Source organism: Mycobacterium sp. E796, from assembly GCF_001672815.1.
Classification (GTDB): domain Bacteria; phylum Actinomycetota; class Actinomycetes; order Mycobacteriales; family Mycobacteriaceae; genus Mycobacterium.
Genome location: NZ_LZKK01000349.1, coordinates 1 through 41,463, shown reverse-complemented (window position 1 = coordinate 41,463; position 41,463 = coordinate 1). Strand labels below are relative to the sequence as shown.

The window sequence follows — 41,463 nt, the reverse complement described above, 5'->3', positions numbered from 1 at the left end:
GTGACGTCGTCGGCGCGTGGCGCAAGTGCGGTTCGATCCATGTCGTTCCAGGTGCTCATGAGGCGCTTCCTTCGGTGCGGGTCGCGGCCCGGGTTGGGCCGCCGTCATAGGTAGGAGCACGGACCCGGCGTGAGTCGGACACTTTTTTGAAGACTTTTTTGGCGCCGCGGCGGGCAGGATCAGATTCGCCGACGCCGCTTGCCAGGTCTTCGTGAAGTTCTTGCGATTTTCTTGCGATCGATCGACACCGACGTGGCTACGAATTTTCACAAATCCGCGTGTGAGCAACCGGGCGGGCAAATACGCTTCCACCGGCGCCTCGGGATCGTCACGATCTGAGATGTCTGCAATCAGGGAGGTTCGGGCAGATGTTGTCCCGGATAACTTTCATCGCGGCGGTCATCGCCTTGGCCGGTGTCGGATTCGCGTCACCGGCTTACTCGTCACCTGGCGGCGGCGGCTGCTACACCGCCGCATCGGGGGATTGTGTGCCGTATCCGCAAAAGGGCGGCTCGCAGCCGCCGAATGCCACTGCCCAATGTGCCGATGGAAGCTGGTCGTTCAGCGAGCATCCCCACTCGAGTGGAACCTGCCACGGGCATGGCGGCGTGCAGCGGTATTTGTAGAGCTTCGTTTGTCGAGATCGACGTTAGCGCGAAGAACTGCGAGTGATCTGCACGCCAGCGTCGATCTGAGTCTCCGAAACCCCAAATAACCAGTGACGGAACGGAATTCTCGCTAGCCCGCCACGGTCAGGTAGATCAGCACGACGTTGAGCAGGCTGACCATCACCGCGACCGCCCAGCCGATGACCGTCGTGACGGGATGGTTGGCATCGGTACCCATGAGCTCGCGGTTGCTGGTGAGCCTGACCAGCGGAAGCACCGCGAACGGGATACCGAAGGACAGCACGACCTGCGATATGACCAGCGCGCGGGTCGGGTCCCAGCCGAGCGCCAGGATCGCGATCGCGGGGCACAGCGTCACGAGCCGGCGCACCAGCATGGGCACCGACAGGTGCAGCAATCCCTGCATGATCATGGCGCCGGCGTAGGCACCCACCGACGACGACGCCAGGCCGGACGCGAGCAGTCCGATCGCGAACAGCACCGCGATGGTCGGCCCCAGGGTGTTGTGAATCGCGGTGTAGGCGCCGTCGATGGTCGCGCTTTCCTGGTGGCCCTGCAGGTTGATCGCGGCGACGAGCAGCATCGCCGCGTTGACCATGCCGGCGACGGCCATCGCCAACACGACGTCGAAGCGCGTGACGCGCAGCAGCCAGCGCCGGTCGTGGCCGGGCTCGGGATGCCCGTGCCGGTCCAGCACCAGGCCCGAATGCAGATACACCGCGTGCGGCATCACGGTGGCGCCGAGGATGGCCGCGGCGAGCAATACGCTTTCGGCGCCGTGGAATCGGGGTAGCAATCCCGACACCACGGCCTCGGACGGTGGCGTGGCGACGAAGAAACTCGCCGCGAAGCCGATGGCGATGACGAGCAGCAGCCCCGTGATGACGCGTTCGAAGAGGAGCTGGCCGCGGCGGTCCCGGATCGCCAGCAGCAGCATCGAGACCACCCCGGTGATGATCCCGCCGACCGGCAGCGGCAGGCCGAACAGGATGCGCAGGGCGATCGCCCCGCCGATGACTTCGGCGACATCGGTTGCGACGGCGACGATTTCGGCCTGCGCCCAAAACGTCAGCCGCAGCGGACGGCCCATCCCCTTGCCGATCGCCGCGGGCAGCGACCGTCCGGTCACCAACCCGAGTTTCGCGGACAGGTACTGCACCAGGCCGGCCGTCACGTTGGCGGCGACGATCACCCATAGCAGTAGGTAGCCGTACTGCGAGCCGGCGCTGACGTTGGCCGCGACGTTTCCCGGATCGACGTAGGCGATTGCGGCGACGAACGCCGGGCCGAGCAGATACCAGCTCGTTTTGAGCGAGGCCTCGGTGCCCTGCGCCAAACGTATCGACCTCTATCCAGGTTCTCGAATAAAAAAGTTAGGTTAACCGAACACTGCGACGGACCGCGTGGCTACCCGCAACGCTGTGGATTATGCCGCCCCGATGCTGCCGCCCCCGTCCACCCGGACGATCTGACCCGTCATGTACCCGGCGTCCTCATGCAGCAACATCGCGATCACGTAGGCGATCTCGGTGGGCGTGCCGACGCGCTGCATCGGTATGGCGGCGAGAAGACGCCCCTCGACTACTGATCCGGCGGGACTGCGTTGGCGGAACATTTCGGTTTCGACGGGGCCGGGTGATACCGCGTTGACGGTAATCCCGGTCCCGGCCAGCTCGCCCGCCCAAATGCGGGTGCACGTTTCCAGCGCGGCTTTCGAGGCGGCGTAAGGCGTCCGTTCCGCGACGCCGAGTGTCGTCAGGCTCGTGACGTTGACGATGCGGCCCCATCCGGAGGCGATCATGCCCGGCAGAACGGCCTGCGCCACCTGCACCGCGGTGCGCACGTTCATGTCGTAGGTGGCGAAGAGATCGTCGAGGTCGATCGAGCCGATGCGGCCCCACCGGGAGAAGCCGACGTTGTTGACCACCGCGTCGACGACGCCGTCGGCGACGATCGCGTCGAGGGTCTGCGCGGTCGCGGCCCGGTCGGCAAGGTCGACCTCGTGGAATTGGCCGGGGAAGTCCGACGGCGCGCTGCGGGCGAGCCCGATCACCTCGTACCCATTGCCGGCGAGGCGGTCGACGACCGCGCGCCCGATGCCCTTGGACGCCCCGCTCACCAGAACGCGCCGGTTCGTCATGCTTTTCCCCTTTCGTGCCACCCCTGAGAACCATTGGGGGCAACGCCGAAACGGTGGCGCTTCATGCCGTGCTTTGGATCACCCAGGGACGTAGAGCCCCCGGCCGGGAATCAGGGGCAGGTCAAGGGTCGTCACGATGCCGGGCGGGGCGGCCACCACCGCGGGAATCGCGTTGACGACCCGCATCGCGGTGGCGACCAGGCCGGCGTGATTGTGATCGCCGAGGCGGCTGCTCAGGCAGACGTCCATCGCATACGACGGTTCGCCGGTGATCTCGATGCGGTAGGAGCCGCCTTCCTGGGCGGGCTGCGGCCAGTCGGGACGCAGGTCCTCGCGCAGGCGCGTGACGTGTTCGAGGACGACGACGGGGTCGCCGTTGACCATTCCGAACACCTCGAACCGAAGCCCGGCGGCCGTGCCCTTCGCAATGTGCCCCGAGGCGATGTCGAAGTCCTCGGGCGCGGGCTCGCGGACGTATTCCTCGGCGATGCTATCGAGCTTGATGCCCAGTCCCGCGGCCAATTGCCGCACCACCGACCCCCAGGCCAAGCTCAGCACGCCGGTCTGCAGCAGCATCGGGATCTCGTCGAGGGGCTTGCCGAATCCCATCACGTCGAACATGACGGCGGCGCTGTCGTAGGTGGCGTAGTCGACGATCTCCATGCACCGGATCTGCTGGATGCTCTGGCAGGTGCCGGCCAAGGCCATCGGCAGCAGGTCGTTGGCGAAGCCCGGGTCGATGCCGTTGACGTACAGGCTCGAATTGCCTTCGCGCGCGGCATCTTCCAACGGAGAGATGAGCTCTTCGGGTATCACTTCCCAGGGATACTGGAGAAAGACGGGGCCGCTGCCGACGATGTTGATTCCGGCGGCGAGGACTCGGCGGTAGTCCTCCAACGCCTCGGGCAGGCGATTGTCGGCCAGGGCGTTGTAGACGGCGCATTGCGGACCGGTGGCGAGTACGGCGTCCAGGTCGGTGGTGGCCAGCACTCCGGTCGAATCCTCAAGTCCGGCAAGCTCCGCCGCATCCTTGCCGGCCTTGGCGTCCGACGACACCCACACCCCGGTGAGCTCGAACTCGGGATTGGTGATCAACGCCTTGAGCGCGTGGACGCCGACGTTGCCGGTGCCCAACTGAACGACGGGTATGGCCATGGCGGCCTCCTTAGCGGTAGGGGTAACACCGTGAGCAGACGCAAAAGCGCCCGGCACGCCGTGCGTAGGGGGACTTTTGCGTCTGCTCGCGCGTCATGGTTTACAGGTCCGGGACGGGGATGTCGAGGTTGGGGAAGGTGAGGCCACCGTCGACCTCCAGCGTCTTACCGGTGAGGAAGCTGCCGGCCGGGGCCGCCAAATAGACTGCGGCGGCGGCGATGTCGACGGGATCGCCGAGGCGGCGCATGGGTGTGACCTTCTCCATCGGTGCGCGCAGCTCCTCGTTGGAGGCCACGATGTCCAGCGCCGACGTCAGGATCGATCCGGGGGCGATGGCGTTGACCCGGATGCGCGGGCACAGGTCCAGCGCGGCCAGTCGGGTGTAGTGAGCGAGCGCGGCCTTGGCGGTGCCGTAGGCGGCGAAACCGCGCCCGGCCAGCCTGCCCATGGTGGAGGTGATGTTGATGATGCTGCCCCCGCCGGAGTGCTCCAGCATCAACGGCACCGCCGCGATGGTGAGCGCGTGCGCGGTGGCGACGTTGAAGGTGAACGCCTCCTTGAGGTCCTTGGTGGAGGTGGTCAGCAGGGTGTTGGGCATGGTCCCGCCGACGTTGTTGACGACGATGTCTAGTTTCCCGAACACCTCGACGGCCTGATCGGCGAGCTCCGCGGTCGACTCGGGATGGGCCAGGTCGGCGGCGACGGCGTGGGCGCGACGGCCGGTGGCGCGGACCTGTTCGGCGACGGCATCTAGTTGAGATTGGGTGCGCGACGCGATGAGCACATCGGCGCCTGCCTCGGCGAAAGCCACCGCGATGGCCGCACCGAGGCCGCGCCCGCCACCCGTGATGACGGCGACTTTGTCGTCCAGACGGAACCTGTCAAGGATCATTACGGCCTCTCTATTCGAGTTGTCCGGCGACACGGTAACAAACCTCGCCGATGCAGATCACGGCATTTCTGAAACAGGTTCTAGTTTGTCATACCGGCGCCGCGATGTAACTCCCCGACCAGCCCCGATTGCGCGCCGGAGCGTCGCCCGACGCCCGCCGGACAGAATTCTCCGAACGTTAACCTTGTTACTGTTAGCTACTTGGCTGCGACAGATACCTGGTTGCCGGGCCGCAGCCTCTCAGGCGGCGGCGATGTTTCATCCCTACTGTTAGGAAGAGAATTGAAACTGAACCGATTTGGCGCCGCGGTGAGTGTCCTGGCTAGCGCCGCTTTGGTGTTATCCGGGTGTGGCAGCGAAAACAACAACTCGAGTGGAGCAAGCGGTAGCAGTGCGACGTCGGGCGGATCCGAGGGCGGCGTGAGCTGCGGCGGGAAGAAGACGCTGAAGGCCAGCGGATCGACGGCCCAGGCCAACGCGATGACGCGCTTCGTCAACGCGTTTGAGCAGGCGTGCCCGGGTCAGACGCTGAACTACACCGCCAATGGCTCCGGTGCCGGAATCAGTGAATTCAACGGCAACCAAACTGATTTCGGTGGGTCGGACTCGCCGCTGGCCCAAAACGAGTACGCCGCGGCCCAGCAGCGCTGCGGCTCGCCGGCGTGGAACCTGCCGGTGGTGTTCGGCCCGATCGCGATCACCTACAACGTCAAGGGCGTGAGCTCGCTGAGCCTCGACGGTCCGACGGCGGCGAAGATCTTCAACGGCGCCATCACGACGTGGAACGACCCGGCGATCCAGGGGCTCAACAACGGAACCACGCTGCCGGCCGAGCCGATCCACGTGGTGTTCCGTAACGACCAGTCCGGCACCACGGACAATTTCCAGCACTACCTCGATGCCGCGTCCAACGGCGCGTGGGGCAAGGGGGCCGGAAAGACGTTCAACGGCGGTGTCGGTGAGGGCGCCAAGGGCAACGACGGCACCTCGGCGGCCATCAAGGCGACCGAGGGATCGATCACCTACAACGAATGGTCGTTCGCCAAGGCGCAGAACCTGAACATGGCCAAGATCGTCACCTCGGCCGGCCCCGATGCCGTCGCGATCAGCGCCGACTCGGTGGGCAAGACGATCTCCGGTGCCACCGTCAAGGGTCAGGGCAACGACCTGGTGCTCGACACCAACTCGTTCTACAAGCCGACGCAGGCCGGCTCCTACCCGATCGTGCTGGCGACGTACGAGATCGTCTGCTCGAAGTATCCCGATTCGCAGGTCGGCACGGCCGTGAAGGCTTTCTTGCAGAGCACTATCGGTGCGGGCCAAAATGGCTTGGCGGACAACGGATACATCCCCATTCCGGACTCGTTCAAGTCGAAACTGTCGACTGCGGTCAACGCGATCGCGTGATTCGGAATGTCATGACGCGCGGAGCGGTGGCCGGTCCGTCGACCGGAACTCAGCCTGCGCTGAAGGCGACCGATCCGCACAAGGTGCAGCGGGGCGACCAACTGTTTAAGTTGGTCGCCGCCGCGGCCGGTTCGACGATTGTGATCGCGATCGTGCTGATCGCGATATTTCTGTTGATTCGCGCCGTGCCCTCGCTGCGAGCGAACCACGCGAACTTCTTCACCAGCGCGCAATTCAATACCACCAGCGCAGAACATTTGGCGTTCGGTATCCGCGACTTGTTCATGGTCACGGTGCTGAGCTCCCTCAGCTCCCTGGTGGTGGCCGTGCCGGTGGCGGTCGGGATCGCGATATTCCTCACCCAATACGCGCCGAAACGGTTCGCGCGACCGTTCGGCGCGATGGTTGATCTGCTGGCCGCCGTGCCGTCGATCATCTTCGGGTTGTGGGGCATCTTTGTGTTGGCGCCCAAACTCGAGCCCATCGCGGAATTCCTGAACCGCAACCTGGGCTGGCTGTTTCTGTTCAAGCAGGGCAACGTCTCGCTGGCCGGCGGCGGCACCATCTTCACCTCCGCCATCGTGCTGTCGGTGATGATCCTCCCGATCATCACCTCGGTGTCGCGGGAGGTGTTCCGCCAGACCCCGCCCATTCAGATGGAGGCGGCGCAGGCTTTGGGCGCCACCAAGTGGGAGGTGGTGCGGATGACCGTGCTGCCGTACGGCCGTAGCGGCGTCATCGCAGCGTCAATGCTCGGGCTGGGCCGCGCCCTTGGGGAAACCGTTGCGGTGCTGATCATCCTGCGGTCGGCCGCCCGCCCGGGCAACTGGTCGCTGTTCGACGGTGGTTACACGTTTGCTTCGAAGATCGCTTCCGCGGCAGCGGAATTCAGTGAACCGCTGCCCACCGGCGCCTACATCGCCGCCGGGTTCGCGCTGTTTGTCCTGACGTTCGTCGTCAACGCGCTTGCGCGCGCGGTGGCGGGTGGGAAGGTCAACGGATGAGTCGCGCCGGCGACAAACTAGTTGGGAGCGATGAGGTGGGGGCACCTCCCGCTCGCGGGGGAGAGTGGCGCGCATGAGTATCGATGCGCTCGACTTGCCGGTCAAACCGGACGTGTTCAGCCCGCTGAGCCTGCGGCGGCGGATCACCAACAACGCCGCGACGACGTTCTTCGTCGCCTCATTCCTCGCGGCTCTGGTACCGCTGGTCTGGGTGCTCGGGGTCGTGATCGCACGCGGGTGGTATGCCGTCACCCGCTCGGGCTGGTGGACCCATTCGCTGCGCGGCGTGCTGCCCGAGGAGTTCGCCGGCGGCGTGTACCACGCGCTGTACGGAACGTTGGTGCAGGCCGGTGTGGCCGCCGTGTTGTCCGTGCCGCTCGGCATGATGACCGCGGTGTTCCTGGTGGAATACGGGTCCGGCCGGTTGGTGCGGCTCACGACCTTCATGGTCGACGTGCTCGCCGGGGTGCCCTCGATCGTCGCGGCGCTGTTCATCTTCAGCCTCTGGATCGCCACCCTGGGTTTCCAGCAGAGCTCCTTTGCCGTGTCGTTGGCATTGGTCCTGTTGATGCTGCCGGTGGTGGTGCGGTCCACCGAAGAGATGCTCCGGCTGGTGCCCGACGACCTCCGAGAAGCCAGCTACGCGCTGGGCGTTCCGAAATGGAAGACGATCGTGCGGATCGTGATCCCGATCGCGATGCCGGGCATTGTCTCGGGCATCTTGTTGTCGGTCGCGCGCGTCATCGGGGAAACCGCGCCGGTGCTGGTGCTCGTCGGTTACAGCCGGTCCATCAACTTCGACATGTTCCACGGCAACATGGCCTCGCTGCCGTTGTTGATCTACACCGAACTCACCAACCCCGAGCACGCCGGCTTCCTGCGGATCTGGGGTGCGGCGTTGAGCCTCATCATCATCGTCGCGGTCATCAACCTGCTGGCCGCCGGATTCCGCTTCGTGTCGATGCGGCGGCGCTGACCGCCCAACGCGGTCAGGACTTCGACGCGGCCTTCTTGGCGGGCGCCTTTGTGGCGGCCGTCTTCTTGGCCGGCGCCTTCTTCGCGGGCGCTTTCTTTGCCGCTGCCTTCTTGGCCCCCGAACCAGCCCCGGCCTTACCGTCGCCGGAGCGCGCCTTGACGCTGGCCTCCAGCTTGGCCAGCAGGTCGGACACGTCCTCGGTCTCGTCGAGTTCCTTGGGCTGCTCCTCGGCGGTAAACGCCTCGCCGCCTTCGAGTTTCGCCTCGATGAGTTCCTGCAGCTGCTCCTGGTAGGTATCGTGGTAGCGGTCGGGGTTGAAGTCCTCGGCCATCGATTCCACCACCTGCCCGGCCATCTTGAGTTCGGCGGGCTTGATATCGACCTTCTTGTCCAGCACGGGGAAGTCGGGGTCGCGGATCTCGTCGGGCCACAACAGCGTGTGCATCACCATCACGTCGCGCTTGCCGAAGTCCTTGACGCGCAACGCCGCCAACCTGGTCTTGTTGCGCAGCGTGAAGTGGACGATCGCCATCCGATCGGTCTCGGCGAGCGTCTTAGCAAGCAGCACATAGGATTTCGACGACTTCGAATCCGGCTCGAGAAAGTAGCTGCGGTCGAACAGCATCGGGTCGACATCGCTGGCCGGGACGAACTCGAGCACCTCGATCTCGCGGCTGCGTTCCTCGGGCAGGGTGGCGATGTCGTCGTCGGTGATGATCACCGATTGCCCGTCGGGCGACTCGAAGGCCCGGGCGATGTCACGGTATTCGACGACCTCGCCGTCTTTCTCGCAGATGCGTTGGTAGCGGATGCGGCCGTTGTCCTTGGCGTGCACCTGATGGAACTTGATGTCGTGGTCCTCGGTGGCGCTGTAGACCTTGACCGGGACGTTCACCAGTCCGAACGCGATCGAACCCTTCCAGATGGAACGCATGTAAGTCAGTATGCCCACACCACCCCCAGCAAAACAGCGCAGCACGCCCGCACCGCGGACTTTCGGGTACAGCTAATTCCGTGGAAGGGCCCGCAGGCTGTCTCGGTCGGGCAGGTCGGCACCGGCGCGGCCGACGGTCCACGCCGACGACAGGCACGCCGATTCCAGCGCCGCGGTCAGCGCGTCGAGCCCGATCCGGCCCAGGGCGGCCCGCCGGGCGGCGCCCAACAAACCCATTCCCCAGAGCGAGTCCAGCAGGCCGACCATGAACGCGTCGCCCGCACCTACGGTGTCCACCACCTCGACCTGCCGGGCCGGCACCCGGACCTCGCCGGCCGGGCAGAATGCCACGGCGCCCCGATCACCCATCGTCGCGACGACGATCGCCGGTCCCGACGCCAGCCAGGCTCGGGCCGTCGACTCGGGGTCGCGGTCGGGATCTATCCAGCTCAGGTCCTCGTCGCTGGCCTTGACGATGTCGCTGCGCTCGACGAAGCGGGCGATGCGGTCGCGGGCGAGATCCCGGTCGACGATCAGCGACGGGCGCACATTCGGGTCGAAACTGACGGTGGCCGACACCCGATAGGTGTCGAGCAGCGCCGCGACCGCCAGGCACCCCGGCTCGCGCACGGCGGCGATCGATCCGGTGTGCACCAACAGTGGCGGCGCGACCTCGGGTGTGCCGGTAAGCTGCCAGTCCAGGTCGAAGGTATAGGTCACCGACCCGTCGGCTCCGATCGTCGCGACTGCGGTCGGTGTCCGGTCGGCCGCGGAACTCCCCGGAACCAGCTGCGCGCCAGAGGCTTTCAGGCAGTCGGCGATTCGGCGGCCGCGCTCGTCGTCGCCGATGTGCGTCGCGAAGTCGACATCGCGACCCAGCCTGGCGAGCCCGACGGCGACGTTGAGCGGGCTTCCGCCCACGTGCTCCGCGGCGCCGACGATGTCGATCAAGGCTTCGCCGACCACCAGCGCGCGGGTCACGGGTCCGCACCTTTCAGCAACGACTCCAGGGTCGCCCGGGCCCCGCGGACGTGCAACGAGTCCAGCGCCCAGCGATAGGCCTCGACGAAGCGTGGTTCCTGGGCGAGATCGCCGAACAGGTCGGTGTTCTCGATGAACGCGGTGGGATGCAGCCGCTGCGACCGCGCGAGGGGCACCAGCGAGTCCGCCAGGTTGTCGACCACCTCGATCGGTTCGCCGCCTTCGTCGACCGCCTCGGCGTAGCGGGCCCAGCTCGCGACGGTGGCCGAGGCGAGCCGGATCGGTCCGCCGGCGCGCAGGTTGTCGCGGATCACCGGAAGCAGCCATTTCGGGATGCGGTCCGAGGAGTAGGCGCACAACCGCGCCACCGTGTCCCGCACCCCCGGGTTCGCGAAGCGTTCGATGAGCCCTTGGGTGTACGCGGGCAGGTCGATGCCGGGCACCGGTCGCAGCGTCGGCGTGGCTTCGGAATCGAAATATGACAACAGGAATTCGGCCAGGAGCGGGTCGCGCGCCGCGTCGTGGACCATGCGGTACCCGAACAGTGCAGCGAAGTAGCACAGGCACTGGTGACCGGCGTTGAGCAGCCGCAGCTTCATCGCCTCGTACGGGCTCACGTCGTCGACCAACAGGACGCCCGCCTCGTCCAGCGGCGGGCGCCCGTCGGCGAAATCGTCTTCGAGCACCCACGACGCGAAGGCCTCCGCCACCACCGGCCACTCGTCGGCGACTCCGAAGTCACGTTCCACTGCGGCCGCGATCTCCGGAGTGGTGACCGGGGTGATGCGGTCGACCATCGAGCTGGGGAACCGGGCGTGCTCGCCGATCCAGTCGGCCAGCCCGGGTCCAAGCGGTTCGGCGTGTGCGATGACGGCCTGGCGCGCGACCTCGCCGTTGTGCTCGATGTTGTCGCAGGACAGGATCGTGGGCGCGGCGATGCCGCGGTCGCGCCGCCGGGCCAGCGCCTCGGCGATCAGACCGAAAACCGAGCCCGCGTCCCGGATCTGGTAGCCGCCCTCGGTGATGGTCATCGAGATGATGCGGGTCGTCGCGGCGGCGAGCAGCTCGATGGTGGCGGGCGGGTCGTCTGGCGCGTAGCGGTAGTCGACGATCGAGCCGATCACCCGCGCTACGCGGTTGCCGTCGGGATGCTCCAATACCAGCGTGTACAGGCCGTCCTGGGCGCGCAGGACGTCGCGCATCCGACGGTCGGCCGGCATCACGCCGATTCCGCAGATGCCCCACTCCCGTGCCCGGCCCCGTTCGAGCAGCTTGTCGATGTACATCGCCTGATGCGCGCGGTGAAAGCCGCCGACGCCGATGTGCGCGATGCCGACAGCAACGTCGTCGCGGTCATAGCCCGGTGTCGCGATCGGCATCCGTCCCAGGGTGGCGTTGCTCAGCCGAACCACGGTCTTGACGGTACCGGCGCCCGTGTGCGAACAACTAGGTTGGCCATATGGCTTCAACAGCACCGGCGCGGGTCAAGCTGACCAACGCCGAGAAGGTGCTGTATCCGGCGACGGGAACCACCAAAGCCGACGTCTTCGACTACTACACCCGCATCGCCGAGGTGATGCTGCCGCACATCGCCGGGCGGGCGGCCACCCGCAAGCGCTGGCCCAACGGCGTCGAGCAGGAGTCGTTCTTCGAAAAGCAGCTGGCGTCGTCGGCGCCCGACTGGCTGCCGCGGGCCAGCGTCACCCACCGTTCCGGGACGACGACCTATCCGATCATCGACAGCGCCGACGGGTTGGCCTGGATCGCGCAGCAGGCGGCGCTGGAGGTGCACGTCCCGCAGTGGCGGTTCGTCGCCGAGTGGACCCGGAGCAGGGCCCAAGAGCTCAAGCCCGGCCCGGCAACGCGTTTGGTCTTCGACCTGGATCCGGGCGAAGGCGTGACGATGCCGCAACTGTGCGAGGTCGCCCATGCCGTGCGGGACCTGATGTCCGACATCGGGCTGACCACCTTCCCGCTCACCAGCGGCAGCAAGGGGGTGCACCTCTACGCGCCGCTGGACAACCCGGTGAGCAGCAAGGGCGCCACGGTGTTGGCCAAACGCGTTGCGCAGCAACTGGAAAAGGCGATGCCCAAGCTGGTCACCTCGACCATGACCAAGAGCCTGCGGGCGGGCAAGGTCTTTCTCGACTGGAGCCAGAACAACGGTTCCAAGACCACCATCGCGCCGTACTCCCTGCGCGGGCGCGAACATCCGACCGTCGCGGCGCCGCGCACCTGGGAAGAACTCGAGGACCCGGCGGTGGGCCAGCTCCGCTACGACGAAGTGCTCGACCGGGTCGCCCGCGACGGCGATCTGCTGGCGGCGCTCGACGTCGACGCGCCGGTCAGCGACCGCCTCAGCAAGTATCGCAGCATGCGGGACGCGTCGAAAACCCCCGAACCGGTACCTGCGACGAGACCCGTTACCGGCCAAGGCAATTCGTTCGTCATCCAGGAGCACCACGCCCGCCGCCTGCACTACGATTTCCGGCTCGAGCGCGACGGCGTCCTGGTGTCGTGGGCGGTGCCGAAGAACCTGCCCGACACCCCGTCGGTCAACCACCTCGCGGTGCACACCGAGGACCATCCGCTCGAATACGGCTCGTTCGAGGGGAACATCCCCAAGGGGGAGTACGGCGCCGGCAAGGTGGTCATCTGGGACGCGGGCACGTACGAGGCGGAGAAGTTTCAGGACGACGAGGTGATCGTCAACCTGCACGGCAATCGAATCTCCGGGCGCTACGCGCTGATTCAAACAAACGGCGACCAATGGCTGGCGCACCGGATGAAGGACCAGAAGGTCTTCGAGTTCGACACGATCACGCCGATGCTCGCCTCAGAGGGCTCCGTGGCCGCCCTCAAGGCCGGCCAGTGGGCGTTCGAGGGCAAATGGGACGGCTATCGGCTCCTGGTCGAGGTCGATCACGGCGACTTGCGGATCCGGTCCCGGCGCGGCCGCGAAGTCACCAACGAATATCCCGATTTGCGTTCGCTCGCAGCCGATCTGTCCGAGCATCACGCGGTGCTGGACGGCGAAGCGGTCATTCTCGATGAGAACGGGGTGCCGAGCTTCCACGCGATGCAAAACCGGGGTCGCGGTTCCCGCGTCGAGTACTGGGCGTTCGACCTGCTCTACCTCGACGGCCGCTCGCTGCTGCGGGCGCGTTACTCCGACCGGCGCAAGCTGCTGGAATTCCTTGGCGCCGCGGGTAATCTGATCGTCCCCGACCTGCTGCCCGGTGACGGCGCCCAGGCGCTCGAGCACTCACTGAAGTACGGCTGGGAGGGTGTGGTCGGGAAAAAGCGTGACTCCACCTACCAGCCGGGCCGGCGTTCGGCGTCGTGGATCAAGGACAAGAACTGGAACACTCAGGAAGTCGTCATCGGCGGCTGGAAGGCGGGCGAGGGTGGGCGCACCAGCGGCATCGGCTCGCTGCTGATGGGAATCCCGGGGCCCGACGGTTTGCGCTTCGCCGGACGCGTCGGCACCGGCTTCACCGAACGCGACCTGGCGAACCTGAAGAAGACGCTGGCGCCGTTGCAGACCGACCAATCCCCGTTCCACCCGCCGCTGCCCCGGCAGGACGCCAAGGGGGTGACGTTCGTCGAACCGGTTCTCGTCGGCGAGGTGCGCTACAGCGAATGGACCCCGGATCACCGGTTGCGCCAATCGAGTTGGCGCGGGCTGCGGCCGGACAAGGAACCAAGTGAGGTGGTACGCGAGTGAAGTGGGTGACCTTTCGAGGCGACGACGACGAACGCACCGGGGTCCTCTCCGGCGACACCATCCACGTGATGCCGCCGGGCGTGACACTGCTCGACCTGATCGGCCGCGGCGCCGACGGGCTGCGCCAGGCCGGCGAAGAGGCGTTGCGTTCCCCCTCGGCGGTGGCGCGCCTCGACGACGTGACGGTGCTGGCGCCGATCCCGCACCCGCCGTCGATCCGCGACTCCCTGTGCTTCTTGGATCACATGCGCAACTGCCAGGCCGCGATGGGCGGCGGCCGGGTGCTCGCCGACACCTGGTACCGCATCCCCGCGTTCTACTTCGCCTGCCCCACAACAGTTTTGGGTCCTTACGAAGACGCACCGACGGCGCCCGGAAGCGCTTGGCAGGACTTCGAATTGGAGATCGCCGCCGTCATCGGTGTCAGCGGCAAGGACTTGACCGTCGACCAAGCCGAAGACGCCATCATCGGCTACACCATCTTCAACGACTGGTCCGCACGCGACCTGCAGCAGCGGGAAGGCCAGCTCGCGATCGGGCAGGGCAAGGGCAAGGACAGCGGGGTCACACTGGGCCCCTACCTGGTGACGCCCGACGAGCTCGAGCCGTACCGGCGAGACGGCAAGCTCGACCTGCAGGTGACCGCGTTGGTCAACGACACCGTGATCGGTTCGGGTTCGACCGCCCAGATGGACTGGACCTTCGGCGAGGTCATCTCCTACGTCTCGCGCGGCGTGCCGCTCACGCCCGGCGACGTCATCGGCTCCGGAACCGTGCCCACCTGCACGCTCGTCGAGCACCTCAATCCCGCTGCACTGGAATCGTTTCCGGGCTGGCTGCACGACGGCGACGTCGTCACCCTGCGGGTCCAGGGCTTGGGGGAGACCCGGCAAACCGTTCGCGCCAGCGCTCCGCCGCATCCGCTGGCCGCCCGGCGCAACCCGGACGCCGTGCCCGCCCCGGCCCGGGTAAACCGGGCCCCGGCGAAGGTGCCCTACACCCGCGGCCTGCACGAGGTCGCCGACCGGATATGGGCGTGGACGCTCCCGGACGGCGGCTACGGGTGGAGCAACGCCGGGCTGATCGCCGGTGATGGCGCGTCACTGCTCGTCGACACGCTGTTCGACCTGGCGCTGACCCGCGAAATGCTCGCCCGTATGGAGCCGATGACCGAACGCGCTCCCATCACCGACGCCCTGATCACCCATTCCAACGGCGACCACACCCACGGCAACCAGCTGCTGGATGCGTCGGTGCGCATCCTCGCGGCGCAGGGCACCGCCGACGAGATCGCGCACGGGATGGCGCCCGAGATGCTGGCCATGGCCCAGACCGCCAACCTCGGCCCGGTCGCGACGCCGTACGTGCGAGACCGCTTCGGGCACTTCGACTTCAGCGGCATCAAGCTGCGCAACGCCGACCAGACGTTCGAGCGCGACCTCACCGTCGAGGTCGGCGGGCGCCGCATCGACCTGCTGAACCTGGGCCCCGCCCACACCGCCGCCGACTCGGTGGTGCACGTGCCCGACGCGGGGGTGTTGTTCGGTGGCGACCTGCTTTTCATCGGCTGCACCCCGATCGTGTGGGCCGGCCCCATCGCCAACTGGATCGCGGCATGCGACGCGATGATCGCGCTCGACGCCCCGACCGTGGTGCCGGGCCACGGTCCGGTCACCGATCCGGACGGGATCCGCGCGGTCCGTGGATATCTCGCGCACGTCGCCGACCAGGCCGAGGCCGCCCATCGCAAGGGCCTGTCGTGGGCCGAGGCCGCCGACACGATCGACCTCGGCGAGTACGCGAGCTGGCTGGACGCCGAGCGGGTGGTCGTCAACGTCTATCAGCGCTACCGCGAACTCGACCCGGACACACCACAATTGGAGGTGATGGCCCTGCTGGTGATGCAGGCCGAGTGGCTCGCCAAGCGCACTTCGGCGGCTAGGTCTTGATCGCGCGCACGAAGCTGATGGTGGCGGCCGGGCCGTGCTCGGTCTCAAGCAGTTCCGGCAGGCCCGCCGCGGCGAACAGGTCGGTGAGCGCGAAAGTGGTTGTCGCCCAACCGTCGGCACCCAGGTGTGCGGCGACGTCGGTGTGCTTGCCCGGGTAGGTCAGGGCGGCGATGTCCAGGTCGAGCCCGTGGCGGCGCCAGCCCTCGGTCGTACGCCGCGCCTGCTCCTCTGACTCCCGCGAGGCGTCGTTGAGCGACCCATAGTCCGCGGCGAAGCGGCTGCCCTCGCTGGACAGCGGGGTGATCGAGTCCAGCAGCCGAACCTCGGCGTCCGGCGGTAGAAATCCGATCAGCACCCCCTCGGCCAGCCACGCCGTGGGTTGCGCGGGATCGAATCCGGCCTCCTGCAGCGCCGCCGGCCAATCCTCGCGGAGGTCGATGCCGATGGTGCGCAACTCGGCCGTCGGGGCCGCGCCGATCTCCGACAGCGTCGCGGTCTTGAACGCGATTACCTCGGGCTGATCGATCTCATAGACCGTTGTGCCGGCCGGCCACGCAAGCCGATACGAGCGGGCGTCGAGCCCGGACGCCACGATCACCACCTGCCGCAGGCCCGCCTTGGCAGCCGCGGCGAAGTAGTCGTCGTAGAACCGGGCGCGGGCTGCGAACGTGTCGACCATGCGGGGAAATCCGATGCCCTTCTCGAGGTCGTCGGAGTCGAGTTCGCCGCTGGCCAACTTCGTGAACACGTCGAGGCCGACGGCGCGGACCAGCGGTTCGGCGTACTCGTCGGTGACGACGGGCTGCGAATTCCTGGTGGCGGCCGCGCGCGCCGCGGCGACCATCGTGGCGGTGGCGCCCACGCTGCTGGCCAGGTCCCAGGTGTCGTCTTCGGTTCGTGCCATGCTCTCTCCTTCGGTCGGGCGGCAAAACCACGGTATGCCGCACCGGTAAACACCCATGTCGCCTACGGTTCACGTATGCCCGCAGTGGAATTCGAAACCCTCGAGGACAACATCGCCTGCATCACCCTGAACCGGCCGGAGCGCCTGAATGCGATCGACGGGGCGCTGATCGGCGGCGTCGACCAGGCCCTCGATGCACTCGGCGAGGGCGAGCACCGGGTCGCGATCATCACCGGGGCCGGGCGGGGCTTCTGCGCCGGCGCCGATCTCAGCGGCACCGGCGAGGCCTGGACCAAGTCCAGGCCGACGAGCCCGCCGTTCAAGGTCAACTACGACTCGCAGGTGCGCCTGGCCGAGCTGTTCACCCGGATCTACGAGCTGCCCATCCCGGTGATCGCAGCGGTCAACGGCGTGGCCGTCGGCGGCGGGCTGGCGTTCACGTTGGTCAGCGACATCCGCGTCGCGTCCGAGAACGCCCGGTTCGGATCGGTGTTCATCAAGGCCGGCTTCTCGTCGATGGACATGGGCACCAGCTACCTGCTGCCCAAGATCGTCGGGGCCGGCGTCGCGCGTGAGCTGATGCTGACGGGTCGCATCATCGACGCGCACGAGGCCTATCGGATCAAGCTGGTGCACGAGGTGGTGGCGCCGGACGACCTGATCCCGGCCGCGCTCAAGCTGGCGCGTTCCATCGCGGAGAACAACGCGTATGGCGTGTGGCAGACCAAGATTGGGCTCAACGCGGCGCTGGACGCGCCGAGTCTGCGCCACGCGATCGAGCTGGAGAACCGCACCCAGATCCTCAGCGGCTTCACCAACAATCCGACCGAAGCCGCCAGGGCGCACATGGAGAAGCGGGCCCCGAAGTGGGATCCGCTGTGATGTTTGGCGGCCGTCTTCGGACTTTGAGTGTGAAGCCTGGGCTTTTGGTGTTACTCCTGGGCGGTGAACCCGGAGGAATCGCGCCACGGGTTCACACTGAAAGCCGTGAGCTCACACTGAAGGCCCTGTGACGGCTAGAGTTTCGCGATGACGTTCTCCGCGAACATCTCCAGGTTGCGGATCTTGCTGTCCAGCGGCTCGGTGTCGGACCCAGTGATGTAAGGGATGCGGAAGCCGACGATGACGTCCGTGACGCCCTTGTCCTCGAGCCGCTTGATGCCGTCCGCGGTGTAGGCGTCGGCCGAGATCACGTGGATCTCGAACGGGCCGGTCTTGCCCGCTTCGTCGCGGTACTGCCTGAGCTTGGCGAGCAGCGCGTCGAGTTCCTCCGGATCGCCGCCGCCATGCATCCAGCCGTCCAGGCGTGCCGCGCGGCGCAGCGCGGCGTCGGCGTGCCCGCCGATCAGGATCGGGATCGGCTTGGTCGGGGCGGGGGTCATCTTGGTCTTGGGGATGTCGTAGAACTCGCCGTGGAATTCGAAATAGTCGCCGGTGGTGAGGCCTTGGATGATCTCGATGCATTCGTCCATCCGCTTGCCGCGCTTGGCAAATGGAACGCCCAGCAGTTCGTAGTCCTCGGGCCACGGGCTCGTGCCGACCCCGAAACCCACCCGGTTGTCGGTCATCGCGGCCAGTGAACCGATCTGCTTGGCCACCAACGCGGGTGGCCGGATGGGCAGCTTGAGGACGAAGAAGTTGAACCGCAGCGTCGACGTCACCGCACCCAACGCCGACGTCAGCACGAAGGTTTCGATGAACTCCTTACCGTCCAGGAATTCGCGGTTGCCGTCGGGGGTGTACGGATACTTCGAGTCGGATTCGAAGGGATAGGCGATGCTGTCGGCAATCGTCATGGCGTCATAGCCGGCGGCCTCGGCCGCCTTGGCCAGCGGGATGTAGTAGCGAAAGTCCGTCATCGCCTCTGCGTAGGTGAACCGCACGTCATCCGCCTTCCTGGAGGGACCGTCACACGAGATTAGAACGTGTTCTACTTTTACCCACGAGCGGGTCCCCGAACAAGGGTGTCGGCGGCTCAGCGGTGGATAGCCAGACTGGCTAGAGCTGATTCTCGGGGCCGATGACGGCCCAGACGGTCTTGCCCGACGCCGTCGGTGTGCTGCCCCAGGCGCGTGACAACGCATCGACGATCGCCAGGCCGGACACGTCGATGCCCTTGTCCGGCGACGGCAGCCGCAGGGCGGGTGTGCTGCTGGCGTCGGACACCGCGATGGTCGCCGTCGCCCCGTCGGTTTCAACCCGCATCATCGGCACGCTTCCGGTGTGCTCGAGCACGTTCTCCACGAACACGTTGACGACCACCAACGCGACCGGGATGAGCGCGGACTGCGACCAAGCGGTCAGCCACTCCCGGACCAGCCGGCGCGACTCCCGAAGACTGGTCAGGTTGGCGGGCAGCTCGGCATCGGCATGCCGCACGGTGCGGCTGGTGAGCCGATCGAGCGCCTTCATCGCGGACTTCTCGGTCGCGTACACGGGCATGAAGCGAGCGACCTCGCTCCGGGTGATCGCCTCGCGGGCGGTGCGGTCGGCGCACACCAGCACGATCGGGACGCTTGGCCGGATGTGCGCCTGCCAGCGCACGCCGATGAAGCTGGACCAGACCGATTCCGCGGGGACCTGCAGGCGAGAGACGTTGACGAGGACGGCCGACGGCTCGTCCAGCGTCGCCTTCGTGATGATGTCGCGCAGCGCGGCGGAGCTGCTGCCGTCGAGCACGCCCTCGACCGTGAGCACGACGACCGACTGCTCCGTGCGCGTCGCAACGGCCAGCGAGCTCGGTGACTCAGCTACCGCGCTCACCACAGCCACCCCTTTCCGGTCAGGGCTTTATCCTCGCCGACCGAGCCCCGGCAAGCCGTGTTATCCGGATGCGCGTGTCTCAATAGCAATTTAGGCCCCCGCGCTCCCACCTCGAAAGACGGCGGATGCGATTTCCTGATCCGGTCCGCTGCCATATCCCCCGCTCCTGGAATTCCCACCGCTAATTCCCTGAGAACCCGCCCCCTCGGCGGCCACCGCCGCAGCACACCCTGCGGGATGAAAATGAGACTAAAACGCTTACCCGAACGTCACGATCGGCAAACCTTCGAAATACCGGACGGCGCCGATCAGCTCAGCGCATACGGCGGAGCGCCGACCCCCGCCACCGTGTGCGTGCCCCACGGGGTCTGCTCGACGATGCGGGCCGGCGCGCTGCACTCGCCGACCGTCAGGGTCGCGGTGCGTGCCTGCTTGAGCCACTCGTCGGGCAACGGCGCGGAACCGAATACCGTGCCTTGCCAGTGGTAATGGCCGTCGATCGGATCCAGGTGGCCGGCGAGACGCACGCGCACCGGATGGTCGGCGCCGGCGATCGTGAGCGTCGCCGCGCCCTCGTAGGTCGCGTCGTTCCCCGCCGCGCCGGACGTCAGCTCGAACGCCGACGCCACCGGCTGCGGCTGGGCCGGTCGCACATAGACGCGCTCGTTGAACACCCGCTGGCTGCTGCGGCGCACTTCGATGCGGGTGCTGCCGGTGCGTTCCATCAGGGTGATGCATTCGGCGACATAGCGTGCCTGCGCGCCGGTGTCGGGCCCGGTGACAAAGAAGTAGTTGGGCAAGCCGCGAACGGCGACCCCGAAGTAGGGCTCCATGCCGTCGACCAGCGTGATGCCCGACGTCGGGTCGAGCGCGGCGAACCCGGTCCCGTAGATGATGGCATCGGCGTCGTGTTCGACCCCGTCGGCGGTTCGGACGCGCGATGCGGTGATGGCAACGACGGGCGATCGCACCAGCGCGGGCCGCGGCGTCGCGTCGGCGGCCGGTCGGATGCGGCGGCGCAGCCAGCGCTTGGCGCGGGTGGCGGGCAGCGGCAGCTCGTCGACGACCCGGCGCGGTGGGTGCGCGAAGACCGTGACCGAGGCTGCCGATTTCATCAGCCGCGGGATGTGATCGCCGGCGGTGGAATCGGCGCCGATGACGGCGACGCGCTTACCGGCCGGGTCGAAACCTGCCGGCCACTGCGCCGCGTGAAACGACTCGCCCAGAAAGTCGTCGCGTCCGGCGATGTCCGGTAACCACGGGACGGGCGCCGGTCGGTCGGCGACGACGACGCGGGCCCGCACGGGTTCGCCACCGGCCGTCGTCAGCAGCCATGTGTCGGTGGCGTCGTCGAACCGTGACCCGAGCACGTCGCGGTCGGGCGTCGCGACGTCGGTGATGCCGGCCGTTTGGAGGGCCGCCCGTGCGCTGTCTCCCGCTCCAAGGACGAGCACCCGATGGCAGCGCACGGGCGGCTGGGTCACAGGAATCTGCTGCGCTTCCAGGCGCGGCGTGCGATCGGGCCCAGCAGGCCCACCTCGGTCAGAAACGCCGCCAGCGGCGCGAAGCCGGCAATCTGCATCTCGCGGCGGTGTTGGCTGGTGCGCGCTGTTTTTCGTGCCCGCTTCGCGTCCAGGCCCACCCGCGCGTACGGGATCGGGTTGCTGAACAAGTAGTTGAAGAAGTATCCGCCCAGCCCGTTGATGTTGGCCATGAACCAGCGGTTGAGCCGCGGCATCTCCGCGGCGCGCTTGCGGGCGCCGTCGCGGGCGAACTGGATGTGGCGGGCCTCTTCGGTGACGTGGATCCGCATGAGCCGCTGGATGATTGGCTGCAGCTCGGGGTCGTCCATCATCTGCCGTTGCAGCGAGTCGAAGATCTCTTCGCCGATGAGCGCGGCAATCCACAGCATCGAGCCGCGCTGGAACGCCAGCGGCAGCGCGTTGATGATCCACCGGTGAAACAGGCGCGGCCGCACCGGCTTTGCGCCGATGCGCTCGATGGCCTTGCCGAACATGACCATGTGCCGGGTCTCGTCGCCCAGCTCGGTGAGCTTGTAGTGCGTCGAGGAGCTGGTGGGGTCCTCGTGCAAGATGGTCCGCAGCAGCGACTGGTTGAGCATGTTCTCGAACCAGATCCCGGCCGAGAGCGTGTTGACCAGTTCCTGGCGGGACAGGTCGATCTGCTGCTCGCGCGTCATCTCGTCCCACATCGGGGTGTCGTACAGCGAGACCAGCCGCGGCGGCAGGTAGAACTTGTCCGGGTCCAGCGGGGCGTCCCAGTCGATGTCGACCACCGGCTCGTAGGACTTCTTGACTGAGCCCTTCAGCAATCGGTCCGAGAACTCCTCACGACTCGGCCCACTTGGCTTCACCGGAGCGGTCATTGCGTGGCGTCCCTTCGTCGGGTGCTGCAGGCGGTACCCATGGTACTGGGTACTTGAGGGGTCGACTAGGCCTTCCAGGTTTCGATTCGGTTGACTGGCGTGGTGGGTCGGCACATTCACGTCATCGGCATCGGCGCCGGCGACCCGGGCTATGTGACCGTTCAGGCCATCGAGGCGCTCAACGACACGCAGGTGTTCTTCGCGATGGACAAGGGCGAGGCGAAGAGCGATCTGGTCGCCCTGCGACGCGAGATCTGTGCCCGGTTCATCCGGCAGCCCGGGTATCGCTTCGTGGAGCTGGCCGATCCCAAGCGCTCGACCGAGGCCGACTACCGGGACGCGGTCGCGGATTGGCACGCCGCGCGGGCGCGCGTCTGGGCGGACGCCATCTCCGCCGAGCTGGGTCCCGACGGGGTCGGCGCCTTCCTGGCCTGGGGCGACCCGTCGCTGTACGACAGCACGCTGCGCATCCTCGACGCCATCAAGGCCGAAGCCGCGGAGCTGGAGTTCAGTTACGACGTCATTCCGGGCATCACCGCGGTCCAGGCGCTGACTGCTCGGCACCGCATCCCGCTCAACGAGGTCGGCGAGCCGGTCCTGATCACCACCGGCAGGCAGCTGCGCGCGAACGGGTTGGCCGGCTCGGCGGTGGTCATGCTCGACGCCGACTGCTCGTTTCAGACGTGCCCGCCCGACACGAAGATCTGGTGGGGCGCCTACCTCGGCACCGGCGACGAGCTGCTGGTCGACGGCACCGTCGGCGAGGTCGCGGCGCGCATCGTGGCGCTGCGCGCCGACGCCCGCGCGCGGCACGGCTGGATCATGGACACCTATTTGCTCAGAACGGCAGACTGAAGGGCGTGCCCGAACTCCCCGAAATCGAAGCGCTGGTCGACCATTTGCGCCGCCACGCCGTCGGATCGACCATCGGTCGCGTCGACGTCGTCGCGTTTTCGGTGCTGAAGACCTTCGACCCGCCGATCAGCGTTCTGCACGGTCAATCGGTGAGCGGGGCCCAGCGCTGGGGCAAGTACCTGGGGCTGCAGGCCGGGCCGTTGTTCCTGATCGCCCACCTGTCGCGCGCCGGGTGGCTGCGGTGGTCCGACAAGCTGGCCGCGGCCCCGCTGCGTCCCGGCAAGGGCCCGATCGCGATGCGGGTGCACCTGGGCACGCCCGGCGAGGCGCCCGGCTTCGACCTCACCGAGGCCGGCACGCAGAAGCGGCTGGCGGTGTGGCTCGTCGACGACCCGCAGCTGGTGCCCGGCATCGCCGCCCTGGGCCCCGATGCGCTGGAGCTCAGCCCCGAGGACCTGGCCGGGGTGCTGTCCGGCAACACCGGCCGGATCAAGACGGTCATCACCGACCAGAAGGTGATCGCGGGCATCGGCAACGCCTACAGCGACGAGATCCTGCACGTTGCGAAGATCTCGCCGTTCGCCACCGCGGGCAAACTGTCCGACGAACAGCTCACCGCCCTGCACGACGCGATGATCTCGGTGCTCACCGACGCGGTGAGCCGCTCCGTCGGCCAGGGTGCCGCCATGCTCAAGGGGGAGAAGCGCTCCGGCCTGCGCGTGCACGCCCGCACCGGCCTGCCGTGCCCGGTGTGTGGGGACACCGTACGCGAAGTGTCGTTCGCGGACAAGTCTTTTCAGTACTGCCCGACGTGCCAGACCGGCGGCAAGGTGCTCGCCGACCGTCGCTTGTCGCGGCTGCTCAAGTAGCCGCCGCCATCGGTCGATATGCTGCCCGGGTGACTCGTCAGAAGATCCTCATCACCGGTGCCAGTTCTGGCCTGGGCGCCGGGATGGCGCGCTCCTTCGCCGCCAAGGGCCGCGACCTCGGGCTGTGCGCCCGTCGCACCGACCGGCTCGACGAGCTGAAAGCCGAACTGACGCAACAGTATCCGGGAATCAAGATCGCCGTCGCCGCACTGGACGTCAACGACCACGAGCAGGTGCCGAAGGTGTTCGCCGAAATCAGCGACGAGCTCGGCGGGGTCGACCGCATCGTCGTCAACGCCGGCATCGGCAAGGGTGCGAAGCTGGGCTCGGGCAAGCCGTGGGCGAACAAGGCGACCCTCGAGACCAACCTGGTCGCCGCCCTGGTGCAGATCGAGACCGCGCTGGAGTTGTTCGCCAAAAGCGGGCAGGGCCATCTGGTGCTCATCTCGTCGGTGCTCGGCAACAAGGGGGTGCCGGGCGTCAAAGCCGCTTACGCCGCAAGCAAAGCCGGGATGCGCTCGCTGGGCGAATCGCTACGCGCCGAATACCGCCGCGGCCCAATCAAGGTTTCGCTGATCGAGCCGGGCTACATCGAGTCGGAGATGACCGCCAAGTCCGCGAGCACAATGTTCATGGTGGACAACGAAACTGGCGTCAAAGCGTTGGTAGACGCGATCGAGCGCGAACCCGGCCGCGCCGTTGTGCCATGGTGGCCGTGGGCCCCGCTGGCGCAACTGATGCGGGTGCTGCCGCCCCCGCTGACGAAGGTCTTCGCCTAATTCCTCTGGCGGTGTTCGCCGGGCCCTGCCCGGCCACCAGACGCAAAAGCCCCCGCAGCCACGGCGTGTCGGGGGCTTTTGCGTCTGCTCGCGGGTTCTAGCTCGTGCGTCCGCGCTGGGTGCGGTAGCGGCGGACCAGCGCGTCGGTCGAGCTGTCGGTCTGCGGCGCGGGTGAGGCGTCGCCGGTGATCACCGGAAGCAGCGCCTTGGCCTGCGTCTTGCCCAGCTCGACACCCCACTGGTCGAACGAGTCGATGCCCCAGATCACCCCTTCGGTGAAGACCTGGTGCTCGTAGAGCGCAATCAGCTGGCCCAGCACCGACGGGGTGAGCCGGTCGGCCAAAATCGAAGTGGACGGCCGGTTTCCGGGCATCACCTTGTGCGGCACGACGTCGGCCGGGGTGCCCTCGGCGGCGATCTCCTCGGCGGTCTTGCCGAACGCCAGCACCTGAGTCTGGGCGAAGAAGTTGCTCATCAACAAATCGTGCATGCTGCCGGTGCCGTCGGCGGTGGCCAGGTCGTCGGTGGGTTGGCTGAAGCCGATGAAATCGGCGGGCACCAGCCGGGTGCCCTGGTGCAGCAACTGGTAGAACGCGTGCTGGCCGTTGGTTCCCGGTTCGCCCCAAAAGATTTCGCCGGTGTCGGTGGTGACCGGCGTGCCGTCTGCGCGGGTCGACTTGCCGTTGGATTCCATGGTCAGCTGTTGCAGGTAGGCCGCGAAGCGGGACAGGTCGTTCGAATACGGCAGCACCGCCCGCGATTGCGCGCCCATGAAGTTGGAGTACCACAGCCCGATGAGGCCGAGCAGCACCGGCGCATTCGACTCCAGCGGGGCGGTCTGGAAATGCCGGTCGACGATGTGGAATCCGGACAGGAAATCGGCGAACGCCTCCTTGCCGATGACGGCCATCACCGACAGCCCGATCGCCGAGTCGACCGAATAACGCCCGCCGACCCAGTCCCAGAACCCGAACATGTTGTCGGTGTTGATGCCGAAGTCGTCGACCAGGCGCTTGTTGGTGGAGACCGCCACGAAGTGCTTGGACACGGCGGCGTCGCCGAGCGCGTCGGTCAGCCACCGGCGCGCGGCGGTCGCGTTGGTCAGCGTCTCCAGGGTGGAGAAGGTTTTCGAGGCGACGATGAAAAGCGTTGTGGCGGGGTCCAAGTCGGCGAGCTTGGCGACCAGGTCGGCGGGGTCGACGTTGGAGACGAAGCGCGCCGAGATCCCGGCGTCCGCGTAGTGGCGCAGCGCCTGGTAAGCCATGGCCGGCCCCAGGTCCGACCCGCCGATCCCGATGTTGACCACGGTGCTGATCTTTTTCCCGGTGGCCCCGGTCCATTCACCGCTGCGTAACCGGTCGGTGAAGTCGCCCATCTTGTCCAGCACGGCGTGCACGTCCTCGACGACGTTCTGGCCGTCGACGATCAGCTCGGCGTCGCGGGGCAGCCGCAGCGCGATGTGCAGCACGGCTCGGTCCTCGGAGGTGTTGATGTGTGCGCCGGAGAACATCTGGTCGCGGCGCTCCTCGAGGTTAGCCGCCCGCGCCAGGTCGACCAGCAGCCCCAGCGTCTCTCGGGTGACCCGGTGTTTGCTGTAGTCGATGTAGAGGTCGCCGGCGGTCACGGTGAGCTCGCGGCCGCGATCGGGGTCCTCGTCGAAGAACTGCCGCAGATGGGTCTGGCCGATTTGTTCGTGATGCCTGCGCAGGGCGTCCCACGCCGGGGTGGCGGTGATGTCGGGGATGGTTTGCAGGGAGGTCATGATCTGACCCTAGTGCGGTCCGACGGGGCGGAGCCAGGTGTGACGGACGGCCTCAGTGGCCGAGCCGGCCCCGGCCCAGCCGCAGCAGCAGCATCGCCAGGTCCTTGCCGTCGGGTCCGAGCTCGCTGTAGCGCTCGATGACCTTCATCTCGCGGCTGTGGACCAGCCGGGTGCCGCCGGACGCCATCCGTACCTTGCCGATCGCCTGCGAAACTTCGGCCCGCCGCTTTACCGCGGCGAGGATCTCGGCGTCCAGCCGGTCGATTTCCTGGCGCAACGCGTCAATGTCGGCGGCTTCTTGGGACTCGACCATCTCGATGTTCATCTCTAACTCCGCATTCTCTTGATGTGGGGGTTCTGGTCTCATCCGTTATCGGGCCTCACAAAAGAGACGAGCCCCGAATCCGGAAGCGGACCACGGGGCTCTGCGAAATCAGCTACACCACGGGCACCGCTGGCCGGTACCCGTAGAAAAATCGGCGCTGCATGTTGAGCACCAACCGAGTGTGCCACTAAGGGCCGTAACCACGCAAAAAGGGTCCTAGTGAACATCAACGTCAGCCGCGAAGCCCAGACATCCGATTCACCCCGGCACGGTTCGATGCTCACGCCGTTCGCTCTATGGTGAAAACCGTGCTCACAAAAGTATTGGTCGCTAACAGGGGCGAGATCGCCATCCGCGCCTTTCGGGCGGCCTACGAACTGGAAATGGCCACCGTGGCGGTCTATCCGTACGAAGACCGCAATTCTGTGCACCGACTGAAAGCCGACGAGTCGTATCAGATCGGCGAGGAGGGGCACCCGGTGCGGGCCTATTTGTCGGTTGACGAGATCGTCGCCACCGCCCTGGCGTGTGGAGCGGACGCGATCTACCCCGGGTATGGATTCCTTTCGGAGAATCCAGACTTGGCGGCGGCGTGCGCGGCCGCGGGCATTACGTTCGTCGGCCCGAGCGCTGAGGTGCTCGAGCTGACGGGCAACAAGTCGCGGGCTATTGCGGCGGCGAGGGCGTCGGGTCTTCCGGTGCTGGCCTCCTCTGCACCCTCGACATCAGTGGACGAGCTGGTGTCGGCCGCCGAGTCCATGGCCTTCCCTCTGTTCGTCAAGGCGGTGGCCGGCGGAGGCGGCCGCGGGATGCGCCGAGTTACCGACGCGGCGGCGCTGCCCGAGGCAATCGAGGCGGCAAGCCGCGAGGCCGAGTCCGCCTTCGGCGATGCCTCGGTGTTCCTCGAGCAGGCCGTGCTCAACCCGCGGCACATCGAGGTGCAGATTTTGGCCGACACCCGGGGCAACGTGATGCACCTCTACGAGCGGGATTGCAGCGTCCAACGCCGGCATCAGAAGGTCATCGAAATCGCACCGGCGCCAAACCTGGATCCCGAATTGCGGGAGCGCATCTGCGCGGACGCGGTGAAGTTCGCACAGAGTATCGGCTATACATGCGCAGGCACGGTCGAGTTTTTGCTAGACGAGCGCGGCAACCACGTGTTCATCGAGATGAACCCGCGCATCCAGGTCGAGCACACCGTCACCGAGGAGATCACCGACGTCGACCTGGTGTCCGCCCAGCTGCAGGTTGCCGGGGGGCAGACCCTGGAACAGATTGGCTTGAGCCAGGATTCGCTCGTCCCGCACGGCGCGGCGCTGCAGTGCCGCATCACCACCGAGGATCCGGCCAACGGATTCCGTCCGGACACGGGTCGAATCACCGCCTATCGCACCCCGGGTGGGGCGGGAATTCGGTTGGATGGCGGAACGACGCTGGGGGCGGAGATCAGTGCGCACTTCGATTCGATGTTGATCAAACTGACCTGTCGGGGCCGGGATTTTTCCACGGCCGTGCGGCGTGCGCGGCGCGCGGTTGCGGAGTTCCGCATCCGCGGCGTGTCGACGAACATACCCTTCCTGCAATCGGTTCTGGACGATGCGGATTTCCAGGCCGGCCGTATCACGACGTCGTTCATCGAGCAGCATCCACAGCTGCTCACGGCGCGCAGTTCGGCGGACCGCGGCACCAAGATCCTCACGTACCTGGCCGACGTAACGGTCAACAAGCCGCACGGTGAGCGCCCCTCGGCTGTGTACCCGAACGACAAGCTCCCTGACATAGACCTGTCGGCGGATCCGCCAGCAGGATCCAAGCAGCGCCTGATCGAACTTGGGCCGGAGCGGTTCGCGGGGTGGCTACGCCAGTCGTCGGGCGTCCGTGTCACGGATACCACGTTCCGTGACGCGCACCAGTCCCTGCTGGCCACGAGGGTGCGCACCAGCGGGCTGGTCATGGTGGCGCCATACATCGCCCGGATGACGCCCCAGCTGCTGTCGGTCGAATGCTGGGGCGGGGCGACATACGACGTCGCGCTGCGCTTTTTGAAGGAGGACCCGTGGGAGCGGCTGGCGGCCTTGCGTGAAGCGATGCCCAACATCTGCCTGCAAATGCTGCTGCGCGGGCGCAACACCGTTGGTTACACGCCCTATCCCGAGATCGTCACGACGGCATTCGTCGAGGAGGCTACGGCGACCGGCATCGACATTTTTCGGATCTTCGACGCGCTGAACAACGTCAACTCGATGCGCCCCGCGATCGACGCGGTTCGCGAGACCGGTACCGCCGTAGCCGAGGTGGCCATGTCCTACACGGGCGATCTCAGCGATCCGGCCGAAAAGCTTTACACCCTGGACTACTACCTGAAGCTGGCCGAACAGATTGTGACGGCGGGCGCACACGTGCTGGCGATCAAGGACATGGCCGGGCTGTTACGCGCCCCCGCCGCGACCACGCTGGTTTCCGCGCTCAGGAGTCGGTTCGACCTGCCGGTGCACGTGCATACGCACGACACCCCCGGTGGGCAATTGGCGACCTACGCGGCGGCCTGGCACGCCGGGGCCGCTGCCGTCGACGGCGCAGCTGCGTCGCTGGCCGGGACCACCAGCCAGCCGGCACTGTCCTCCATCGTGGCCGCCGCAGCGCATACCGAATACGACACCGGCCTGTCCCTGGCCTCCGTGTGCGCACTGGAGCCGTATTGGGAGGCGTTGCGCAAGGTGTACGCGCCGTTCGAATCCGGGCTGCCGGCCCCGACAGGGCGGGTGTACCGCCATGAAATCCCGGGTGGGCAATTGTCTAACCTGCGTCAGCAGGCGATCGCGCTGGGTTTCGGTGACCGGTTCGAGGAGATCGAAGACGCATACGCCGGGGCCGATGCCATCCTCGGGCATCTGGTCAAGGTGACCCCGTCGAGCAAGGTGGTCGGGGACTTGGCGCTGGCGCTCGTCGGCGCAGGCGTCAGCGCGCAGGATTTCGCCGATGACCCGGCGCGTTACGACATCCCGGACTCGGTCATCGGTTTCCTGCGTGGGGAACTTGGTGACCCGCCCGGCGGTTGGCCCGAGCCTTTACGCACCAAGGCATTACAGGGTCGCGGTCCGGCGAAGGCGGAGCAACAGCTGTCAGCCGATGATGAAAAGGCGTTGGCCGCAAGGGGTACCGACCGCCAGGCAACGCTGAATCGGCTGCTGTTCCCTGGACCGACCAAAGAATTCGAGGACCATCGTGAGCAATACGGCGACACCTCCCGGCTGACCGCCAATCAGTTCTTCTATGGACTTCGGCAGGGGGACGAGCACCGTGTCGAGCTGGAGCGCGGTGTGGAGTTGCTCATCGGTCTAGAGGCGATTTCCGATGCCGACGAACGCGGCATGCGGACAGTGATGTGCATCCTCAACGGGCAGTTGCGTCCGGTCGTGGTGCGTGACCGCAGCATCGCCGCCGATGTGCCGAATGCCGAGAAGGCTGACCGTAACAATCCGGATCACGTCGCGGCCCCATTTGCCGGGGTCGTCACCGTGACTGTGGCCATCGATGAGGAAGTCGCTATGGGACAGACGATTGCGACGATCGAAGCGATGAAGATGGAGGCTGCCGTTACTGCTCCGAAGGCGGGCAAGGTCGCACGGGTAGCGGTGTCTCACACTGCACAAGTCGAGGGTGGCGACCTTTTGGTGGTTATCAGCTAACGGCCGGGGAGTCCGGCACCGATGGTCGCGCCGCGCCGGAGGCCCTGGCCAGCGAGGTCGTCGGCGGGCGGCGGTAAATTTGGACCGACATGAGTGTGCACGCGACCAGTAGTACTGATGCCAAGTCCGCCCCCGAAGCAGAGCAGCTGCTCGACGGGCTCAACCCGCAACAACGTCAAGCGGTGGTGCACGAGGGTTCGCCCCTGTTGATCGTCGCGGGCGCGGGCTCGGGCAAGACGGCCGTCCTGACCCGGCGCATCGCCTACCTGATCGCGGCGCGGGGCGTCGGCGTCGGCCAGATCCTGGCGATCACCTTCACCAACAAGGCCGCCGCGGAGATGCGCGATCGGGTGGTGCGGCTGGTGGGCCCCCGGGCCCGCGCAATGTGGGTGTCCACGTTCCACTCGACCTGCGTGCGCATCCTGCGCAACCAGGCGTCGCTGATCAAGGGCCTCAACTCCAACTTCTCCATTTACGACGCCGACGACTCGCGGCGCCTGCTGCAGATGATCGGCCGCGACATGGGGCTCGACGTCAAGCGCTACTCGCCGCGGCTGCTGGCAAACGCCATCTCCAACCTGAAGAACGAACTCATCTATCCGGACGAGGCCGTCGCCAACCTGACCGACGATTCCGACGAGTTGAGCCGCACGGTGGCCTCCGTGTACGGCGAATACCAGCGGCGGCTGCGGGCGGCCAACGCGTTGGACTTCGACGATCTGATCGGGGAGACCGTCGCGGTGCTTCAGACCTTCCCCGAAATCGCGCAGTACTACCGGCGGCGATTCCGGCACGTGCTGGTCGACGAATACCAGGACACCAACCACGCGCAGTACGTGCTGGTCCGGGAATTGGTCGGCACCGAGACCGTCGACGACGTGCCGCCCGGCGAGCTGTGCGTGGTCGGCGATGCCGACCAGTCGATCTATGCGTTCCGCGGCGCCACCATCCGCAACATCGAGGACTTCGAGCGCGACTACCCCGACGCGAGAACCATTCTGCTGGAACAGAATTACCGCTCCACGCAGAACATCCTGTCGGCCGCCAACTCGGTGATCGCCCGCAACTCCGGGCGCCGCGAGAAGCGGTTGTGGACCGACGCCGGCGCCGGCGAGCTGATCGTCGGCTACGTCGCCGACAACGAGCACGACGAGGCCAGGTTTGTGGCCGAGGAGATCGACGCGCTCGCCGAGCGCGGCGAGATCACCTACAACGACGTGGCGGTGTTCTACCGCACCAACAACTCGTCGCGGTCGTTGGAGGAGGTCTTCATCCGCGCCGGGATCCCGTACAAAGTCGTTGGGGGAGTGCGGTTTTACGAACGCAAGGAGATCCGCGACATCGTCGCCTACCTACGAGTGCTGGACAACCCCGGTGACGCGGTCAGCATGCGGCGCATCCTCAACACGCCGCGCCGGGGGATCGGGGATCGCGCCGAGGCGTGCGTGACGGTATACGCCGAGAACACCGGCGCCAGCTTCGCCGACGCGCTGGTGGCCGCGGCCGAGGGCAAAGTGCCGATGCTGAACACGCGCGCGGAGAAGGCGATCGCGGGTTTCGTCGAGCTGCTGGACGACCTGAGGGGCCACCTCGACGACGACCTCGGCGACCTGGTCGAGTTGGTGCTCGAGCGCTCCGGATACCGCAACGAGCTGGAGTCCTCCACCGACCCGCAGGAGCTGGCCCGGCTGGACAACCTCAACGAATTGGTCAGCGTCGCACACGAATTCAGCGCCGATCTAGCCAACGCGGCCGCGCTCGACGAGTCGGCGCCCGAGGACGAAGACGTGCCGGACACCGGCGTGCTGGCGGCGTTTCTGGAGCGTGTCTCGCTGGTCGCCGACGCCGACGACATCCCGGAGCACGGCGCCGGCGTCGTCACCCTGATGACGCTGCACACGGCGAAGGGTCTGGAGTTCCCGGTGGTGTTCGTCACCGGCTGGGAGGACGGGATGTTCCCCCACATGCGGTCGCTGGACGATCCGACCGAGCTTTCCGAGGAGCGGCGGCTGGCCTACGTCGGCATCACCCGGGCGCGTCAGCGTCTCTATGTGAGCAGGGCCATCGTCCGGTCCTCGTGGGGCCAGCCAATGCTCAACCCGGAATCGCGCTTCCTGCGCGAGATTCCGCAGGAGCTGATCGACTGGCGGCGCAGCGCACCCGCGCCGTCGTTCAGTGCCCCGGTGAGCGGCGCCGGACGGTTCGGCGCGCCGCGGCCGTCGCCGACCCGCTCGGGCGCAGCCAAACGTCCGCCGCTGGTCCTGCAACCCGGCGATCGGGTGACTCACGACAAGTACGGGCTCGGCCGGGTCGAGGAGGTCTCCGGCGTCGGCGAATCGGCCATGTCACTGATCGATTTCGGCAGCGCGGGGAGGGTGAAGCTGATGCACAACCACGCCCCGGTCAGCAAGCTTTAGGCCTGCAGCCAGCGTTTGGTCTGCGGGTGAAACGCCAGCACCACGCTGGCGACCGGCAGTAGCCACAGGGTGTAGACGATCCACGCCACCCGCGCGCCCGCGATGAACACGCCCCCGTAGGTCAGCACCGCGACCACCGCCCCGGCTGCGATGAGGTAGCGCCCCACCGGCCGATGCTGCAGCAGCAAGATCACGCCCGAGACGGTGGTGATCGCGAACACCAGCGCCAGAAATGCGACCGCGATGCAGAACAGGCGGTCGGTTCGCCACCACCCGGCGATCAGGTCGGTGGCCACCACGGACGTCGCCCAGCCGCTGACGATGCTGACCGCGGCGGCGGCGACGGCGGTCCGGCCGCTCGGTTCGGGGCCCGGCAGAACCCGGGGTCGGGCGGGAGTTGCCTGGTACGGGGGTGGCTGCGGGGGGATCTGCGTGGTCGGCGACTCCGGCACAACGGGCATCGGCCCGGTCGGTGCGCGGCGAATGATCCGAGTCTGCGATTCCGAGGGCGGTGTTGCGGTCTCGGGTGGTGGGGCAGGCGGGTCGTTCGGCGAAGTCACCTCAGCCAGCGTAATTGCCGACGTTAAGTCCCCGCTTTGCGAGCCACGGCACTGGGTCGATCCGCTCCGTGCCGCCCTGCAGCACCTCGAAGTGCAGGTGCGGTCCGGTGGAATTGCCCCGGTTGCCCATCGTGGCGATCTGGTCGCCGGCCATGACGCGCTGGCCGACGCTGACCAGCGTCGTGTTGACGTGGCCGTAGAGCGTGACCGTGCCGTCGGCGTGGCGGAGCTTGACCAACGCGCCGTATCCGGCGGCCGGCCCGGAGTCGATGACGACGCCGTCGGCCACCGCGTAGATCGGTGTGCCGATCGAATTGGCCAGGTCGATTCCGGCGTGCAGCACACCCCAGCGGTAGCCGAAGTTCGAGGTGAAGATCCCCCTCGTCGGCATCACATAGAGCGGTTGCTGCAACCGTGCCTCGCGCTGCGCGCGATCGTTGGCGAAGGCCACGCCCCGGGCGAACTCCTCGTTGTGCACCGCGGCATTCGCCGCGGGCGCGACCGCGATCACCTGGGCGCCGCGGACGGTGTTCGGCCCCGTCCCGCCGTCGAGCGCCGACGCATTGGCCGTCAGCACGGCCTCCGTCTTGGGGGTGTCGGCGTGGCTGGTCGCCGTGTGGGCCGCCGCGGCGGCCGCGCCGGCCGCCATCGCGGAGATCAGCAGGCGGCCCCTGGCCGCGCTGGTCGGCTGCTTGCGGTGCTGCCCGCCCCGCCGGACCACCGGGATGACGTCGGTGATGTCCGAGTGGTTGGGACGACGCTCTTCGATGCCGGGAGCGTCGGGCTGAAACCGCGCCGGGATCGGCACGGCGGCGGGCGCGGCCAGCAACAGCGGGGCCAGGTCGTCGACGTCGTGCAGGTCGTCGAGCTCGGGCGCCAGCAGCACCCGAGCCTCGTTATCGAAGGTCGAGTCGTTGCTGAAGTCCAGGTCGTCGAGATCAGCCGACTCGTCGGCGAATTCCAGGTCGTCGAAGTCGAATCCGTCGAGCGGAAGGATCTCGGTGACTTCGTTTCGGTGGGTCTCCGTCCACCGACCGCCGGCTGCGCGACCGACCCTCACGACGCCGGTTGACACGGCAGAATGACGGGCTAAACGGTGCTGCGACAAGCTGAATTGTCCTCGTATCGTGACCATAACGTTATCTGGACCCTAGGAAGGTATCCGCTAACCGACGGGCCTTGCAACCTCGGGCTAAGAAGCCAGCCGATATTGTGATTCGCATCACTTTGGAGGCGTGCCGGTATGCCGTGAGCTGTGCCACAACGGTGGACGCGACGGTAGCAGGGATTCGGCGGGTGGATACAGTGCCAGCGTGCGAGTTGCCGATTCCGGCGCCGCCGCCAACGTATGGGCCTAGCAGCAAGCCGACCGAAGACAGTGAGGCCATGGACCTTTTCGAGTATCAAGCCAAAGAATTGTTCGCCAAGCACAACGTACCCAGCACGCCCGGGCGAGTGACCGACACCGCCGACGGCGCCCGGGCCATCGCCGAGGAGATCGGCCGCCCGGTAATGGTCAAGGCGCAGGTCAAGATCGGCGGTCGCGGCAAGGCGGGCGGTGTCAAGTACGCCGCCACCCCGGAAGACGCGTACGAACACGCCAAGAACATCCTCGGCCTGGACATCAAGGGCCACATCGTGAAGAAGCTGCTGGTCGCCGAGGCCAGCGACATCGCCGAGGAGTACTACATCTCCTTCCTGCTCGACCGCGCCAACCGCACCTACCTGGCGATGTGCTCGGTCGAGGGCGGCATGGAGATCGAGGAGGTGGCCGCCACCAAGCCCGACCGCCTCGCCAAGGTGCCGGTGAGCGCCGTCAAGGGTGTCGACGTGGCGACCGCGCGGTCCATCGCCGAGCAGGGCCACCTGCCGGCCGAGGTGCTCGACGCCGCCGCCGTCACCATCTCCAAGCTGTGGGAGCTTTTTGTCGCCGAGGACGCGACCCTGGTGGAGGTCAACCCGCTGGTGCGCACGCCGGACGACCGGATCCTGGCGCTGGACGGCAAGGTCACCCTGGACGCCAACGCCGACTTCCGCCACCCGGACCACACCGAGTTCGAGGACCGCGAGGCCACCGACCCGCTGGAGCTGAAGGCCAAGGAACACCACCTCAACTACGTCAAGCTCGACGGCCAGGTCGGCATCATCGGCAACGGCGCGGGCCTGGTGATGTCGACCCTCGACGTCGTCGCGTACGCCGGGGAGAAGCACGGGGGCGTCAAGCCGGCCAACTTCCTCGACATCGGCGGCGGCGCCTCGGCGGAGGTGATGGCCGCCGGGTTGGACGTGGTCTTGGGTGACCAACAGGTCAAGAGCGTGTTCGTCAACGTCTTCGGCGGCATCACGTCGTGCGACGCGGTGGCCACCGGCATCGTCAAGGCCCTGGAAATCCTCGGCGGCGAGGCCAACAAGCCGCTCGTGGTGCGTCTCGACGGCAACAACGTCGACGAGGGCCGTCGCATCCTGACCGAGGCCAACCACCCGCTGGTGACGCTGGTGGCCACGATGGACGAGGCCGCCGACAAGGCCGCCGAGCTGGCGAGTGCCTGAAAGGACTTGGAACAGTGTCGATCTTTCTGAACAAGAACAACAAGGTCATCGTCCAGGGCATCACCGGCAGCGAGGCCACCGTGCACACCGCCCGAATGCTCAAGGCGGGCACCCAGATTGTGGGCGGTGTCAACGCGCGCAAGGCGGGCACCACCGTCACGCACGAGGACAGGGGCGGCCGGATCACCAAGTTGCCGGTGTTCGGCAGCGTCACCGAAGCGATGGAAAAGACCGGCGCGGACGTGTCGATCATCTTCGTGCCGCCGAAATTCGCCAAGGACGCCATCATCGAGGCCATTGATGCCGAGATCCCGCTGCTGGTCGTCATCACTGAGGGAATTCCGGTGCAGGACACCGCATTTGCGTGGGCCTACAACGTCGAGAAGGGCAGCAAGACGCGCATCATCGGGCCGAACTGCCCCGGCATCATCACTCCGGGCGAGGCGCTGGTGGGCATCACCCCGGCCAACATCACCGGTTCGGGTCCCGTCGGGCTGGTGTCCAAGTCCGGCACGCTGACCTACCAAATGATGTACGAGCTGCGCGATTTCGGGTTCTCGACGTCCATCGGCATCGGCGGCGACCCGGTGATCGGCACCACCCACATCGACGCCATCGAGGCCTTCGAGAAGGACCCCGACACCAAGGTCATCGTGATGATCGGTGAGATCGGCGGCGACGCCGAGGAACGCGCGGCCGACTACATCAAGGCCCACGTCTCCAAGCCGGTCGTCGGATACGTCGCGGGGTTCACCGCGCCGGAGGGCAAGACGATGGGCCACGCCGGCGCCATCGTGTCCGGCTCGTCGGGCACCGCGGCCGCCAAGAAGGAGGCCCTGGAGGCGGCCGGCGTCAAGGTCGGCAAGACCCCGTCGGAGACGGCCGCGCTGGCCCGGGAGATCCTCGGCAGCCTGTAGAGCTCTTCGGCGAGCAGACGCAGAATCGCACGCCGCTACTCGGATTTGTGCGATTCTGCGTCTGTTCGCGCTGGATCAGGCGGCATCATAGGCCCGGTAGCCCGTCGACGCCGTTGAGGCCGAGCAGTCCGCCGGTGCCACCCTGGCCGGCGAGGCTGCCGAGCACGGGAGCGGTGCCGCCATTGCCGCCGTTGCCGCCGTTGCCGATCAGCACGGCGTTGCCGCCGTTCCCGCCGGCGCCGCCCGTTCCTGCGAAGGCGGTGCTGTTGCCTCCGTTGCCGCCGGCACCGCCCTGGCCGAACAAGATGCCGGTATCGCCGCCGCGCCCGCCGACGCCGCCGAAGCCGGCGCCGCCGACTGAGCCGCCCACACCACCGGCGCCGCCGGAGCCGGACAGCACGCCGCCATGCCCGCCGGCCCCGCCGAACCCGCCGTTGAACCCGGTGCCGCCGGAGCCTCCGGCGCCGCCTGTGCCGTTGAGGAAGCCGCCGGCGCCGCCGGTCCCGCCGGTCCCGCCGCCACCCGCGGGGGCGAAGCTGGTGCCGCCGGAGCCGCCGTCGCCTCGGTGATGGCCGCGTCCCAGGCCGTGCGGTCGGGGTAGTCGCCGAGGCGGACCGTGAACGCCGGCAACGACGCCGCCGCCGCGACCTCGGTGGCCCGACATTCGCGATCCACGCCGACCGCGACTATGCGCGCCGGATAGTCACCCGTGGCGGCTTCGATGAGCGAGCCCAGCAACGAACCGGTGCCGGAGGCCAGCACCACCACCCGCGCCGGCGCGCTCGGGGGCACGTGAAGCGGTTGGGGCACAACGGGGAGCCTAGTCGGGCGACGATGCGCGCCGGCACGGCGCGCTGAGAAGCCCGACAATCAGACCTAGTCGGGCGTCTGGTCGTCCTCGGCGGCCGACTCACGGGCCGGCTCGTCGTCCTCGCTGACCGTCGGCCCCTCCTCGACCGACTCGCCGGCCGGCTCGTCGTCGATCTCGTCCTCTGGGTCCTCGAACAGCACCGGCTCCTCGACCGGCGCGGCTCTCGGTCGCCGGGGCCTCCTGAGCCGGATGGGGCGGATCCCGCCGGCCATCACCACGGTTATCCAGCCCACCACCGCGAACCAGAAGAACACTCCGATCAGCAGAGCCCCCTGGTCGACGCCGACGTCACCGAAGTTGCCCAGCCGGCCGCTGCCGCCGTAAGCCAGCAACGACATCACCAGCGCGCCGGCGACCGCGGCGACCAGCAGTTTTGCCAGCGCCGGCAGCAGGGGCAGCGCGTGCCGGGCGCATTGTTGTCCCACCGCAACACCGGACGAGGCGCCCACGATGAGCAATGCGACCCAGACCGGGCCCAAGGGGGGCGTGGGCGCCGCGGCCAGGATCGGCAGCGCGGGCATGTCGCCGCCGAACACGGTGAACGGACTGAACGTCGCGAAACCGAGGTGCGCCGAAGACCCGACCGCAACCGCCGACGTCCCGACGATGACGTTGGGCGCGTACAGCACCGACAGCACCGTGAGGCTGAACTCGCCGAATATCGAATCGGTGATCCCGTAGAGCTCTTGCATCGTCGACCAGTGCACGACCAGCGAGCCCGCGGTCACCAGGCCGGAAAGCCCGAGCAAGGCCAGCACGCCGGCGACCGCCGCGCGCAGCGAATCACCGAGCCAATTGGGCAGCGGTGATGCCGCCAGCGCGCGCCGCCCCACCCGCGACCACACGCCGATCGCGGCGCCGATGGCGTGCACCACGAGCACGCCGCCGAACGCCCGCAGGGCGCTGGGCGTCTGCAGCTCGGTGATCACCGACGACGCGTCGTGGATGACCGCCAGCGCGATCGCCGCCATCAGAAGGGGCCCGCCCAGCGCGGAGGCGATCACCCACCGGACGACCAGCCATGACGAGGTGGGAGACGTCGCCCGCGCGCTGGTGCGCGCGGTGCCCCACACCATCAAGAGGACGGGCAGCAAGGGCAGCACGCCCAGTTCGCGGCCACCGATCGAGATCGGCACCTGGTGCACCGCGAGCCACATGCTGGCGATGGCGCCCGGCGCACCGGTCATGTCGCTGTTGGCGATCAGCAACTGCAGCAACGTGACCGCGGCGATGATGCCCAATGCCACTACGGCCGGCGCGAACGCCACCCGGACAAGGTCGCGCGCCTGGCGAGCGCCCGGCGCCCGGTTGCCCGCGCTTTCCGACACCCTTGTCACTCTTGGCGCACGTGCCCGACTACGCGCGTGAGCGCACGCTTAGGCCGGTGCCGCCGGGCCGGACGACGGCGCCTGCGGCTGCTCCTGGCCGCCGGTGTGGCTGGGTTGCTCGGCCGGGGCCGAATTCGTCTGCGACTCGTTGGACGACGGCGGCGGGCTGAAGCTGGGGAAACCGGTGGGTGGCGTCGACGGTCCCTGGTGATGCTGCGCCGTCGGCTGGGCCCCCGACTGCGGCGAGGGCTGCGCACCGAAGCCGCCGGTCGACGTCGGGATCGCCTGCTGGGTCACGTCCTGGTTGGACGGATAGCCCCCGTACGGTGCGCCGTACCCGGAAGGCCGCGGCGACTCCTGGTGTCCCGCGTGCTGCTGGCCGTAGTACGACGGTTGCTGACCGTACTGCCCGTACTGGCCGTATTGACCGTATTGGCCATACTGCGCGTACGGGTCGTACTTGGGCCGCGGGGCCGGGGCAGTGATGACGCCGGCGTCGAGCAGCAACGCACCGATGGCGGCGATCGCCTGGAAAATGCTGCAGGCCACCAGAGGCCACATCGCCCAGCCGATCGCGAAACCTGCGGGCGTGTTGACGGTCTCGGTGATGGCCAACAGCGCACCCAGCGTCGCGATCACCGCGACGATTCCCACGTAACTCTTGGCCTTGGGCAGCAGGCTGATTGCGGCCAGCAGGGAAGCCAGCACCGCGACGATGACCGCGGTGCCGGCATCGCCGGCGCGTCCACCGCCCGGGCCCAGGTCGGCGCCGATGGTGAACGTCGGGCCGAAGTTCAGCAGATACACCGCGATGCCGAGCACCACGACCGCGACGTTCAGGATCCGCGGAAGCTTGCTTTCGCCGTCGTCGGTCTTGGCGAACGACGGTGTGCTGCCCGCGTAGGAGCCGCCGGGCTGCTGGGGTTGATATCCGGGGCTACCGGGCGAGTAGGTCATGACTCCTCCTGTTGCTTCCCGTGGTCTTGAAGTGTCTCGGCGGTGTCACATTCAAGCGCGACGCGGTGCCGCTGGGCGCGCCGCTTCGAAACACCTTCCCCATGTTGCGCAGCGGCACGATCGATCACCCACGCTAGCGCACGTCGGGGCGGCCGTGCCGGGACGCCGCGCCTGCGCAGCTTGCCCCGCATCGGTAGAACACGTTCTAATCCTGTGCATGGATTACGGGCTCGTGCTTTTCACCAGCGATCGTGGCATCTCCCCGGCGGCGGCCGCCAAGCTTGCCGACGACAACGGCTTCCACACCTTCTACGTGCCGGAACACACGCACATCCCGGTCAAGCGCGAGGCGGCCCATCCGACGACGGGCGACGCGTCTCTGCCGGACGACCGTTACATGCGCACGCTAGACCCGTGGGTAAGCCTGGGCGCGGCATGCGCCGTCACATCGCGGGTGCGGCTGTCGACCGCCGTCGCACTGCCCGTCGAGCACGACCCGATCACGTTGGCGAAAAGCATTGCCACCCTTGACCATCTGTCGGGGGGCCGCGTCAGCCTCGGCGTCGGGTTCGGGTGGAACACCGACGAGCTCGCCGATCATGGCGTGCCGGCCGGGCGGCGCCGCACCATGTTGCGCGAGTACATCGAGGCGATGCGGGCGTTGTGGACGGAAGAAGAGGCCGCCTACGACGGCGAATTCGTCAAGTTCGGTCCCAGCTGGGCGTGGCCGAAGCCGGTGCAGCCGCACATTCCGGTGTTGGTGGGCGCGGCCGGCAATGAGAAGAACTTTAAGTGGATCGCGCGCAGCGCCGACGGCTGGATCACCACGCCGCGCGACTTCGACATCGACGAGCCGGTCAAGCTGCTGCAGGACACCTGGGCCGCCGCCGGGCGCGACGGCGCCCCGCAGATCGTCGCGCTCGACTTCAAGCCGATCCCCGAGAAGCTGGCGCGCTGGGCCGAGCTGGGGGTGACCGAGGTGCTGTTCGGCTTGCCGGACCGCTCCGAAGAAGAGATCGCCGCCTATGTGGAGCGGTTGGCCGGCAAGCTGGCCGCCGCGGTCTAGCCAAACCCCAGCGGCTCGCGCACCCGAGCCGATACGATTTGCTCCTTCACGCCGGCCGGTGCCGGCCCGGGCGATTCGGGTTCGCCCGGCGCGCCGCGGCGTGGTGGAGGTGTCCCATGTCGTTCCTCATCGCGACGCCGGAACTGGTGACAGCGGCCGCAACGGATCTGGCGAATATCGGGTCGACACTCGGCGCGGCGAACTCCGCCGCGGCGGCCACGACAACCGAACTGCTGGCGGCCGGCGCCGACGAGGTGTCGGCAGGCATCGCGGCGTTGTTCGGCGCGCAGGGCCAGGCCTATCAGGCGCTCAGCGCCCAGGCGGCCACCTTCCACGCCCAGTTCGTGCAGCTGCTGAGCGCCGGCTCCGCGTCGTACGCGGCCACGGAGGCGGCCAGCTCCTCGCCATTGCAGGCCGTCGAGCAGGAAATCCTCGGCGTGATCAATACGCCCACCCAGGTGCTGTTCGGCCGCCCGCTGATCGGTAACGGCGCCAACGCGGCGCCGGGCAGCGGCGCGGACGGCGCGCCCGGCGGATTCCTGATCGGCAGCGGCGGCAACGGCGGCTCCGGTGGCGCCACCCACCCGGCCGGCGGCAACGGCGGGGCCTGGTGATGTCGACCCTCGACGTCGTCGCGTACGCCGGGGAGAAGCACGGGGGCGTCAAGC

The 41,463-nt window shown here is 67.5% G+C and carries 34 protein-coding genes and 4 pseudogenes; 18 read left to right on the top strand and 20 right to left on the bottom strand.

The features are described from left to right. Positions 1-368: 368 nt before the first annotated feature. Positions 369-626 carry a DUF3761 domain-containing protein gene (locus A5706_RS35380; protein WP_082964704.1) on the top strand — a complete coding sequence of 86 codons (258 nt, stop codon included), beginning with the start codon at positions 369-371 and terminating at the stop codon, positions 624-626. 112 nt (positions 627-738) lie between these two features. On the opposite strand, the gene A5706_RS28685 is transcribed toward A5706_RS35380, so the two are convergent. The 4 genes from A5706_RS28685 to A5706_RS28670 form a co-directional block, all read right to left on the bottom strand. Continuing rightward, the gene (locus A5706_RS28685) at positions 739-1,965 is read right to left on the bottom strand and encodes an Nramp family divalent metal transporter (RefSeq protein ID WP_068138901.1); all 1,227 of its coding nucleotides are present in this window, start codon (positions 1,963-1,965) and stop codon (positions 739-741) included. 90 nt (positions 1,966-2,055) lie between these two features. Then, positions 2,056-2,769 carry an SDR family oxidoreductase gene (locus tag A5706_RS28680; protein WP_068138897.1) on the bottom strand — a complete coding sequence of 238 codons (714 nt, stop codon included), beginning with the start codon at positions 2,767-2,769 and terminating at the stop codon, positions 2,056-2,058. A 78-nt stretch (positions 2,770-2,847) separates the two neighbouring features. Further along, on the bottom strand, positions 2,848-3,924 hold the full coding sequence (locus A5706_RS28675; protein ID WP_068138895.1) for a diacylglycerol kinase: 1,077 nt from the start codon (positions 3,922-3,924) through the stop codon (positions 2,848-2,850). 100 nt (positions 3,925-4,024) lie between these two features. Beyond that, complete coding sequence (locus A5706_RS28670; protein ID WP_068138892.1) at positions 4,025-4,816, bottom strand: SDR family oxidoreductase; 792 nt, start codon at positions 4,814-4,816, stop codon at positions 4,025-4,027. Positions 4,817-5,098: 282 nt separating this feature from the next. Here A5706_RS28670 and pstS point away from each other — a divergent pair, with 282 nt between their 5' ends. The 3 genes from pstS to pstA all read left to right on the top strand — a co-directional run bounded on the left by pstS (position 5,099) and on the right by pstA (position 8,203). Further along, a complete protein-coding gene (gene pstS, locus A5706_RS28665) occupies positions 5,099-6,223 on the top strand; it encodes a phosphate ABC transporter substrate-binding protein PstS (protein ID WP_068138890.1) in 1,125 nt (374 codons plus the stop codon). Positions 6,224-6,234: 11 nt separating this feature from the next. After that, a complete protein-coding gene (gene pstC, locus A5706_RS28660) occupies positions 6,235-7,227 on the top strand; it encodes a phosphate ABC transporter permease subunit PstC (protein WP_068138886.1) in 993 nt (330 codons plus the stop codon). A gap of 73 nt (positions 7,228-7,300) precedes the next feature. Beyond that, a complete protein-coding gene (gene pstA / locus A5706_RS28655) occupies positions 7,301-8,203 on the top strand; it encodes a phosphate ABC transporter permease PstA (protein WP_068138882.1) in 903 nt (300 codons plus the stop codon). A 13-nt stretch (positions 8,204-8,216) separates the two neighbouring features. Here the strand turns inward: pstA and A5706_RS28650 are convergent, their stop codons facing one another. The 3 genes from A5706_RS28650 to A5706_RS28640 all read right to left on the bottom strand — a co-directional run bounded on the left by A5706_RS28650 (position 8,217) and on the right by A5706_RS28640 (position 11,497). After that, on the bottom strand, positions 8,217-9,137 hold the full coding sequence (locus A5706_RS28650; protein ID WP_068138880.1) for a Ku protein: 921 nt from the start codon (positions 9,135-9,137) through the stop codon (positions 8,217-8,219). Positions 9,138-9,209: 72 nt separating this feature from the next. After that, positions 9,210-10,118: a carbohydrate kinase gene (locus tag A5706_RS28645; RefSeq protein ID WP_068138877.1), complete on the bottom strand. Its 909-nt coding sequence runs from the start codon at positions 10,116-10,118 to the stop codon at positions 9,210-9,212. After that, positions 10,115-11,497 carry a mannitol dehydrogenase family protein gene (locus tag A5706_RS28640; RefSeq protein ID WP_068138923.1) on the bottom strand — a complete coding sequence of 461 codons (1,383 nt, stop codon included), beginning with the start codon at positions 11,495-11,497 and terminating at the stop codon, positions 10,115-10,117. The genes A5706_RS28645 and A5706_RS28640 overlap by 4 nt, the downstream gene beginning before the upstream one ends. A gap of 80 nt (positions 11,498-11,577) precedes the next feature. Between A5706_RS28640 and A5706_RS28635 the strand changes: the two genes are divergently transcribed. Both A5706_RS28635 and A5706_RS28630 read left to right on the top strand, forming a co-directional pair. Continuing rightward, positions 11,578-13,845 (top strand): ATP-dependent DNA ligase, encoded by a 2,268-nt coding sequence (locus tag A5706_RS28635; RefSeq protein ID WP_068138874.1) that lies wholly within the window; start codon positions 11,578-11,580, stop codon positions 13,843-13,845. After that, positions 13,842-15,794 carry a fumarylacetoacetate hydrolase family protein gene (locus A5706_RS28630; protein ID WP_068138871.1) on the top strand — a complete coding sequence of 651 codons (1,953 nt, stop codon included), beginning with the start codon at positions 13,842-13,844 and terminating at the stop codon, positions 15,792-15,794. Before A5706_RS28635 ends, A5706_RS28630 begins: the two co-directional genes overlap by 4 nt. Here the strand turns inward: A5706_RS28630 and A5706_RS28625 are convergent. Further along, positions 15,784-16,698, bottom strand: coding sequence for a class I SAM-dependent methyltransferase (locus tag A5706_RS28625; protein ID WP_068138869.1), 915 nt, complete (start codon positions 16,696-16,698; stop codon positions 15,784-15,786). The two genes, A5706_RS28630 and A5706_RS28625, sit on opposite strands and share 11 nt — an antisense overlap. Positions 16,699-16,782: 84 nt before the next feature. Here A5706_RS28625 and A5706_RS28620 point away from each other — a divergent pair, with 84 nt between their 5' ends. Continuing rightward, positions 16,783-17,580, top strand: coding sequence for an enoyl-CoA hydratase/isomerase family protein (locus A5706_RS28620; protein WP_197518020.1), 798 nt, complete (start codon positions 16,783-16,785; stop codon positions 17,578-17,580). Positions 17,581-17,714: 134 nt separating this feature from the next. Here A5706_RS28620 and A5706_RS28615 read toward each other — a convergent pair whose 3' ends face one another. The 4 genes from A5706_RS28615 to A5706_RS28600 form a co-directional block, all read right to left on the bottom strand. After that, complete coding sequence (locus A5706_RS28615) at positions 17,715-18,581, bottom strand: TIGR03619 family F420-dependent LLM class oxidoreductase (RefSeq protein WP_068138863.1); 867 nt, start codon at positions 18,579-18,581, stop codon at positions 17,715-17,717. A gap of 115 nt (positions 18,582-18,696) precedes the next feature. Next, positions 18,697-19,461: an STAS domain-containing protein gene (locus tag A5706_RS28610; RefSeq protein WP_068138918.1), complete on the bottom strand. Its 765-nt coding sequence runs from the start codon at positions 19,459-19,461 to the stop codon at positions 18,697-18,699. A 308-nt stretch (positions 19,462-19,769) separates the two neighbouring features. Beyond that, a complete protein-coding gene (locus A5706_RS28605) occupies positions 19,770-20,708 on the bottom strand; it encodes a DUF4873 domain-containing protein (RefSeq protein ID WP_231985452.1) in 939 nt (312 codons plus the stop codon). 233 nt (positions 20,709-20,941) lie between these two features. Then, the gene (locus A5706_RS28600) at positions 20,942-21,847 is read right to left on the bottom strand and encodes a diiron oxygenase (RefSeq protein WP_068138859.1); all 906 of its coding nucleotides are present in this window, start codon (positions 21,845-21,847) and stop codon (positions 20,942-20,944) included. A 102-nt stretch (positions 21,848-21,949) separates the two neighbouring features. Between A5706_RS28600 and cobF the strand changes: the two genes are divergently transcribed. From cobF to A5706_RS28585, 4 genes and pseudogenes are all read left to right on the top strand, one after another. Continuing rightward, on the top strand, positions 21,950-22,702 hold the full coding sequence (gene cobF, locus A5706_RS28595; protein ID WP_068138913.1) for a precorrin-6A synthase (deacetylating): 753 nt from the start codon (positions 21,950-21,952) through the stop codon (positions 22,700-22,702). A gap of 5 nt (positions 22,703-22,707) precedes the next feature. Next, positions 22,708-22,950 (top strand): annotated as a pseudogene (locus A5706_RS34665) (DNA-formamidopyrimidine glycosylase family protein); the annotation flags it as partial. Between the two features lie 150 nt (positions 22,951-23,100). After that, positions 23,101-23,571, top strand: coding sequence for a zinc finger domain-containing protein (locus A5706_RS34660; RefSeq protein ID WP_231982093.1), 471 nt, complete (start codon positions 23,101-23,103; stop codon positions 23,569-23,571). 29 nt (positions 23,572-23,600) lie between these two features. Then, positions 23,601-24,350, top strand: a complete 750-nt coding sequence (locus A5706_RS28585; RefSeq protein ID WP_068138853.1) for an SDR family oxidoreductase — start codon at positions 23,601-23,603, stop codon at positions 24,348-24,350. 97 nt (positions 24,351-24,447) lie between these two features. Here the strand turns inward: A5706_RS28585 and pgi are convergent, their stop codons facing one another. Continuing rightward, positions 24,448-26,112, bottom strand: a complete 1,665-nt coding sequence (pgi, locus tag A5706_RS28580; RefSeq protein WP_068138850.1) for a glucose-6-phosphate isomerase — start codon at positions 26,110-26,112, stop codon at positions 24,448-24,450. A gap of 52 nt (positions 26,113-26,164) precedes the next feature. Beyond that, positions 26,165-26,479, bottom strand: a complete 315-nt coding sequence (locus A5706_RS28575; RefSeq protein ID WP_082964702.1) for a chorismate mutase — start codon at positions 26,477-26,479, stop codon at positions 26,165-26,167. A 266-nt stretch (positions 26,480-26,745) separates the two neighbouring features. Between A5706_RS28575 and A5706_RS28570 the strand changes: the two genes are divergently transcribed. Continuing rightward, the gene (locus A5706_RS28570) at positions 26,746-30,129 is read left to right on the top strand and encodes a pyruvate carboxylase (RefSeq protein ID WP_068138910.1); all 3,384 of its coding nucleotides are present in this window, start codon (positions 26,746-26,748) and stop codon (positions 30,127-30,129) included. Between the two features lie 89 nt (positions 30,130-30,218). Then, positions 30,219-32,546: a DNA helicase PcrA gene (gene pcrA, locus A5706_RS28565; protein WP_068138844.1), complete on the top strand. Its 2,328-nt coding sequence runs from the start codon at positions 30,219-30,221 to the stop codon at positions 32,544-32,546. Here pcrA and A5706_RS28560 read toward each other — a convergent pair. Together A5706_RS28560 and A5706_RS28555 are read right to left on the bottom strand one after the other, a co-directional pair. Next, positions 32,543-33,106, bottom strand: coding sequence for a hypothetical protein (locus A5706_RS28560; RefSeq protein WP_197518019.1), 564 nt, complete (start codon positions 33,104-33,106; stop codon positions 32,543-32,545). The two genes, pcrA and A5706_RS28560, sit on opposite strands and share 4 nt — an antisense overlap. 1 nt (position 33,107) lies before the next feature. Then, entirely contained in the window at positions 33,108-34,214 is a 1,107-nt protein-coding gene (locus tag A5706_RS28555) for a M23 family metallopeptidase (protein ID WP_068138905.1), read from the bottom strand. Positions 34,215-34,492: 278 nt separating this feature from the next. Between A5706_RS28555 and sucC the strand changes: the two genes are divergently transcribed. Continuing rightward, positions 34,493-35,656 (top strand): ADP-forming succinate--CoA ligase subunit beta, encoded by a 1,164-nt coding sequence (gene sucC, locus A5706_RS28550; RefSeq protein WP_068138839.1) that lies wholly within the window; start codon positions 34,493-34,495, stop codon positions 35,654-35,656. Positions 35,657-35,670: 14 nt separating this feature from the next. Continuing rightward, complete coding sequence (gene sucD / locus A5706_RS28545; RefSeq protein WP_068138837.1) at positions 35,671-36,573, top strand: succinate--CoA ligase subunit alpha; 903 nt, start codon at positions 35,671-35,673, stop codon at positions 36,571-36,573. Between the two features lie 85 nt (positions 36,574-36,658). On the opposite strand, the gene A5706_RS33870 is transcribed toward sucD, so the two are convergent. The 4 genes and pseudogenes from A5706_RS33870 to A5706_RS28530 form a co-directional block, all read right to left on the bottom strand. Beyond that, entirely contained in the window at positions 36,659-37,237 is a 579-nt protein-coding gene (locus A5706_RS33870; RefSeq protein ID WP_068138834.1) for a hypothetical protein, read from the bottom strand. Next, positions 37,123-37,383 (bottom strand): annotated as a pseudogene (locus tag A5706_RS32680) (phosphoribosylglycinamide formyltransferase); the annotation flags it as partial. The pseudogene A5706_RS32680 and the gene A5706_RS33870, both read right to left, overlap by 115 nt. A 66-nt stretch (positions 37,384-37,449) precedes the next feature. Continuing rightward, positions 37,450-38,781, bottom strand: coding sequence for a DUF6350 family protein (locus A5706_RS28535; RefSeq protein WP_068138830.1), 1,332 nt, complete (start codon positions 38,779-38,781; stop codon positions 37,450-37,452). A 39-nt stretch (positions 38,782-38,820) separates the two neighbouring features. Beyond that, entirely contained in the window at positions 38,821-39,729 is a 909-nt protein-coding gene (locus A5706_RS28530; protein ID WP_068138826.1) for a DUF5336 domain-containing protein, read from the bottom strand. Positions 39,730-39,946: 217 nt separating this feature from the next. On the opposite strand from A5706_RS28530, the gene A5706_RS28525 reads away from it, so the two are divergent. The 3 genes and pseudogenes from A5706_RS28525 to A5706_RS35375 all read left to right on the top strand — a co-directional run. Next, entirely contained in the window at positions 39,947-40,795 is an 849-nt protein-coding gene (locus A5706_RS28525; protein ID WP_068138823.1) for an LLM class F420-dependent oxidoreductase, read from the top strand. A gap of 116 nt (positions 40,796-40,911) precedes the next feature. Next, positions 40,912-41,403 (top strand): annotated as a pseudogene (locus A5706_RS35070) (PE family protein); the annotation flags it as partial. After that, a pseudogene (locus tag A5706_RS35375) lies at positions 41,400-41,463 on the top strand (hypothetical protein); the annotation flags it as partial. The pseudogenes A5706_RS35070 and A5706_RS35375, both read left to right, overlap by 4 nt.

Coding starts and splice junctions, on each gene's coding strand:
- A5706_RS35380 (WP_082964704.1), top strand. CDS start 369: ATGTTGTCCCGGATAACTTTCATCGCGGCGGTCATCGCCTTGGCCGGT.
- A5706_RS28680 (WP_068138897.1), bottom strand. CDS start 2,769: ATGACGAACCGGCGCGTTCTGGTGAGCGGGGCGTCCAAGGGCATCGGG.
- A5706_RS28675 (WP_068138895.1), bottom strand. CDS start 3,924: ATGGCCATACCCGTCGTTCAGTTGGGCACCGGCAACGTCGGCGTCCAC.
- A5706_RS28670 (WP_068138892.1), bottom strand. CDS start 4,816: ATGATCCTTGACAGGTTCCGTCTGGACGACAAAGTCGCCGTCATCACG.
- pstC (WP_068138886.1), top strand. CDS start 6,235: ATGACGCGCGGAGCGGTGGCCGGTCCGTCGACCGGAACTCAGCCTGCG.
- pstA (WP_068138882.1), top strand. CDS start 7,301: ATGAGTATCGATGCGCTCGACTTGCCGGTCAAACCGGACGTGTTCAGC.
- A5706_RS28650 (WP_068138880.1), bottom strand. CDS start 9,137: ATGCGTTCCATCTGGAAGGGTTCGATCGCGTTCGGACTGGTGAACGTC.
- A5706_RS28640 (WP_068138923.1), bottom strand. CDS start 11,497: ATGCCGATCGCGACACCGGGCTATGACCGCGACGACGTTGCTGTCGGC.
- A5706_RS28635 (WP_068138874.1), top strand. CDS start 11,578: ATGGCTTCAACAGCACCGGCGCGGGTCAAGCTGACCAACGCCGAGAAG.
- A5706_RS28625 (WP_068138869.1), bottom strand. CDS start 16,698: ATGGCACGAACCGAAGACGACACCTGGGACCTGGCCAGCAGCGTGGGC.
- A5706_RS28600 (WP_068138859.1), bottom strand. CDS start 21,847: ATGACCGCTCCGGTGAAGCCAAGTGGGCCGAGTCGTGAGGAGTTCTCG.
- pgi (WP_068138850.1), bottom strand. CDS start 26,112: ATGACCTCCCTGCAAACCATCCCCGACATCACCGCCACCCCGGCGTGG.
- A5706_RS28575 (WP_082964702.1), bottom strand. CDS start 26,479: ATGAGACCAGAACCCCCACATCAAGAGAATGCGGAGTTAGAGATGAAC.
- pcrA (WP_068138844.1), top strand. CDS start 30,219: ATGAGTGTGCACGCGACCAGTAGTACTGATGCCAAGTCCGCCCCCGAA.
- sucC (WP_068138839.1), top strand. CDS start 34,493: ATGGACCTTTTCGAGTATCAAGCCAAAGAATTGTTCGCCAAGCACAAC.
- A5706_RS33870 (WP_068138834.1), bottom strand. CDS start 37,237: ATGTCGGGCCACCGAGGTCGCGGCGGCGGCGTCGTTGCCGGCGTTCAC.
- A5706_RS28530 (WP_068138826.1), bottom strand. CDS start 39,729: ATGACCTACTCGCCCGGTAGCCCCGGATATCAACCCCAGCAGCCCGGC.
- A5706_RS28525 (WP_068138823.1), top strand. CDS start 39,947: ATGGATTACGGGCTCGTGCTTTTCACCAGCGATCGTGGCATCTCCCCG.